Below are 56,162 nucleotides of genomic sequence, written 5' to 3' on the forward strand. Positions count from 1 at the left end.
CCGCCCACCCGACCCGATCGGGCGGTCCGTTCGGAAAGGCGCCTCAAGCGGGTGGCTAGCGGTTCAGCCAGTCCAGGAACGGCTGCGGAGCCAGCGCGCTGACCCGCTTCCGGTACGACTCCAGATCTTCCTCGGTCAGGACGTCGCGTCCGGCGCCGGAGCGCCCTCCGCGGAAGAAGTCCGACGGATTCACGAGAACCTGCGTGTCCGGTGCCACCCATCCGCGCGGGCCTTCATCTCGTCGAAGGTCGCGGCCTTCACCAGCTCGCGCCGGTTCGCCTCGTCCAGCGGGATGCCGAGCCATGCCGCCAGCGATGCCGGCTGGCCCTCCAGGTCGGCGGCGAGGTCGTCGTAGTGCATCAGCCGCACGTTCGGGTCCGCGCGCCGGTTCCAGGCGTCGAGGGGATGGTGGAGTTCGGCCGCGGCGATGTCCCGGTTCTCCTCATCGGACGCCCCGGGAGTGCACCAGTTCAGCAGCCACTCGCGCACGGGAGGAAGCGTCGGTGCGGGCCGTTGCAGACTGCTCGTCCGGTTCGTCCTGGAAGGCGCGCAACCACTCCGCGTGGATGTTGGCGGCCTGGTGGTACAGCGACAGCGCCCGGTCGAGGGGATGCCGGGCGGCCACGATGTAGCTGACGCGCGCATCGAGCGGAAGGCCGTCGAGCGGGACGTGCGTCTTGATGACGCGGCGGTGCTCCTGCTCGGCCAGCTTCGCGTACATCTCTTCCTGCGGAACGAGCAGCTGGTCCAGCCACGGTGACAGCGTCGACAAGGGTTGCGGCAGCTCGGGCTCCTGGAAGATGAGCAGTGCGCACATCATCTGCACCCACGTCGTGCCCGACTTCGCCGGTGCGCTGATGACGATGTCACCTTCGCGCAGCGGGAAGTCGTCCCAGCGGGCGCTGTCCTGTTGCGGCGAACGGTATCGGCGCCGCTCGGGCGGGCCTCGAAGAGCCATGGTGGACATCCTCAACGGACGAAGGGGCAGATGGCGTCCAGCCTCCCGCCGCCGTCGGGCGCGAACATCCGAGATGGCCACCGTTACGGTCGGGCCCGGTCGTCAAGGTTTGACGCCCGTGGTCAGCCCGTGTTCGTAGGGGAGGCCGCCGGTCGTGCCGACCTGCTCGAAGCCGGCCTGGCCGAGCCAGCGTTCGTAGTCCCGTGCCGGGTAGGCCATGCCCCGGCCGCTGACGAGGACGTTGAAGTACAGACCCAGCCGGGCGCCGAAGATCCCGTCCGTCTCGTCGTCCGACACGTTGTAGCCGTAGAGCAGCACCTTCCCGCCCGAGGGCAACGACGCGTATGCCTTGCGGAGCAGCCGCAGGATGTCGTCACCGTCGAAGATCTCGAGGACGTGGCTGAACAGAACCGCGTCCGGCCCCTCGGGGAAAGGATCGGTGAAGATGTCGCCCGCGAGCAGGTCGACCCGATCCGCCTGCGCGTCCTCCGCGAGCCGCGAGACGCTCGGCATGTCGAACACCGTCGACCGCAATCCCGGGTAGCGCGCGACCAGCCGCGCCGACGTGCTGCCGTCGCCGCCGCCCACGTCGAGGACGTGCCGGATGTCGGCGAACACGGGTTGCTCGACCAGCGCGTCCACCGAGCGGAGCGTGAACGCGGTCATCGCGCGGTGGAAGACGGCCTCCAGCGGCGGCTGGCGCCGTCCTGCTGCGCGGCCTCGGCGTCCGCACGCCCGCCGATGTCGCCGACGCGAACGTGGGACTGTTCTCCCTGTTCCTCAAGCAGGAGTGCCCGGGCGCGCGGATCTTGGCCTTCGAGCCGATCCCCGCGACCCACCGGGCTCTCGTGGAAAACCTGGAGAACCACGGCGCGACAGGTGTGGAAGTCGTGCGGGCAGCGCTCGGCAGGCGGCCCGAAGCGCGGGTGAGCTTCACCTTCTACCCCGCGCTGCACGGGAACTCCACGCGATATCCGGAGCAGAAGAAGATCAACCAGGAGCTGATCGTGGAGCAGATCGGCCCGGCGGCGGTGGACCGCATCATGGGAGGCGTCGAGGTGGAGGCCGAGGTGCGCCGGCTGTCCGACGCGCTGCGCGACTGGGCGCCCGAGGGCCCGATCGACCTGCTCAAGATCGATGTGGAGGGCGCGGAGCTGGAGGTCGTGGAGGGCCTCGACCCGTCGGACTGGCGGCGAGTGCGGCAGTGCGTCCTCGAAGTGCAGGACCTGGACGGCCGCGTGGACGCGGTCCTCGGACTTATCGACGCCCACGGATTCACCGCGACGACGGAGCGCGCGCCCGACATCCCGGACGTTCTGCGCCAATCGATGGTGTACGCCACGCGGTAGCGGCCGCAGGAGTGGCCGGTGGTGTGCGTGATGTCGGTCGAAAGGTAGGCGGTTCGGTCGTGATCGGAACTCGTTCCCCGGGTTCGACACGAAAACGCCCTCCCGGCGACGCGGACAACCTCCGGCCGCCCGGAGCGTCTTCTCGAATATGAACACCAATCAGACCCGGCGCGACTGGAACGCTCGGCAGCGACCGGTGATCAGCCCGGCGCGGCGGGGGCCGGTGACGCAGCGACGGAGTCGGAAGGGCCTGATCATTCCGCTGCTGGTGGCCGTGCTGGTGCTCCCGGTGGTTTTCGCGGGCTGGCTCTGGTTCCACGTCGACTCGTCGGTACGCCGGATCGACGCCTTCCCGGACTACCCTGGCCGACCGGAGGCCACTGCGGGCACGAACTGGTTGGTCGTGGGCTCGGACAGCCGGGAAGGGCTGGATCCGGAGACGGCGGCGGGCCTGCACGTGGGAGATGCGGACGGTCAGCGCACGGACACGATCCTGGTCGCGCACCTGCCGGACAACTCCACGACTCCCACGCTGATCAGCCTCCCGCGCGACTCGCGGGTGCCGGTCCCCGGACAGGGCCGGACGATGATCAACGAGGCCTTCGCCGTCGGCGGCCCGCGGCTGCTGGCGCAGACGGTGGAGCAGGCCACCGGGCTGCGCATCGACCACTACGCCGAGGTCGGGTTCGGCGGCTTCGCGGGTCTCGTCGACGCGGTCGGCGGCGTCGAGATGTGCCTGGACCAGGAAATGCACGACGTCAAGACAGGTCAAACCCTCCGAGCCGGTTGCCAGACGTTGAACGGCCCGGACGCCCTGACGTTCGTGCGAATGCGCTACAGCGACGCGACCCCGCGATCGGACCTGGACCGGGTCGCCAACCAGCGCAAGTTCATCGGCGCCCTGGCCGCCGAGGCGTCGAGCATCACCACTCTGATCAACCCGTTCCGTGCGTACGCGCTGGCGGACGAGGGCGCGAGCGCGTTGACGATGCTCGACTCGGACGGCCCGGGCGACCTGCTGTCGCTGGGTCGGGCGATGCGCGGCACGTCCTCGGGCGGCGTGGTGACGACGACGGTTCCGGTCACCGACGCCAAGGCCCACCAGTGGGACAGGGAGAAAGCGCTGCGGCTCTTCAAGGCAATGGAAACCGACGACCCGGTCCCGGAGGACCTGATCGTGAACTGACGTCCCCCGGCAAGCATCCGCGGAAGTTCGTTCGTGGGGCGCGTGGGCCGAGCACGGCGTGCAGCACGTCTACGCGACCTGCCTGCATGGCCGGACGTGATCGCGCGCAAGCGGGACGAAGGACATCTTCAGCTACCGCGTCCAGCAGAGTTCTGCACGTGCACCGCACTTATGAGCCGCGCACCTGTTCGTCGAAATCGCCCAGGACGACGCCAACTTCATCCTGCGCATGTGGGACCAGGCGCCGAACTGGCCTTGAAGGAGCTCGCGCGGATCACAGGGCTTCTGCGGCTCCGTCACCATGTTTGAGGAGGTCGGTTTCCAGGCGCCGAGCTGAACCAGTCGTGGTCGATGGGCCGTCCGCTACCGACGGGGAGGAGACCCCGGAGGTGCGCCGCTGCGGCGGCGCGACCGTCCTGGGCAGTCGAGCGACGGTGCGACGGATTCCTTCGGCGAGATCGACGCGCGGCGTCCAACCCAGGTCTGAGCGGGCGGCCGAGCCGTCGAGCGCCGAAGCGCGGACGTCACCGAACCGGGCGGGGCGGTGCTCGGGCTGATCGGCGGCGCCGACGGCTACCGCGATGGCCGAGTGCAGTGCGCGGTCCGTTGTTTGAACGCCGGTGCCGATGTTGTACCGACATGCCGGGCGACCGCGGAAGGCCGCGAGGACGAAAGCCTCGACGATGTCGTCGACGTAGACGTAGTCGCGGGTGTTCCCGCCATCGCCGAACAGGTAGGTGGGCCCACCCATCAGGAGGGCGTTGGCGAAGACCGCGACCACCCCGGCCTCACCGCGGTGGTCCTGCCGCGGCCCGTACGCGTTGGCCAGAGCCAGGTGCGTGCAGTCCAGACCGTGCAGCTCGTGGTAGGTGTTCAAGTAGATCTCACCTGCCAGTTTCGCGGCCCCGTACTGGGACAGGGGCCGCAACGGGGTGCCCTCGGCCGCCGGCAGCGCATCGGCCGCGCCGTAGATGGCGCCCCCGGAGGAGGCGAAGACGACCTTGTGGACTCCGGCTTTGCGGGCCGCTTCAGCCACGTTGACGGTGCCGAGCACGTTGACCATCGCATCGGCCAGCGGGGCGTGCACGCTCACCCGCACGTCGATCTGCGCCGCCAGGTGGAAGATGACGTCCGGGCGAACGTCGGTGACCACCGTGGTCAGGTCGGTGCTGGTGACGTCGAGTTCGTGTACCGTGCACCTGCCCGTTCCCTCTGCCGCGGCGAGGTTGTCCCGCCGCCCGCGGCTGAAGTTGTCGATCACGTGCACCCGATGTCCATCGCGCGTCAGCCGGTCGACCAACGTCGAGCCGATGAATCCGGCGCCGCCTGTGACGATCGTGTCCATGAGCCGAGCATCCGCCTGTGTGATGACTTCCGCCGGGCCGAATCCACGAAGTGGTGAGAGATCTCAAGGATTCGGCCGCGTGAGATCGTTCCTGATCGTGAGTGGCTGGATGAGCAGGTCTGGATCGCAACAACGTGAAAACTGCTCAACGCCGGGTTATTACCGTGTAGGGGCCCACGTCACGGCGGGAGAACTGTGGCGAGGTGAAGATTTCCGCTGGGAAGACGACGTCGTCGGACGCGGAGTTGTTCTGCGGAAACACGTCACGTGACAGCGTGATGTGCAGGCCGTCCGCCTGCCGGGTGAAGACGAACGCCGTCGGGGGAGCGAACCGGCTGCGGTCCAAGGCGGTCAGCAACTCGTGCGGCCCCGCTGAGCGTGCCCACGAATCGATGAGGACCCGCCGTTCGTCGTAATCGGCCAAGGGATTCGCGTAGGCCTTGACCACGGTCTGGAAACCCCGGTACGGGCGGAGTGCCAGCAACTGAGTCTCGCTGGTGAGCATCACGGTGTCCCTCGGCGGTGTCCGGGTGAGTTGGTCGAGGGTCGCGAGCAGTTCACCGTTCCAGGCCGGTCCGTCCTCGTGATTCGGCTCGGGTGCGGCCCGGTGGCCGGTGTCGTCGTAGGTCGCATATGCCTGCGTGAACAGGCCCGGCGTGACCGCGTCCTCCAGGGCCTTCGGGATCGTCTGGCTCAGCGCGAGCAAGGCCAGGAGGGTCAGGGCGAACCCGGTGCGCAGGAACGCCGCACGATGTTGCTGCCAGGCGGATGCGGCCCATCGGGCGAACTCCCACGCACCGAGAGCGCCCGCGCAGACCAAGCAGGTCAGCAGCACGGGTTCGGCTCGAAAGGCCAGGAGCGTGGTGCCGACCGACAGCGCGAGCGTCGAGCTCAGGTACCAGAGGTAGCAGCCCAGGATCAGCAAGCCGAGTACCTGGGCGACCTCGCTGCGACGCCAAGACCACAGGAGCCAGACCGCTCCCATCAGGCAGACGAGCCCCGAGACGGACAACTCCATCATCGGGGTGGGCAGGAATGCCCCGGCTTCCGGCAGGAAGTGTCCGGCCGGATTGCCTTCGTGCGGGGTCACCAACGCCCGCATCAGGTACGGCGTCCACACCAGCAACGCCAAAGGTGTTGCGACGGCGCAGGAAACGAGGAAGCGCGACGTGGCGGTCCAGATGGGCTTCCACCCGGGAACAGGGTGTGCCGGGGACGGTCCCGCCGGCTGTTGCCGGGTCGTGCGGTAGTCGGCGATCGCAGCTGCGGCGGCCAGGGTGAGCAGGACGGCGCCGAAGAAGAAGGCCAGCAGCGTGTACACCGCAGCGCAGACACCCAAGCACAGTCCCGCGAGGATCGGCGCTCCCCAACCAGTCCTGGGCCGGTTTTCCCCGGAAGTCGCTCGTTGCTGCCAGACGATGACCGAAATCGGCACGAGGACGGCGGCCACCACCCACGAGTACGGCTCGTACGCCGCCACCCGCAGGCCCACCAGGCCGCACAGCACCGCGAGCAGCAGGGCTACGGGGCGGCGGACCACCACGCTCCACAGCACGAAGGCCAGCACGGGCGCCACGGCCATGGTGATGATCGCCCACGGCTTGTAGGCCGCCCACGCGGGAAACCCGATGAGGTTCGCGAACCGGGCTCCCACCCAGAACCAGCCGGCCGGGTAGTACGGCGGGAACTCCGCGTAGTTCCCGTCGGACAACGCCGGGGAATCGGCGAGGCGGGTCAGGTACTGGGTGCGGAAGAACTGGTCCCCGGAGAGGCCGAAGAGGTAGAACTTGCTGCCGTGCAGGAGGAAGGCGAGCGGAAGCGTTCCGAGCGCCGACAGGCCGGCCCAGACCAGCGACGTGGCCCATCCTGCCCATCGGCGCACGGCCACGAGCCCGAGCAGCGCAGCCAGCAGCACGACGCTCGTCAGGTTCAACACGGCATCGGCCACGTTCGATCCGGTGGGGATGGGCAACCGGGCCACGCACCACTGCAACGCCAGGCTGACGAACCCGGCCACCACGGCGCTCGTCGGCACCTGCCAGACGAGCCGGCCGAGACCGGGCGCTGCGTCCGCCCCGCGGGCAGCCGGCTTCTCCTCGGCGACACCGGTGTCGATCAGCACGGCCACGCTGCCGCCGGGCTGTCCAGGCAGGTGTGCACCGTTCAACGAGGCCACCTGACCGGCAGGAATGCGTGCCGAGCGAGGTGCTTGATGCCGGGCCGGTGACCGTGTCTGATCGCTTGCGGCAGCACCGTCAACGCGTGCAGTCGCGACGACACGTGGTTGCGGGCGGCGCGTGCCGCGCGCTGCCAGCCGTGCGCGTCGAGCTCCCGGCTGATCTGCAGGAAGTAGTCCCGTTCCTCGATGAACCGGTTGCCGGTCAACGCACGCATGGATGAGTCGCTGGCGCGGTGCCGCCGGTACTGGAAGCACACATCGCGTTCCACCACCATCGTCTCGCCGGACAGCAGGAGGTCGATCACCAGAGCGAGGTCCTGCACCACGTTGAGCCCCTCGCGGAACCGGTTGTTCCGCAGCGCATCCGATCGCCAGGCCAACGCGGGGAAGTAGAGCCAGTTGCCGCGGATCAGGCTCGTGGCGAGTTCCTCGCCGCCCATGACTCGAGATTTCTCGACCCGGGGTCTGTAGAGCATCTGCTTGGCCTGATCGACCACGGTCCGGTATGGCTTGCCGCACTCGTCGATGAGTTCGACTCCGACCTGGATGATCCCGGCCTCGGGATGAGTCCGGTGCACCTTCTTGATGGTGCTCACGTAGTCGGGAAGCATGACGTCGTCGGCGCCCATGAGCACTGCGACATCGTGTTCGATCAGGTCGACACACTTGCGGTAGTTGCCGTTGGCGCCCAGGTTCTCCGCGTTGCGTCGGTAGCAGATGCGCTCGTCGTCCAGTTCTTCGAACCAGCGGGGGACGCTGTCGTCGGGATAGCCGTCGTCCACGACGGTGAGCCGCCAGTCAGGATCCTCCTGGGCTTGCACGCTGCGCACGGCTATCCGCAGCAAGGACGGGTCGCCGTAGTAGGGCAGCATGATGTCGATGGTCATGATCGGGTGTCCCTCCGTTGTGGTTGGCCGGCACGAGCGCGTGCTGCCGTGGATGGGTCGTTGCGGGGTCATCTCAGCCGGGCGCCGCCGCGGCAGCGGGAACGGCAGCGGCGCTGCGAAGGCGGACGGCCAGCGTTGTGCTCATGGCGATCACTACGACCGCAGAGCAGGTCAGCTGCGCCACGAGGGCTGCTTGGACCGGGTGGATCGGCAGCATCAGCAGGACGACCAAGGAGACGATGCTCAGCTGCCACGAGACCGTGATCGCCAGGTGGGCCTGCAGCGCAACCAGCGCGGCCTGCAGGACCTGAGCCGCGATCAGCAGCAGCGTTCCGGCTCCGAGGAGCCCGAGCACCACTCGGGAGACCGGCGCTTCGGCACCGAGCAAGGTGCGCACGGCCCACGGGCCGACGGTGCTCAGGAGAACGACCCCGAGCACGCAGACGCCTGTCGCGGCGAGCAGCACCGGTCGAACTATCCGGTACACCCTGACGGTCTCGCCGTGAGCGACCGCGGCGGAAACGGCGGGGAGGACCACCGCCTGCAGCGGTGAGAAGACGAACAGGGGCACCCGAGCGAGGATGAATCCAGCGGCGAACGCGGCCGCAGTTGCCGGTTCCGCGGTCAGTCGTGCGGTCACCACGACCGGAGCGAGGTTGGCGACAGCCTGGGCCAAGAGCGTCGCGCTCACCAGGGAGGCGAACCCGCGGACCCGAGGAGCCCCGGAACGTGCGCGGGCCGCACCCGGCACGAGATCGGCCGACGCCGTCGGGGTGTCCCAGCTCTGGGGGTCGACGCGCCTGCGGACCCAGCCGAGTGCGGCGACCGCGCCGACACCGCTGCCCAGCGCGAAGACCCACCCGTAAAGCCCCGCCGTGGCCAGGCCAGCTGCCGCGATGACGAGCGCGGGAACGAGCCGCATCAGTCCTTCGCCCGCGAGCGTGGCGGCGTAGCCGTCGAAGCGCTGCATACCACCGAGGACACCTCGTACGAAGTAGACGGCTCCGGCCGTCACCGTGCTGAGCACGATCGCCCAGAACAGTTCGCGGTGCCCGAGCAGAGAGCGTTCGACGAGGAACGGGTACATCGTTACCAGCATCAGAAAGCCCACCGCCCACAGCACCGCTCCCTGTGTCGCGGCCCGTCGGATCACAGGACCTTGCGGTGATCCCAGGGCAAGCGCACTGCTCGTCGCTCGATTCGTCTCTTGCTCCAGCGCGACGAACAATCCGGGCCCGATGGTGCTGACCAGCAGGTAGAACGATGACAGCGCGGCGGCGTCGGCTGCCGGCAACGTGTGGCCGCCCAGCGCGACGAAGGCGTATCCGGCGGCACCGACAAGCACCGTCCCGCCGCTCATCAGTCCGGCCGACCGCAGCCGGGATCCGGACCGAACGGATCGCGAGCCCGGAGGTTCGCCGATCACACCGTCCCCTTTCCCCGCGCCACAGCGTGTTCCCGCGCCCGTCGCGGGGCGTTGCCGAAGACGGCGCATCAGGCTTCGTCTGAAGCGGGCTGACCGAGATTTCCGCGGTGCTCTGGCGGTGCGCTCGCCCCATCGCGCAACGCGATCACGCGCACCAGCCGGGCGTACCGCACCTCGAGTTCCTTGAAGCGCAGGAAGGTGTTGATCGAGGCGAAGGCGAAGCCCGTGGCGAGTCCGTAGACGAGCAGATCCGTACCTCGGCCGACCCCGAGCCAACGTGCGAGGGCAGATATGTCGTCCGGTCGGAGCACCGCGTAGACGCTGAAGGCCACGAAGGCCAGGAAGCAGAGCTTCGCCCCGGCCGCCGCCCGCGTCGAGCCGTGGTGGCGCAGGAAGAAGATGAGGAAGCAACCCACGGCGGTGATCAGCAAGTATTGGATCAGCATCGCTACCGCCTAGGTCCGACTCGAAGCATGCTCTCGAAGAGGATGTTGACGCCGTTGACGACCGACTGCCCCTTCTCCCTCGAGTACTCGGTGTAAAGAATGGTCACGGGCTCTTCGGCGATCCGCCACGAATACCTGCGGACCATGCTGACGATTTCGGAAGCGTGACCCATTCCGTTGTGCGTGATGTTCATCTGCTCGGCGACGGTTCGGTTGAAGGCGCGCAACCCGTTGTGCGCATCGGTGAGATCGAGCATTCGCAGTCGTGGGCTCAGCAGCACGACGGTGCGCAAGATGATCCGCTTCGTCAGCGGGATGCGGCGGACATTGCCGTAGAAGCGGGTCCCCAGGACGATGTCCACTTCGCCCTCAACCAGTCTGGCCAGCATCCGCTGCACGTCGACCACCTGGTGCTGGCCGTCGGCGTCGAACGTGACGAAGTACTGCGCACCGGGCTGACTTCGGGCGTATTCGATCCCGGTCTGCAGCGCCGCGCCCTGCCCGAGGTTGACCGAGTGCTGAACGAGGTGGGCTCCGGCACGCCTGACGCACTCCGCCGAATCGTCCTTGCTCCCGTCGTCGACGCAGACGATGTTCGGGAAGGTTCGCAAGGCGTCTCGGACGATGTCCTCGACGACTTGTCCCTCGTTGTAAACGGGCACAACAAGCCACGTGTCGTCGTAAGCCACGTCTTCTCCCAGTCGTAGCGCGGGGAAACCGGGGTTCGATCAGAACAGTGCGACACCCGAAAGTGGCGTGCTGTTGATCCGAATTCGGTTACCTGTTCTCAGCGATCGAACAGCCGATCAGGCGCGCCGAAATCCCGCCTTCCCCGCCGTTCCCCTCGCGCCTTTGATCAACATCGCGAGGACGTGACCGAGGTTTGCACAGCCGACCCGACTCGGCAAAAGCGAAACCACCTTGTCTTTCATGGTGGTCGATCTCTTCCAGTTTCCGGTCGGGCGCATGGCGCGCCACTTCCCGTCCCTCGCCGTTCGAACGTCCGGGCGGAACCCGCTCGGGTCATAGCTTTTCCCCTGACCGGGGAGTATCCGGCGACACGAGTGCCCGGCTGGTACATGAGAGCGGGAAACGCCACAATATCTCGGTTCACAGAAGATTTGTGCGCTGGCGCACGAAGGCCGGTCCCCAGTTTCGAGTATGCGAAAGGCACTCATGGTGAAGGTCGTCTACGTCAGTCAGCGATGGCTGCCCCCAGCCCTTCTGAAGGCCGGGGTTTCGCGGTGACCGGGCTGGCGAGCGTCAGCTGGATGGCCGCGGCCCCCGCCGCCCTGGCTGCCGCTGTCACGCTCGTTCTGGTCGGTGCGCCCGCCTGCTACGCGCTGGGATTGCGCGGGATCGCCGCGTGGGGAACAGCGCCGCTCGTACCGCCTGCCGTGATCGCCACGACGGCTGTGGTGACAGCCCCGCTGAACGTCCGCTGGTCGCCCTCGGTCGCGGCTGCTGCCCTCGTCGCGTTCACGATCTTGGTGCTTCTCGGCTCCCGGGTTTGGGCCTGGACGGGTCGTGGGTCGGATCGCCCGATGTCCGATCCAGCGCGGACCAGGCTCGCCGCGGGCATCGGCGTGCTGGTCGCAGTCGTGATCGGCTCGGTCGTCCTTGTTCGCGGTTTCGGCGCACCGGACCTCGTGTCGTGGACGTGGGACACGACGTTCCACTACAGCGCCCTGGCGCAGATCCTGGACTCGGGCGACGGGTCCTCGCTGAGCCTGGGTGCTCTGGGAGACCCTCGCGCCAAGTCGGGGTTCTACCCGGCCGCTTGGTTCGACATCACCTCGATCGTGATCATGAGCACTGGCGCTCCGCTCCACGTGGCGGCGAACGCCACGACGGGGACGATCGCCGTGCTCGTCTGGCCGTTGAGCTGCCTCTTCCTGGCGCGGCAAGTATTCGGGCGCGCTCCGGTTCCGCTGTTGCTCACCAGCGGTCTGGCCTTGGCGTTCGGGTCTTTTCCCTGGGGCTTGTTCTACTGGGGGGCCTTGTGGCCCTACTCGCTGGGACAGGCGATGGTCCCGATCGGACTCGGCCTCGTGCTCTCGCTGACCGGTCTCGCGGTATCGGACTCGGTCGGTCGTGGCAGAGCGGCAGTTCTGCTGCCCGTCCTCCTCCTGGCGCTGGGGTTGGCGCACACCGGCGCCTTGTTCGGGCTGGCTGTGCTGAGCGTCTTTCCCGCGGGGTGGGTGCTGGCGGAATGGGCTCGCCGCACGCACCGCGCGGGTCGCACCGTTCGCGCCGCGCTCTCGCTGCTCGGCGTGCTGGTAGCGGTTTCGGCGGCGTTCGTCGCCGTCAGCTCGACAGCCACTGTCCGAGACATGGCGGAAACCAACTGGCCGGTGTCCGGCACCGCGTCGGCCGCGGTCGGCGAGTTCTTGCTGAACGGGACGAACGGCGCTCGCGCCCTGTGGGCGCTCTCAGCGGTCATCGTGGTCGGTGCCGTATCGGCTTGGCGCGCCCGCAGCGCCAGGTGGATCGTCACAGCGCATCTCGGCATTGGGCTGTTGTACGTGATGACCGCGGGCGTCCAGTCCCCGACAACCAAGTCGTTGACCGCGTTCTGGTTCAACGACTCCCATCGATTCGCAGCGATGCTGCCCACCACGGGGGCGTTGCTCGCGACCTTCGGAATCATCGCGCTGGCGACCTCGCTCCAGGAATGGGCGGAACGCCGATCCTGGTTCCGCGAGTTCCGCCTGCACCGGCTGGCCACCATCGGCTCGGTCGTGCTGGTCGTGCTCGTGCTGCTGGGCCTGACCAAGGGGCTGTACCAGGGCCGCAACGCGCTGCTCCTGCGAAACCTGCATCGGCCCAGCGTGGAACTCGCCGTCAAGTTCGACTTCTACCAGCGGATCACACACCGGATTCCGGAAGACGCGGTGGTGGCGAACAACCCAGAAGACGCCAGCCCCTTCTTGTGGTCGCTCTTCCACCGGCAAGTGTTGTTCCCGCACATCAACGGCTCTGGCAACCCGAACCAGCGGTTCCTGGCCGACCACTTGCACGAGGTCACGACGAACCCGCGCGTGTGCCAGGTCGCGCGAGAGGTCAACGTGCGCTTCCTGCTCATCGATCCGGTCCCGACCACCCGGCGGATCTACCCGGGCCTGGAGGATCCGGTGCGAGCGCCCGGCTTCGAACTGGTCGAGTCCAACGGCGTGATGAAGCTGTACAAGATCTCCGCCTGCTACCCGAACGGGGCGCCTACCAGTCCCCATGCCGGTCGGTGAGGCTGCACGCGAGGGACCGGAGCTCAATGCGGGACTTCTGCCAGGTCCAGGATGAGGTCGCGAACTGAGGACGCGCTCATGCGATCCATTCGCGAGGACGGGTCGCTGCACAGCAGGATCGGGCCGTCAAGCGGGTCGTCGGGTAGTCGGCCGTGCGTGCCCTTGACCCAAGCTCCGCTGGTCGGCACGACGTTCATGGCGTAGCGGAGGCCGAGCTTCTTGCGGGCGAGGCCGAGCGCGGCGCGCAGTTTCACGGTCCGATCGGCCGGGTCCAGGAACAGCTCGGCCGGGTCGTAGCCGGGTTTGCGGTGGATGTCGACGCCGCGCGCGAAGTCCGGGGCCCGCGCGTCGTCGAGCCAGTAGTAGTAGGTGAACCAGGCGCGCGGTTCGGCGACGAGGACCAGTTCGCCGGCGCGGTGGTGGTCGATTCCGAAGTCGTGTTGCGCTGCCCGATCCAGCACCAGGTCGACTCCGGGCAGGTCTTGGCAGAGCTTGCGCACGGGCGCCAGATCGGCCGGGTTCTGGACGTAGAGGTGCGCGACCTGGTGGTCGGCGACCGCGAAAGCGCGGGACGTCCACGGGTCCAGGTATTCCATGCCGTGCTGGGTGTAGACCTCCAGCAGGCCCGCTTCGCGGAGCGCGCGGTTGATGTCGACGGGGTGTGCGGCGTGGGTGATGCCGTATTCGCTCACCACGACGACCGTTGCGCCCTGCTCCCGCGCGTCGTCGAGCAGCGGTGTCACGGCGCGGTCGACGTCGCGCACGGCCGCGAGCGCCTGGGGGCTGTCGGGTCCGTGTCGCTGCAGGTCGTAGTCGAGGTGCGGGACGTAGGCCAGGGTGAGGTCGGCTTCGGGCAGCAGCTGTCGGGAGGCCGCGACGATCCACTCGGTGGAGCGCAACGACGCGGTCGGGCCCCAGTAGTGGAACAGGGGGAACGCGCCTAGCGCCTGCGTCAGCTCGTCGTGCAGTTCCGGGGGCCACGTGTAGCAGTCCGGGGACTTGCGGCCGTCGGCGTGGTAGACGGGCCTCGGGGTGATGGTCCAGTCGGTGCTGGCTCCCATCGCGTACCACCAGCACACGTTGGCGGCGCGGAAGTCGGGGCGGGCTCGGCGGGCCGTCTCCCACACCTTCTCGCCGGTGACGAGCCGGTTGTGCTGGCGCCACAGGTGGACCTCGCCGAGATCGCGGAAGTACCAGCCGTTGCCGACGGCGCCGTGCTCGCGCGGGAGCAGTCCGGTGAGCATGGTGGACTGCACGGAGCACGTGACCGCGGGAAGCACGGTCTCCAGGGGTGCCTGCCAGCCCTGTTCTGCGAGCGCGCGCAGGCGGGGGGCGTGCTGGAGCAGGCGCGGTGTCAGTCCCACCACGTCGAGGAGCAGGATCTTGTTCACGATGGCTCCAATCCGGCGCGTCGCATCGCCTGGGCGACCCAGCGCAGTTCGGCTGCCAGGCCGGCTACCAGCTCGGCGTCGCCGCGCGGCCGCTGGTGTTCCGGCAGCACCGACCAGGTGTAGGTCTCCATCTCGACGTGGTCGGTGAGTGCGATGCGGCCGCCGAGCAGAGTGCGCAGGGTGTGGTCGAGCTCCTGTTGGGTGGAGGTCAGGGGCGGCTCGGGTTGGCGGTGGATCGGCACGTGGAAGTGGACCCGCCACGGCCCGTCGCCGCGCAGGCGGTGATCGCCGTGCAACGCCTCCGGTAGATCGTCGAGCGCGGCGATCCCGGAGGTTCCGCGCTCACGGATCTGGTGCAGGAAGCGCTCTTCGGCATAGCACGCCAGCGCCTTCCGGGTGGCCTCATCGGCGGGGGAGGAGGCGTGCAACGCCGCGGAGGCTTGAGCTTTCACGATCGGGATGCCGGCCTCGGTGAGGCGGCGCACGGAGTCAGCGGCGTCCTCGAACCCCACCGCGAGGTGGCAGGCGTCCAAGCACAGTCCGATGTGGTCGGTGTTCACCTCGCCGAGCAGGTCGATCGCGTCGTCGGTCGTTTCGACGACGCACCCGGGTTCCGGTTCGAGACCGACGCGGATGTGCTTGCCGGTTTCCTCGGCCAGCTCAGCGAGCCCCTCGCTGAGTCGGCGCATCGACTCGATGGCGCGTCGTCGTTGCTCCGGCGACCACGGTTCCCGCCACGCGACCGGCAGCGTGGAGATGCTCCCGGAAGTGGCATCGGCGGGCAACAGCCGTGCCAGCACGCGTGCGCAGTGGAGCGTGTAGGCAGGTCGGCGCTCATCCGTCCAGTCCGGTTGGTAGACGGCGCCTTTGACCGCAGCTTCGTGAAAACCTCGGTACGGGAATGCGTTGAGGGTGACGACTTCGAGACCGTGGCCCGCCAGTGCCTCCCGCAGCCGGTTGAGATCGGGGTGGCCGACCAGGTGCGCGGCCAGCGGTGCGGGAAGCCAGAGCCCGACCCCGAGCCGATCGACGCCGAGTTCGGCGCGGATGCCGCCCCCGAAGATTCGCAGTTGGCGCAGCAACCCTTCCAGGTCCTCGGCGGGGTGGACGTTGGTGCAGTAGGCGAGGTGGATCCGGGTGCCGTCGCGGTGGGTGAATCGCATGCCTGAGACCCCCTGTGGCTCATTGCGGGCGTTGTCCGCGCAGCACCGAGTTGCCCTCGAAGGTCGCCGTCTGGTCCGTCTCGACCGGGTCGAGCAGCAACCGGCCGCTCTGGGCGTAGAACTCGACCGGGTTGCGCCACAGGACGCGGTCGACGTCCTCCTCGGTGAACCCGGCGTCGAGCATGGCTCGGCCGGTCGTGGCCGTCTTGAGCGGGTCGCTGCGTCCCCAGTCCGCCGCGGAGTTGACGATCATCCGGTCCAGGCCGTGCTCGGCGAAGATCCGGACCATGCGGTGTTCGTCCATCTTGGTGTCGGGGTAGATGGAGAACCCCAGCCAACAACCGGTGTCGGCCACGAGCTCGACGGTGACTTCGTTGAGGTGGTCGATGAGCACCCGCTCGGGTGGTGTGCCGGAGGCGGCGACCAGATCGAGGCTTCGCCGGGTTCCTTCCGCCTTGTCGCGATGCGGGGTGTGGACCAGCACCGGCAGGTCGTGCTCGGCCGCCAGTTCGAGCTGGCGGGCGAAGACCTTCTCCTCGTCCGAGGTCATCGAGTCGAACCCGACCTCACCCACGGCGACCACGCCGTCCTTGGCGAGGTAGCGGGGGAGGGCCTCGAGCACCTCGCGGCAGCGCGGATCGTTGGCCTCCTTCGGGTTGAGCGCGATCGTGCAGTGGTGGCGGATGCCGAACTGCGCCGCTCGGAACCGCTCCCAGCCCACCAGGCTGTCGAAGTAGTCGTAGAACGACGCCGCACTGGTGCGGGGCTGACCGCCCCAGAACGCCGGTTCGGTGACCGCGCGAACGCCTGCGGCGTACATGGCTTGGTAGTCGTCGGTGGTGCGCGAGCTCATGTGGATGTGCGGATCGAAGATGCGCATCATTCCTCCTCGTCCTGGTCTCCGGCGGTGTCCGGTTGCAGCAGGCGGTGCGCGTCCTGCGGCACGGATCGTCCGGCAGCGAGTCGTTCGGCGATGTAGGCGCGCACCATGCGCGCCAGCTCGGCGTCGGCCCGCTCGGCGACGCCGACGACCGCGTCCAGCGGCACGCCGGTGAACACGCACTTGAGGACGCCGTGGCGCCAGGCGTGGTCGTCGAGGTACCGCGCCGCGTACGTGCCCAGTGCTGCAGCGATCAGGCGGGAGTCGTTGCTGCGCAACGCGTCGTGGACCAGCGGGAGCAGCGCGTCGCCGAGATCGAGGTGATCGAGCGCCCGCAGCACCGCGCGCTTCTCCTCGGCGTCGCCGTGCCGGTACAGCGCGGTGATCTCCACCGCGAGCTCGGAGGGGTCGAAGCGCCGCTCGGCAGCCCGCAGCAAGGCGATTCGGACCCCGTCCTCGAGGCGAGGTGTGATCAGCCCGTCGGGGTCGGCCGGGTCGACGGGGCCGCGGGCGATCGTCCTGGCAGCGGCGGGGAACAGCACGGCGAGCCGGGGTGGGTTCGTCGTGACCTCGTCGACCAGTTCGGCCAACCGCGCTCGGGCGGTCGCGCCGAGCACGTCCTGCGCTGAACTCATCCGGTCGCCTCCGTCGCGGTCGTGCGAGCTCGATCGGCCGCGATGCGCAGCGCTTCCAGCGAGCGCGCGGCGACTGCGGGCGCGGCGTGGGAGTGGCGGGGGAGCTCGACGCTGACCAGTCCGCGGTAGTCGACGTCGAGGAGCGCGCCGAGGGTGGCCGGGAGGTCGACGTCGCCGTCTCCGAACTCCAGGTGTTCGTGCACGCCGGGACGCATGTCATCGGCCTGCACGTTGCCGAGGAGGTGGCCCACCTGGTGCACGCAGTCCTGCGGCGGCGCCGGTTCGTTGCACACGCAGTGCCCGATGTCGAGGGTCACCGCGAGGCGGGACGGGTGGCCGAGCCTGCGGCGCAGTTCCGCGACACCGGCGAGCGCGTCCACGAACATGCCTGGTTCGGGTTCGAACGCGCATCGCACGTCGCGTCGTTCCGCCTCGTCGAGCACTTCGGTGACCCCGCTGGTGAGCCGGTCCCAGCCCTGCTGCGCGGACACCCCCTCGGGCAGCGTGCCGGACCAGAACGACACCGCTTCCGCGCCCAGCTCCTCGGCGATCCGGACCGCGCGCCGGAGGTACTCGGTGCGCTTGTCCCGGTCGGTGTCGGAGACCAGCGTCGGTTCGTGCTTGTGCCAGGGGTTCATGACGTAGCGGGCGCCGGTTTCGACCACGACGTCCAGTCCTCGTGACTCGAGCCGACGGCGGACGGCGTCGGTGCGCGTGGCGAGGTCGGGTGCGAACGGGTCCAGGTGCGGTTGGTCGAGCGTGAGCGCGACTCCGTGGTAACCGAGATCCGCCAGCACCGCCACGACGTCTTCGAAGCGGTGTCCTGCGAATCCGTTGGTGCCGTAGCCGAATCGCAGGCTCATGTCGGCGACACCACCTTCGACGCCAAGCGAGCCAGCGGACCGGCGCTGAGCAGTGCACCGGCGACGCCGAGCGCGCCGGTGCCGGCCACGAGCGCCGCTTGCAGTCCGATGACGCCGCGCACCCCGACGCCGGTCGCGGCGCGGACGGTGTCCGCATCCGGGTGACGCGCGGCTCGGGCCTGGGCCCCACCGACCGTCACGGCGTATCCGGCAGCGCACGCGATGCCGGCGGCGTTCGCGCGGCCGGAAGAGCCGGGTAGCAGTGCGGCCGATGCCGCGGCGGCGGAGGTGGTCGCCAGCGCCGCCCAACCCGCTCGTGGCGAACCGCCGTGGACCTCTCCGCGGCTCAGCCAGGTGACCCCGAGGGTGTGCGCGGCGACCGCGCAGGCGGGGAGGGCGGCTCGCCGGTGCCCTCCGGATCCGAGCAGGACGTCGAACCCGCGGGCCAGTGCCATGACGACCGGCCCGGCGTGGGTCTGCTTGGCCGCGAGGTCGTAGGCCCAGGCCGCGGCGGCCACCGGCACGGCGGCCCGCAGAGCGGTGCGGCCGCCTGCGGCCCCGGCGATCCCCAAACCGGCTGCGGTCAGTCCGGTGGCGAGGGCCAGAGCGGTGCGGGGCCGGACCCGGCCGGACGGGATCGGTCGTTCGGGACGTTCCCGCGCGTCCAGTTCCCGGTCGGCGTAGTCGTTGAGCGCCATGCCAGCGAGGTAGAAGCAGCAGGAGGTCACCGGCATGGCCCAGCTGCGCTTGCCGTGCGGCCAGCCCGCCGCCGCAGCCCCGACGAGGCTGTCGCCGGGAGCGGTGAGCACGGCGGGCAAGCGAACCAGCTCGGCGAGATCCCGGGCCCTCATCGCTGCTCCCCGGAGCCGAACTGGCCGCACCAGTCGAGCAGCGCGCGCCATTGACCGGCCAGGTCGTGCGGGGCGTCCCCGGCGGGATCTTTGAAGAAGAAGCCGAGCGCCTCGACGGCGCCGACGGCGCCCGCTCGGTGAGCCCGCGCCATCAGCCTGGCCAAGTCGAGCACCAACGGCGCCGCGAGTGCCGAGTCGCACCCCTGCCAGGTGAACTGCATCGACATCTTGGTCCCGAGGAATCCGTCGAAGGACACGAGGTCCCAGGCCGTCTTCCAGTCGCCGAGGTCGGGGAGGTAGTCGATGTGCATCGGACCGTCGACCGGATGCCCGAGAATGGATCCCAATCCCTTGTTCTTGGAGCGGGTCTTGCTCTCCGCTGTGACCGGGTCGGCGAGGGACTGACCGTCCCCACCACCGAGCAGGTTGTACGACGCCCAGGAGCGGACCCGCAGCGCGCGGGTGGCGAACATCGGCGCCAGCGCCGATTTGATCAGCGTCTCGCCGGTCTTGCCGTCCGTGCCGGCCCACGGCAGCTGCGTGCGCCGCGCGAGCTGGTCGATCGCGGGCAATCGCGGCCCGGGGCTCGGGGTGAACGCGACGAACGGGCATCCGGCGCGCAGTGCCGCGTAGGCGTAGACGCCGCTGGCAGGCAGCGGCGACTCGCCCGCCGCCAGCGCTCGATCCAGTGCGTCCAGATCGCGGTGCTCCGGCGTGAGCTCCAGCGGCGGTTCGGTGGTGGACACGTCGATCACGATCACCCGGTCGAGCCCGTGCGCGGCGCGGAAACCGGCCACGTCGCGGCTGACCTGCTCGATCGCGTCGCGCTGGAAGCCTGCGTTGGAGGTGATGCCCGGGCGGATCCGGGCGTCGACCTCCACCAGTCCGCTGTGCACCGCCCGGGCCAGCTCGTGACCGAAAACCCCTCCGGCGGCGAGAGCCTCGGCGCGCTTGGGCAGCGCGTCGCCGACGATGTCGTGGCCGCTGATGAGCAGATCGTCCACTCCCGGCGGTGCCGCCCCCGCCACCTCGGGGAGGTCGGCGACACAACCCGTGCGCGGGGCCACCCCTGCTGCCATGGCGAGCGCGCCCACGGTGGCCGTCGTCGCCACCGAGCCGCGCGCGCCGATGAACCACAGTCCGGTCCTAGGTGCCATCTTTCCCGTGCCTCCCTCGGTGTTGCGGGACGGTGCGGGCCCCGGATGCGGTCGGAACGGCGAGCGCATCCGGGGCAGGTGCTGATCAGCTCGTCGGCTGCAGCACGACCTCGTGCTCACCGGTCAGCGACGGCAGTCCGTCGACGCCCGGGTCGGTGTAGGTCGCCTGGAACACCCCGCGCAAGTTGTCGGTCGCGGGGTCGTGGCCTTCGGGCACCGTGGTCTGGATCGACCCGGAGCAACCGGAGGCGGTCGTCTGCGGGTGTCCGTGATCGTCGTGCCCGAGGATGTAGGTCACTTCGACCTTCGAGCAGTCGACGGGCTGATCGTCGGTCACCGCCACCTCGTAGTTGATGACGTCGCCGAAGGAGAACTGCTGCCCGTCGACCGGCGTGACGAACTGGACCGTCGGCGCGACGTTGCCGACCACGACGTTGACCTCGGCCAGGCCCGTCTTGCCGGTGTTCGGCCCGCCGGTGTCGGTCACCCGCAGCATCGCGGTGTAGACGCCGTTGTCGGTGTAGGTGTGCGTCGGGTTCGGTTCCCGCGAGTCGACCGTGCCGTTGGAGTCGAAGTCCCACTCGTAGATCAAGCGGTCGCCGTCGGCGTCGCCGGTGCCCTCGCTGGAGAACGACACCGTCAGGGGCGCTTGCCCGTTGGTCGCGCTGGCCGAGGCCTTGGCTTCGGGGCTGTGGTTGCCGCCGGGTCCGATGTAGTCGATCCGGGACAGCGCCGCCTCGGGGTTCTCGCCGAAGTAGCCCTTGCCGTAGTCGAGCACGTACAGCGCCCCGTCGGGGCCGAACTCCATGTCGATCGGGCCGGACAGCGGGATCGAGGGAAGCACGTTCTCGATGCCGGTGAGCGCTCCCGAGTCGTCCAAGCGGAAGCCCTTCATGTAGTCGCGGGTCCACTCGTAGAACAGCGGCATGCCGTCGTAGTGCTGCGGCCAGGCGATGGGCGCGCGGCCTCGACCGTCGTCGTAGTGGTAGACGGGGCCGGCCATCGGGCCGATGCCACCGGCTCCCAGCTCCGGGAACTGCTCGGACTGGCCGTAGCCGTACCACACCTGCGGCTGCTCGACCGGTGGTAGTTGCGTGAGCCCGGTGTTGTTCGGAGACTCGTTCACCGGGGCGGCGCAGTCGAACGGTGCGCCGGACGTGCCGGTGGCGAAGTCGTAGTCGACGTAGGGGAGTTCGGCGGTCGCGCAGTAGGGCCAGCCGTAGTTGCCCGCCTCGCGGGCGGCGAACCACTTGCCGGTGCCGGCAGGGCCGCGGTTCGGATCGGCGTGGTCGGCGTCGGGCGAGTAGTCGGCCACGTAGAGCTCGTTGGTCATCCGGTTGACCTCGATGCGGAACGGGTTCCGCAAGCCCATCAGGTAGATCTCCGGACGCGTGCTCGGTGTGCCCGGTGCGAACAGGTTCCCGTTCGGGATGGTGTAGGAGCCGTTCTCCTCCACCTTGATCCGCAGCACCTTGCCGCGCAGGTCGTTGGTGTTGGCCGACGAGCGCTGCGCGTCGAAGGCGGGGTTGCGTCCCGCCCGCTCGTCGATCGGCGCGTAGCCGCCGGAGGCGAACGGGTTGGTGTCGTCACCGGTGGACAGGTAGAGGTTGCCGTCGCCGTCGAAGACGATGTCTCCGCCGACGTGGCAGCACAGCCCTCGGTCCACGCCGACGTCGAGGATCTTCTGCTCGGTGGAGAGGTCGAGCTGGTCGCCGTTGAGCTGGAAGCGCGACAGCTGCAGGGCGCCCTCGAAGGGCGCGAACTGCTCGGGCGTGCCCGACTCCGGCGCATCGCCCTCGTTGATGTCCGGTGTGGACGGATCGTCGGTCGGCGTGTTCAACGGCGGGGAGTAGTACAGGTAGACCCACCGGTTCGTGGTGCCGTTGAAGCCGGGATCCACCGCGACGCTCTGCAGACCTTCCTCGTCGTGCTCGTAGACGTCCAGCGTGGCCGCCACGGTGTTGCGGCCGGTGTCCGGGTGGTGCATCCGGACCTCGCCCTGGCGGGTGGTGTGCAGCACCCTGCCGTCGGGGAGAACGGCGAGGTCGATCGGTTCGCCGGGGTGGTCGTTGAGGACGACCTTCTGGAATTCCTCGTCCGGCGGTGGGCCTTCGGCGGCCACCGCAGGTGCGCTCATCAAGGCGGTGGTCACTGCGGCCACCGCCGCCAGTAACGGGACACGTCGCATGGCAACCTCTCATCGGTTCGCTGATCGTGCGGGTCGGAACGCGGCCGTGCTGGTCCCGCCGCCGAAGGGAGTTCGTCGGCGGAACGGCCTGTCCGGAGAAGTGGGGGAGTGCGTCGGTCAGATGCTCAGCGCGCGCAGGTAGCGGTAGCCGATGTCGGCGGTCTGCTGCGGGGTGACGTCGGGGGTGTCGTTCTCCACGATGTACTCCAGCACCGCGTGGGCCCGGAAGATCCGGGCGAAGTCGATGTGCCCGGTGCCGAGGTCGGCCATGTCGCCGTCCTCCGGGTGGCGGTCCTTGACGTGGTACTGCAGCACCGGTTGCGGCGCGGACCGGATGACGTCGATGGCGAAGCCCTCGGGATCGCCCGCCCCTCGGCCGCTTTCGATGCCACCGCGCACGGCCCAGTACAGGTCGAGTTCGAGGTGCACCAGCGCCGGGTCCAGTTCGGAGGTCAGCACCTGCCACGGCGTCACGCCGCCCAGATCGGTGGTGAACTCGTGGGCGTGGTTGTGGTAGCCGTAGCGCAGCCCGGCCGACCGGGCGACCTCCGCTTCGTGGTTCATCTGCTCGGCCCACCGCTTCCAGTCGTCCCGGTTGGGCGAATCCAGGTACGGCACGACGAGGAACGACTGGCCGAGGGCGCGGGCGTTGTCGATCTTGGTCTGCAACGCCTGGTCGCCGTCGGAGAGCCCGTCGTGGCTCGAGGTCGCCGAGATGCCGATGCTGTCGTAGAAGGCCCGCAATTCGGCGGCGGTGCGGCCGAAGTAGCCGAGCGCCTGCTCGACCTTGGGATAGCCGGTCCGGGCGAGGGCGCGCAGGGACTCGTCGAAACCCGGGTCACCCTGGAGCGCTGCGCGCATGGTCCACAGCTGGATGCTGATCTGCCCAGGCGGCACCAGCGGCGCGCCGGCCGGTCGTGGTGTTGCGTGGGCTGCCGGGGCCGCGCCCGCTGCGAGCAGGGCGGCGCCGAGCGTGCCGGCGGTGCGCAGCGCGCCGCGCCGGGTGAGTCGTGTGGCACGCAGGGATTGGGCTAACGCTGCTTCACCGTTGAAACCGAAACACATCGTCTTGCACTCCTTCGTTCTACTGCTGGGGAGAACTGAAGGCCGCGTCGAATGCCGCGTCCGGTGGGTCGAAGAGCTGATCGCGCACGAAGCTCAGCGCTTCCGGCGCGCCGCGCAGGCGGTCCATGCCCGCGTCCTCCCACTCGATGGAGATGGGGCCCTCGTAGCCGATCGAGTTGAGCACGCGGAAGCACGCCTCCCAGGGCACGTCACCGCGCCCGGTGGACACGAAGTCCCAGCCGCGTCTGGGGTCGGCCCAGGGCAGGTGCGATCCCAGCCTGCCGTTGCGGCCGTTGCCGAGGTTGCGCTTGGTGTCCTTGCAGTCGACGTGGTAGATCCGGTCGGCGAAGTCGACGAGGAAACCCACCGGATCGACGTCCTGCCAGATCATGTGGCTCGGGTCCCAGTTCAGGCCGAAGCTCTCCTGGTGCCCGATGGCTTCGAGGGTGCGCACGGTCGACCAGTAGTCGTAGGCGATCTCCGAGGGGTGCACCTCGAGGGCGAACCGCACGCCTTCGGCGTCGAAGACGTCCATGATCGGGTTCCACCGGTCGGCGAAGTCCTGGTAGCCGGCCTCGACCAGTTCGGCGGGCACCGGCGGGAACATCGCGACGTACTTCCAGATGGCCGATCCGGTGAAGCCGACGACCGTGCGCACGCCGAGCTTGGCGGCGACCCGCGCGGTGTGCTTCATCTCCTCGGCGGCGCGCTGCCGCACGCCTTCCGGATCGCCGTCGCCCCACACCCGGTCGGACAGGATGGCGCGGTGGCGGGCGTCGATCGGATCATCGCAGACCGCCTGCCCTGTGAGGTGGTTGGAGATCGCCCACACGCCGAGTCCGTACCGGTCGAGGACGTCCACGCGCGACTGGAGGTAGGCCTCGTCCTCCACGGCGCGCCAGACGTCGAGGTGATCACCCCAGCAGGCGATCTCCAGGCCGTCGTAGCCCCACTCCGAGGCGAGTCGGGCCACCTCCTCGAACGGCAGGTCCGCCCATTGCCCGGTGAAGAGCGTGACCGAACGTCCCATCTGCTCACTCCTCGTCGTCGATGGTTCTCAGCACGGCGCTCGGTCGCGGGCGACGCGGATGCCGCCGAGGACGTGGCGCACGAAACCGGGTTCGGAGTACGACTCGTCGGTGTGGCCACCACCGGTGTAGAAGGCGCGACCGGCGTCCACCTCGTGGCACCAGGCGATGGGGTGATCTCCGCCCATGGCGGTGTCGCCGGGGTCGTAGGTGCGCTCGTCCAGCGCGGCCAGGACGTGCACGTCGGGACGCGGGCTGGCGCCGTAGTTGTACCACTCGTCGGTGCGCTCCCAGCGGTTCGGCAGGTGCGCGGTGGAATCGTTGCGGTGGTCCTCGACGCGAACCGTGGCGGGCTGGATGTGCGGGTGGCCGGCGAAGTACGCGCCGACGAGTTCGCCGTAGAACGGCCAGTCGTACTCGGTGTCGGCGGCGGCGTGCACGCCGACGTAGCCGCCGCCGGAGCGGATGTAGCGCTCGAAGGCGTCCTGCTGCGGCTGATCGAGGACGTCGCCGGTGGTGGACAACCACACGACCGCGTCGTAGCGGGCCAGTTCCCGGTCGGTGAACCGCGCGGAGTCCTCCGTGGACTCGACGTGGAACCCGTTCTGCCGCCCCAGTTCCTGGATCGAGGCTATCCCGGACTCGATGGAGGCGTGCCGATAACCGGCGGTCTCGGAGAACACCAGCACGCTCGGCTGGTCGGCGGGTTGCGGCGCCGCCGACCAGGCGGGGACGGCGATCGTTCCGGTCAGAAGGGTTCCCAGAAGGGCGAGTGCGGTGGTTCGCATGTCCCACTCCTCTCGATTCAGGAGGCGAACCCGACGTCGAGGTACTGGTCGACGTTGTCCCGGGTCACCACGGCCGAATAGGTCGTCACCGAACGCGGGACCTCGTGCTCGGCCAGGTCGGACACGCCGCGTGCTTGCGCGAGAAGTCGTGCCAGCGAGATCGCCGAGGAGCACATCGACGGGCTGTAGAGCACGGTCGCGCGCATCACGCCGTTTCCCGCCTTGATCCGGTCCATCATCTGACGCGATCCCGCGCCGCCGACCATGAAGAACTCCTCGCGCCCGGCGGCCTCGACCGCCGACACCACCCCGATGCCCTGGTCGTCGTCGTGGTTCCACACGGCGTCCAGGTGCGAGGCGGCCTGCAGCAGGTTGGTGGCCTGTCGTTCACCGGTTTCGGCGGTGAACTCGGCGGCCACCCGGCGCGTGACCTTCAAGCCGTGCCGGGCCAGCCCGTCGCGGAAGCCCGCGCTGCGCTCCTGCGTGAGCGGTAGCGAATCGGTGCCCGCGATCTCGGCGATGATCGGGTTGGCCACGTCGGCCTTCCGCAGCTCGGTGGCGATGTAGTCGGCGGCGTTGACGCCCATGCCGTAGTTGTCGCCACCGATCCACACCCGGTAGGCGTCGGGCGAGTCGAAGACGCGGTCCACGTTGACCACCGGGATCCCCGCGCGCGTGGCGCGCAGGGCCACGTCGGTCATCGCCTTGCCGTCGGCGGGCAGCACCACGAGCACGTCGACCTTGGCGTTGATCAGCGTCTCGACCTGGGCGATCTGCTGACTGACGTCCGAACCGCCCTCGGTGGGGCGGAAGGTCACGTCCGGCAACTTCTCGGCCTGGGCGCGGGCGTAGGTGGTCATCGCCGCCATCCAGCCGTGATCGGCGGCCGGCGCCGAGAACCCGATCGTCACGTGCTTTCCGGGGGAGGCGTTGTCACCGCCCGCGGCAACGGCGGCCTGGTTCTCCTGCTGCGGTGGGGTGTTGGCCAGGCAACCGGTCAGCACTGCGGACGCGCCGATCGCCGTTGAGCCGAACAGGAGTCTTCGGCGGGAGGTTTCGGGAACGGACATGGTTGCTCCTCGACGGTGAGGTGGGTGGTGCATGTCAGGGGGTGCCGGCTCGGCGCCGGGATCGCGCTTGGACCAGCACGGCGAGCACGATGATCGCTCCCTTGGCGATGTTCTGGATGTCGGTTTCCAAGTTGTTGAGGGTGAAGACGTTGCTGAGCGTCGTGAAGATGAGCACGCCCAGGAGAGTTCCGCCCATGCTGCCGCGTCCGCCGGAGAGCAGGGTGCCGCCGATGACCACGGCGGCGATCGCGTCGAGCTCGTAGAACAGCCCGTTGGTCGAGGCACCGGAGGTCGTTCGGGCCACCACCATGAGTGCGGCGATGCCGCAGCACAGACCGGCGAGCGCGAACACCAGGGCGGTGTGCCTGCGGACGTTGATCCCGGCCAGCCTGGCCGCCTCGGCGTTGCCGCCGACGGCGAGCGTGCGACGGCCGAACGTGGTGCGGTTGAGCAGGATCCAGCCCGCGACGAACACGATCGCGAAGATCCAGACGAGCACCGGCACGCCCAGCAGGTGCCCCTTGAACAGCGCCCCGAAGCCGGGAGCGTCGACGACCTGGGTCTGCCGTCCGCTGATGCGTTCGGCCAGGCCGCGCGCAGAGGCCATCATCGCCAGCGTGGCGATGAACGGCACCACTCGCCCGTAGGCGATCAGCAGCCCGTTCACCAGGCCGCAGCCGGCGCCCACCAGCAACGCGCACAGGACCATCACGCCGGCGCCGAAGGACTGGGTCGCCCACGTCGTCATCCACACGCTGGACAGCGCCACGATCGAACCGACCGACAGGTCGATGCCGCCGGCCGAGATGACGAAGGTCATGCCCACGCTGACCACGCCGATCGCGGCGGCCAGGCGCAAGATCGTGGAGATGTTGCCCTCCGTGAGGAAGGCGTCCGGCCTGGTCGCGTAGCCGACCACGCACAGCGCGATGAGCACGAAGAACAGCGCGGTCAAGCGGATGTCCGCGCGCGACCACCAACGGCCGAGCTTCGACGCCGCGGTCGTGGTCGGGGCGGTGAGGGTGCGTTCGCTCATCTCGACGGTGCCTCCATGACCAGGTCGAGCACGTGGGACTCGGTGATCTCATGAGCCGCGGCGGTGTGCACCACGGCGCCGTCGCGCAGCACCAGCACGCGGTCGGCCAGTGCCAGCACCTCCGGGATGTCGCTGGAGACCACCACGATCGCCAGCCCGTCGGCGGCGAGCTGCCGGATGAGCGCGTAGATCTCCGCCCTCGCGCCGACGTCAACGCCTCGGGTGGGTTCGTCGAGCAGGAGAACGCGGCACCCGCGCAGGACCCATCGTCCGATCACGGCTTTCTGCTGGTTTCCGCCGGAGAACGTGGCGATGAGCCGGGTGGGGTCGGCCGGGTGGAGCTGGAGGCGGGTGGCCACCTCGGTGGTACCGGCGTGCTCGGCGTTCCGGCGGGTGAATCCCCACCTGCTGTGCCGGGCCAACGACGCCAGCGTCACGTTCGCCGCCAGCGCCATCTGGGGGAGCAGCGCTTGGCTCTTGCGTTCTTCCGGGGTCAGGCCGATACCGGCGGAGACCGCTGCGCTGATGCTGCCGGTGCGAACCGGGCGGCCGTCGACCTGGACATCACCGGAGTCGGGCACGCGGGCTCCGAAGATCGTCTCCAGCACTTCGCTGCGACCGCAGCCGACCAGCCCGGCCAAGCCGACGATCTCGCCGGCGTGCGCGGTGAAGGACACGTCGTCGAACTCGCCTCGCCGCCGCAGTCCCCGCACTTCCAGCACCGGGCGATCGGTGGCGGTGCTGCCTTCGGCCTCGACCTCGGGAGGTTCCCCTCCCGTCATGAGCGCCACCAGCTCGTTGGTCGAGGTCTCGGCGACCGGCAGACCCACGGAGACCGTGCGTCCGTCCTTCAGAACGGTGACCCGGTCGGCGATGCGCCGGATCTCGTCCATGCGGTGGGAGATGTAGACGACGGCGACACCATCAGAGGTCAGTTCCCCGATGATCCGGAACAGGTTGTCGACCTCGCCCGCGGACAGCGCTGCGGTGGGCTCGTCCATGATGATCAGCTTCGCCCGATGTCCCAGAGCGCGGGCCATCGACACCAGCTGCCGTGCCGCCGCCGACAACTCGCCCACGGGTTCGTCGGGGTCGATCTCCGGATGCCCCAACCTCGCCATCAGCTCCGCGGCCGCGCGCCGGATCTTGCCGCGCTGGGTGAAGCCCGCCGTGGCCGGTTCGTGACCGAGGAAGATGTTCTCCGCCACGCTCAAGCCGGGCACGAGGTCGAGTTCCTGGTACATCGCGGCGATTCCGCGCCGCAGCGCCGCGGCCGGTGAGCCGAGCTCCACGGTCGCACCACGCCACCCGATCGAGCCGCCGTCGGGAGCATGGGCCCCGGACAGCACCTTGATCAACGTGGATTTCCCCGCACCGTTCTGCCCGAGCAGGCAGTGCACCTCGCCGGAACGGACGTGCAGGTCGACGCCGTCGAGCGCGCGCACACCCGGGAAGACCTTGACGATGCCGGACATCACCAGCAGGTCGGTGTTCTCGGTCATCTGTCCTCCTGCGTGACGGGAGTCCACCGGCTGTGCTGCGCGGCGCTGCGCTGCACGGCGTCGAGCACCCGCTGAACCTGCAATCCCGCGGCGAAGTCCGGGCTCGGTGTCGACCGTTCGGCCACCGCGGTGATGAAATCGCGCAATTCGTGGACGAAGGTGTGCTCGTAGCCGAGCACGTGTCCCGGCGGGTACCACGCCTCCAGGTAGGGGTGCTCGGGTTCGGTGGCCAGGATGCGCCGGAAACCGGCTACCTCCGCGGGTTCGGTGCCGTCGTAGAAGGCCAGCTCGTTCATGGACTCGAAGTCGAAGGCGAGACTTCCCTCGGTCCCGTTCACCTCGATGCGCAGGCCGTTCTTGTTGCCGGTGGCGTAGCGGGTCGCTTCGAAGGTGCCCAGGGCGCCTTCGCGGAACCGGGCGGTGAACAGCGCGGCGTCGTCGACGGTCACCGCACCGGTGCGTGCCGGGTCCTCGGGCAGCGGCCGCTCGCCGACGAAGGTCTCCACCGAGCCCGACACCGCGACGATCTCGTCGCCCGCGAGGTGCTGGGCGAGATCGACGACGTGCGCACCCAGGTCGCCGAGTGCTCCCGAGCCGGCGCGTTCGGCGCGCAACCGCCAGCTCAGCGGAGCCTCGGGATCGACCAGCCAGTCCTGCAGGTAGTTCGCCCGGACCTGCCTGATCCGGCCGAGGCGCCCCTGCTGCACCAGCGACCGGGCCAGGGCCAGCGCAGGGACTCGCCGGTAGTTGAAGCCCACCATGGCCAGGATCCCGTTGCGCCGGGCGCAGTCGGCGGCCTCGGCCATCGTCTCGGCCTCGGCGACCGAGTTGGCCAGCGGTTTCTCGCACAGCACGTGCTTGCCCGCCTCCAAAGCGCCGATGGCGATCTCGGCGTGGCTGTCGCCAGGGGTGCAGATGTCGACGATGTGCACGTCGTCGCGCATCAGCACCGATCTCCAGTCGTCGCTGCACTCCTGCCAGCCCAGCCGTGCCGCGGCCGATCCTGCGGCGTCCTTGCGGCGCCCGCAGAGCACGACTCGTTCCGGCCGTGCAGGAAGGTCGAAGACCCGTCCCACGGTGCGCCAGGCCTGGGAGTGGACCGCGCCCATGAACGCGTGGCCCACCAGTGCGACTCCGAGTGTGTTCATCCGTCCTCCTGGGTCAAGGGGCCGCGACGCGGACGTCCGCCGAGCGAAAGGGGTTTCACGACTCCGGAGAAACGCCGAGAACGTGATCGCTGATCATCGCGGCGGCACCGGTGATTCCGGCGCTGTCACCGAGTTCGGACAGCACGATCGGGAGGCTGCTGGTGGCCAGCGGGGTCGAGCGCCGGTACAGCTCGCTGCGCACTTCGGCCAGCAGCACGTGTCCGAGCTTCGACACGCCGCCGCCGACGACGATCATCGCGGGGTTGCAGAAGTTCACCAGGCCGGACAGGACACGTCCGAGTCGACGTCCGCCGTCGCGGACCAGTCCGAGCGCTTGGGGATCCCCGGCGCGCATGGCGACTCCCACGTCCTGGGCGGTGAGGACCTCACGGTCGACGAGGAGGTCTCGCAGTCCGGGCGATTCTCCGCCTCGGGCGAGCGCGGTGGCGTCGCGCGAGAGCGCCGCTCCGCTGAAACAGGCTTCGAGGCAACCGGTTCGGCCGCACCGGCACACGGGTCCGGTGTCGTGCAACGCGATGTGCCCGATGTCTCCGGCGCTGCCGTTGCTGCCGCGCAACACGCGGTGTCCGGTGATGATGCCGCAGCCGATGCCCGTTCCGATCTTGACGAAGAGGAAGTCGGCGACGGATTGGGCGAGACCGCTGTACATCTCGCCCACGGCCATGAGGTTGACGTCGTTGTCGACCAGGACGGGGCAATCGAACTGCTGCATGACGTGCTCGCGGACCGGGAAGCGGTCCCAGCCGGGCATGATCGGCGGGGAGACGGTGTACCCGTCGCGGAAGCTGACCGGTCCCGGCACGCCGACGCCGATGCCGTCGAGCCTCGGCAGATGCCCACCTGCGCGCAACTTCCCGATCATCTCCACGGCACGGGCCAGGATCGGCTCCGGCCCGGCTTCGATGTCGATGACCTCGCTGGTCTGCGCGACGATGTCGAGCTGGCCGTCGATCACGCCGACGTCGAGCGATGTCGCACCGATGTCCACTCCGACGAACCGCAGCTGTCCGGAGAGCTGCACCAGTCCTGACCTGCGACCGCCTCGTGACTCGGCCTTGCCGGCCCGTTCGACGAACCCGATCTCCTCCAGCCGGGCCAACTCCTGCCCGATCTTGGAGCGCGACAGCGACAGCTGCGCGGCCAACTCGACGGCCGCCTGCGGCCCGTTGTGCCGCAACGATGTGAGAACCCTGGCTTGGTGAGCGTTTTCCGGTTGCACCGGCTACTCCACTTCTTGCACAGAGCGAATGAAGTTCGTCACAGAGTAGGTTAAATGCCGCATTTGCGGTCAAGGGAGAAGCAACGTTGTCACCCCAACGGCCGCATCGCGGTCGTCGAACCTTCCGAAGTGCCGAATGGTCCTGCGGGGCAAGGGAAGGCGAGAGGCTGCCGAAACTGTTTCGGTCGCAGCGGAAACCGGTCCGACCTGGGTGGACGTCCCGAGCTGACCCCGGAGTGCGCGCGCAGCGGCGAGCCCGCGAGTGCTAACCGATGCCGCTGAACGCAGCAACGGGCACATCGGCCGGACGGCGCTGTTGCGACTGCTCCATCCGCGCCCGACCGGCACGAGGCCGTCCGGATGGTCGCGCGGTGCGCCCGGGGGCTCCGTGCCGTCCCGCAGCCGGTGCGGTCATGCGCTGAGGTCGTCGGGGTCGGCGGGGCGGTGTGCGCGGGGGAGCGTTTCGAGCACGAGGCGGTAGGAGTCGGTCACGAGCTCGTCGACGAGTTCCTCGCTGATCGAGTCTCCGGGCCCGAGGGTGATCCAGTGCTTCTTGTTCATGTGGTAGCCGGTGGTGATGTCCGCGTGGGCCTCGCGGAGAGCTGTCGCGTCGTTCGGCTCCGCCTTGACGATGACGACCGGTTGCCCGGCTACCGCTCGTGCGTCCCGTGCGCGGGGGTGCTGTGGAACGCGGGTCATGAGCATGAACCACTTGGTGTGCACCCTCGCGGCCTGCCATCCCTCTTCGAAGGTGTAGAGAGTGGCGCCGGGCAGGTTCTGCGCTCGCTGCCGAGCCGCTTCCTGCAAGGCTTCGCCGTTCATCGTCGTGCTCCTCGTCAAGCCGGGCACCCGCGCGGGTCGTCACTCGTGGCCCGCTTCTCAGGAGAGCAGGGCGTGCGCTTCCCGCGCTCACGGCCGCTCCACAGCTCCCTCTGCGTGTTCGCTGTGAGAACCACCAGGCACGCTAACCCCGTCCGCAGCTCCGGCGCCACCGAACGCGCTCGGCTCCGCGGCGGGAGCGCGAGTGGGTGTGTCGAAGTGCTGGCAGGAGCGTCGCGCCCGATGTCCCGGGTTTCGGTGCCGCAGGTCATTGCTGACGAGACCGCAGTTGTCGATGTTGTGGGATCCGTTGGGGAATCCGCCGCCAGCAGCGCTCCGCCCTCCGCCATGTCGGTCGACGTCACTCCGGAGTCGACTCCCCGTCGGTGTCCTGGCCGACAGGGAGAACGCGACCTGGCGAATCACGCGGTTGTGCGGCGGAAATCCACAGCACGGGCGCTACCGCTACTTCATCGCCAACGTGAGGATCTGTGTGGTCTGGTCGGGCGAGAAGTTGTCGTCGCTGATCAAGACCAAGCTGCGGCGGCCGTCGGGCAGACGTGGTCCCCAGGTCATTCCCTCGATGTTGTCGATCGTGCTCGGGGCCAGATCGGCGAGATCGATCAGCAGTTCCTTGCGGGCCGGTTGGACGGCGGTGCTGGTCAGGGACTCGACGTGTTGCACGTCGGTGGCGGCGCGGGTGTCAACTCGGTAGATCCGGATCGAATTGCCGACTCCGCTGACGAATGCGCGTTCCAGCACCAGGTACTGGTCGCCATGGTCAGCCAGGACCGCGGTCGCGCCGTTGTTGGCGTGGCCACCGGTCGGGGAGGCGGCGAACACCGGGTCGAGCGGGTAGGCGTGCTGGGCGAGTACGGACCCGGTCCGGGACTGCGTGGTGAGTCGGGACAGCGCGCCGTGCTCGGTGGTCGGCGACTCGCCGTCCTGCAGCAGCGGTCCTTCCATGGCGGTGACCACCTCGGTGCCGCCGGCTGCGAAGGTCAGGCCTTCCAGGGCCTCGTTCCGCTTGGGTCCGGTCGTTGGCGCCATGCGCAGGTTGGCTGGTAGCGGGAGGTCGTGGGTGAAGCTGCCGTCGGTATCGGCACTGCGGATCGACGGGTCGATCAGCTGCTCACCGCGATCCCCTTCGCTGGTCCACCAGAAGCCCTGGGCCAGGGGGTCCCAGCGGATGTCTTCGGGATCGACCGATCCCGCCGGGTAGGTCGTGCCGTCCGGGCGCAGCAGCGGGCGGGTGCCGGTCAGCTCGAACCGGGTGCCGTCGAAGTCAGCGGTGTAGTACCGCGCAGGGTGCTGTTCCGAACGATCATCACTGATCACCACCCATTGGCCGGTTCTCGGGTCGTAGTCCAGGCCGGACAGGCCACCTACCGTCGTGCCGTTGAACTGCATGGCGTGGGGCAGCGTCGTTTCGCCGACCAACTCCACCTGTCCGTCGTCCGCAGCGGCTGGCTGTGCAGCCACCAGCAAACTCGTGGCGAGCAACACGCCCGGAGCGCACGTCTTCATCATGCGGATAGCGCATAGGATCACGGTGGCCGGCAAGTGGCGTCCAGGTGGAGGAAGGTTGTCTCGGTCCTGGCGGTTGAGGTGATCGCCTGATCACGATGGCACGCCTGAGCATCCCGAAGATACGGTGTGTAGACGCTGCTGATGCACTCTCCAGGTGTTGCGGAGAACGGACCGGAAGGGTGGGTTCTGCGGGTGTCGCCGTCAGGCGTCCGCTGCGTCGCGACCGGGAATCGGCTGCGGGTCACCGGCTTTCCCGCGGCTGTCCGCTGGAACGAGCTGGCGGAGCAGTTCCAGGGCGTCTGCGGAACGGGATGCGTCTTCGGTGGTGACCACGACGATGGACTGTTCCGGTGAGTGGTTGAGCTGGAGGCTCTGCTGGGTGATGGTGAGCTCGCCGACCAGCGGGTGGTGCACCCGGAAGGAGTCGCCTTCGCAGGGCTTGACGCGGTGGTCGCCCCACATCGCGACGAACTCCGGGCACTTCACGGACAGCTCGCCGACCAGCGAGGCCAGCACTGCGTCGTCGGGGTGCTTGCCCGCCCTCAGCCGGAGGCTGGCCACCAGTCCGCGTGCTTTGCGGTCCCGGTCCACGTAGAGCTCGCGGGTGTGCGGGTCCAGGAACAGCATGCGGACCAGGTTCGGGCGATCGCCCGGTCGCTCGGGTGCCATCGGGTCGATGTGCCCGGCCAGCAGCGCATGTCCCAGGGGGTTCCACGCCAGCACGTCGGTGCGCCGCCCGACGACCAGCGCGGGCACACCGTCCAGCGACCGCAGCAGCTCGCGGGTGAGCCCGTTGACGCGCTCGACCGGTGGGCGCTTGCGCTGGCGCGGGCGCGGGGCCGCGAGTTCGCGCAGGTGAGCGCGCTCGTGGTCGTCCAGGCGCAGCGCGGTGGCCAGCGCGTCGAGCACGCCGTCGGAGGCGTTGACCGCGTGGTTCTGCTCGAGCCTCGTGTAGTACGAGACGCTGACGCCTGCCAGCTGGGCGAGTTCCTCGCGCCGCAGTCCGGACACTCGGCGGCGTCCGAGCGGGGTGATCAGCCCGACGTCGTCGGGTCGCAGGCGAGCCCGCCGGGATCGCAGGAACTCGCCGAGGTGTCCAGACCTGCTCATGTCCCCACCATGCCCTCGACGCCGACGAAGAGCCTGACCCTGTCAGTGGTAGGCACGGCCGGGGCTGGTTCACCGGTCGCTCCGACGCGCAGATTTGGGCAAGACCCCCATCGAGACGTCCTGGAGCAACCATGCGAGAGATCGCGCTGGGTGATGTCACGATCACCCGAGTCGTCGAGTACTACGGATCGGTCGAGATGTCGCCTGGCGACTTCTTCCCCGACGTGCCGGAGCAGAGCTGGCGGGCCCACGAGCCGTGGCTGGCCCCGGACTTCATCGATCCCGCCGCGAACGTGTGCGTGTGCGCGGTCCAGACCTGGCTGCTGCGCAGCGGGGGAAAGACGATCCTGGTCGACACCGGTGTCGGCAACCACAAGCAGCGGCCGAACGCGCCGGTGTGGCACGGCCTCGAGACCGACTTCCTCGGCAACCTCGCGCGCGCCGGGGTCCAGCCCGAGGACGTCGACCTGGTGGTCAACACCCACCTGCACGTCGACCACGTCGGCTGGAACACCCGGCTGCAGGACGGCAACTGGGTGCCCACCTTCCCCAACGCCACCTACCTGGTGCCGCGCGCGGACTTCGACTTCTGGAACCCCGCCGACGGTCACGACCCCGCACTGGGCGGCGGCAGCGAGAACGTCTTCGCCGACAGCGTCGCCCCGGTGTTCCAAGCCGGGCTGACCCTGCTGTGGGAGGACGAGCACGTCATCGATGACGACCTGCGCCTGCTCCCCGCACCGGGGCACACCCCCGGGTCCTGCGTGCTGAGCGTGGAGTCCGGCACCGACCGCGCGCTGCTGGTCGGAGACCTGCTGCACACCGCTGCGCAGTTCGTCGAGCCCGACGCCAACAGCTGCTTCTGCGAAGACCCGGTCGCGGCCCGGTCCACCCGCCGCCGGCTGCTGAGCCAGGCCGCCGACACCAACACCCTGGTGCTGCCCGCGCACCTCGGCGGCCACGGCGGCGCCGAAGTCGTGCGCGACGGCGAGAAGTTCGCCATCAAGGCGTGGGCACCGTTCGACCGGATCTGACAGGAGCACCCGATGCCTGATCTCACCGTGACCACCACCGGGGGAGCGGTCCGCGGCAGCACCAGCGGCGGTGTGCGGCGCTTCCTGGACATCCCGTACGCCGCGCCGCCGCGCCGCACCGGCCGGTTCGCAGCTCCGGAACCGCATCGCGGCTGGCCGGGTGTTCGCGACGCCACTCGGCCCGGGCCCACCGCGCCGCAACCGCGCCGGGACGGGTTCGCCACCCTGGACATGTCGCCGTTCTTCGGGCCCGGCTGGGTGCGCGGCGAGGACTACCTCACGGTCAACGCCTGGTCACCGCAGCACGCTGAGCGCCGCCCGGTGATGGTGTTCGTGCACGGCGGCGGGTTCGTCTCCGGCTCGAACCGCTCACCGCTGTACGACGGCACCGCCTTCGCCCGCGATGGTGTGGTCCTGGTGACGCTCAACTACCGGCTGGGAATCCCGGGGTTCCTGGACGTGCCCGGGGCCCCGCGCAATCGGGGATCGCTCGATGTCCTCGCCGCTTTGCGGTGGGTGCAGGACAACGCCGAGGCCTTCGGGGGTGACCCCGGCAACGTCACGGTGGTCGGCCAGTCCGCCGGTGCCACGCTCGTCGCGGCGCTGCTGGCCACCGACGGGGCCACCGGGTTGTTCCGCCGCGCGATCGTGCAGAGCGGCAGCGGGACCGGTGCGTTCTCGCCGAACCAGGCTGCGGTGGTGACCCGCGCAGCGGCCTCCGCGCTCGGCGTCGAACCGACGGCGGCGGGCTTCAGCGCCGTCGCCGATGAGCGGCTCGTCGAGGTCATGCCCGGGCTCACCGGCCTGGACCTGCAAGCAGAGGGCGAGTTCGACCCGCTGCTCGGTCTCACCCCGTTCGACGTGGTGCTGGAGCGCCAGCCGGCCGAGAGCGACCTGGCCGAGGTGGACCTGCTGGTGGGCTCCAACGCCGAGGAGGGCAACCTCTACCTCGCTCCGCAGGGCGGTCTGGGGACGTCGACCGCCGAGGACGTGCGGGATCTGGCCGCACGCGTGCACCGAGATCCGGACGCGCTCATCGCGGCCTACCGGGCGCAGCGCCCGGGTGCCGGCCACGGGCGGCTGCGGGCCGCGATCCTCGGCGACGCCATGTTCACCGCCGGCGGTCGCACGCTGGCCGAAGCCCACGGCAACGCGCACGTCTACGAGTTCGCCTGGCGTTCGACGGCCGTGGGTGGCCGGCTCGGCGCGGCGCATGCGGTCGAGCTCCCGTTCGTCTTCGACCTGCTCGACCTCCCGATGGTGCGCGGCCCGCAGGCGCTGCTGGGTGCGGGTGAACCGCCGGCGGAGTTGGCGAAGGAGATGCACGGGGCTTGGGTGTCGTTCGCGACCACCGGCGACCCCGGCTGGCCGCGGTTCGGCGCGCAGCGCATGCTCCGACGCTTCGACGCCCTGTCGGAGACCACCACCGCCCGCGACCTGTCGATGTGGTGACCCGGCGGCGAAACCGTGCGCCCCGCAGACGAGCGGAGCGCACGGGGCGCCTACGTGGCGAATCCGCTCTCCGCGATTTGTCAGTGTGGCCGGGTGGCCGGCTGATTGGTGAGTGTGCGGGTGATCCCGCGGGCGGCGGCGAGGAGTGCGGGGATGCCTGCTTGGGCGTGGTCGTCGTTGGGGACGATGATCGACAGGCTGGCGACGACTTCGTTGAGCGTGGTGCGGATGGGAACGGCGATGCCTGTCGCGTCTTCGTGGACGTGTCCGGGGAGAAGGGCGTACCCGTGCCGGCGCACGGCTGCCCACGCGCGGTCGAGCCGATCCGGGGTGGTGATCGTCGCGGCGGTGTAGCGGGGCATGGGTTGTTGCAGCACGCGCTCTCGAGCCTCGAGTGGCGCGTGGGCGAGGAGCACGTGCCCGCTGGAGGAGGCGTGCACGGGGAGTCGCCCGGCGATCTGCGAGTAGTTGACCACGGCGTCGCGGGCGGAGAGGCGTTCGACGAACAGGACGTCGTGGCCGTCGAGCACGCTGAGTTGGGCGTGGTGGCCGACGACCGCGTGCAGGTCCTCCAGGTAGGGCATCGCCGCGTCGCGCAGCGACGAGACGGGGGACGCCCGGGAGGCGAGTTCCCACAGCCGGACACCGATCCGGACGTCCCGGTCGGGCCCGCGGGCGAGCAGGCCGTGCGTGGTGAGTTCGGCGATGAGCCTGGAAGTGGTGGCGACGTGCAGTTCCGCGCGCTGCGCGATCTCGGTGACGGTCAGAGATGTCTCGTCGGCGGTGAAGGCGGCGATGATCCGCGCGGCTCGGGCGATGGAGGACTCGCCGGTGGCGGTTCTCGGCATACGCCGGAGTGTCGTGGTTCACCGGGCGTCTTGTCCATTGAGAGTTCGTTTTGCGTTGATCCGGACATCGGCGACGGTCGTGGGGCACGTCGAGGAAGGATCAACGATGACCCTGATGAGTGCGCGGGACGTGGCCGGGTTGCGCGTCCAGAGCAAGAACGTGGCGGCCGAGGGTGTGGTGGTGGTCGAGTTGGCCGCCGCCGATGGCGGTCGGCTGAAGGACTGGACACCCGGTTCGCACATCGACTTGGTGTTGCCGAACGGGATGACCCGGCAGTACTCGCTGTGCGGGGATCGCTGGGATCCGCGGCGTTACCGGCTCGGGGTGTTGCGCGAGCCCTTCGGGCGCGGTGGCTCGGCCTACGTGCATGACGAGCTCGACGTCGGCGACCTGGTCGGCGTGGGTGGTCCGCGGAACAACTTCCCGCTGGTGCCCTCGCCGGAGTACCTGTTCGTCGCCGGTGGCATCGGGATCACCCCGTTGCTGCCGATGGTGCGCCAGGCTGAGCTGCTGGGGGCTCGGTGGCGGCTGCTCTACGGCGGGCGGACCCGTGCGGGGATGGCGTTCCTCGATGATCTCGACGCCTACGGCGACCGCGTCGAGGCTCGTCCGCAGGACGAGCACGGGCTCCTCGATCTTCCCGGATTCCTCGGTGATCCCCGGTCGGGGGTGAAGGTCTACGCTTGCGGCCCGACGCCGCTGCTGGACGCGATCGAGCGCGTCTGCGCGCAGTGGCCGCCGCACACGCTGCGCACCGAGCGGTTCGTCGGCGACGACTCCGCTGAACCCGCCCGCGCCGCGCCGTTCGAGGTCGAGCTCGCCCGCGCCGGCGTGAGCGTCACGGTGCCGACCGAGGCCAGCGTGCTCGACGTCCTCGCAGAGGCGGGCGTCGACGTTCTGTCGTCGTGCCGCCAGGGGACGTGCGGCACGTGTGAAACGACCGTGCTCGCGGGCCGCCCAGAACACCGAGACGCGATTCTGGAGGATCGCGAACGCGCTGCGGACGACTGCATGTTCGTCTGCGTCTCCCGTTCCTTGTCCGACCGGCTCGTCCTCGACCTGTGACCTGCGGAGGCAACCATGACGACCCCCACAACGCCGTGTCCGGTCATCGTCGGTGACCCGTTCGATGGCGCCGTTCTGGAAGATCCGCTGCCGTTGCACGCCGAACTGCGCGACGCCGGTCCGGTCGCGTTCCTGCCCGAGTACGACGTCTACGCCGTCGCCCGCTACGAGCAGGTCCGCGCCGCCCTCACCGACTGGCAGCGGCTTCAGTCCGCCGCGGGCGTGGGTCTGGCGAACTTCCACACCGAAAAGCCTTGGCGTCGACCGAGCCTGCTGCTGGAGGCCGACCCTCCTCACCACGACGCGCCTCGTCGTGTGCTCAGCAAGGTCCTCGGTCCTCGGGCGCTGCGCCGCCTGCGTGAGCAGTGGGTGGCCGATGCGGACGAGCTCGTCGACCAGGTCCTGGCCCGGGGAACGCGGTTCGACGGTGCCGTCGAGTTGAGCCGTGCCTTTCCGCTGCGGGTGTTCCCGGACGCGGTCGGCCTTCCGGTTGCGGGGCGGGAGAACCTGCTGCCCTACGGCGACCACGCGTTCAACGCGTTCGGCCCGAACAACGCCCTCGTTGCCAAAGGCGCGCCCCGGGTCAAGGAGCTGTCGGACTGGGTCGGTGAGCAGTGCCGCCGCGAAGTCCTCGCGTCTGAGGGCTTCGGCGCGGAAATCTGGGCCGCCGCCGACCGCGGTGACATCCTGCCGGAACAAGCCCCGCTGATCGTGCGGTCCCTGCTGACCGCCGGGGTCGACACGACCGTGCACGCGATTTCCGCCGTGCTGCACGCCTTCGCCACCCACCCCGACCAGTGGGCGCGACTGCGGGACGACCCCGGCTTGGCGCGTGTGGCGTTCGACGAAGCAGTGCGCTGGGAATCACCGGTGCAGACGTTCTTCCGCACCACGACCACCCAAGTGGCTCTCGGCGATGTCCAGATCCCGCAGGGGCACAAGGTCCTCATGTTCCTCGCCGCCGCCAACCGCGACCCGCGCCGTTGGGACGACCCCGACGACTTCGACCTGTCCCGCGACCCGTCCGGCCACGTCGGCTTCGGCATGGGTCTGCACCAATGCGTCGGTCAGCACGTCGCGCGCCTCGAATCCGAAGTGCTGCTCACCGCCCTCGCCCGCCGCATCGAATCCGTCGAACTCGACGGTGCACCCGTGCGGCACCACAACAACACCCTCCGCGCCTGGGAATCCGTTCCCCTCCGCGTGCGTCTCGCGCACTGACGCCACGACCTTTCGGGACTGGTGGTTCGTCGGCTGCTCCCGCGTGCCAAGCAGCGGTGGGCGGTGATCCAGTATCGCCGCGGGAGTTGCTCGCGACCGGTCGACCACCGACCGACCGGGTTGTCACCTCTCGTGCGGAGGACGAGAATCGCGCCCAGCTGGGTCGTTCCCGCAGGTGTGACGCAGAGGAGGAGTCGTGGCCGACAGTCGTTTCGGCGTTGTTGAGGTCGAAGACTTGCCCGAGGACCTGCGCGAGCGCATAGGGGCGATCCGGGAGAAGTCGGGGTTCGTGCCGAACGTCTTCCGGGCGCTCGGGCGCCGTCCGGATGAGCTGCGGGCGTTCCTCGACTACCACGACGTGCTGATGGAACGGCCCGACGGACTCAGCAAGGCCGAACGCGAGTTGGTCGTGGTGGCGACTTCCGGAGCGAACCACTGCACGTACTGCGTGGTCGCTCACGGCGCGATCTTGCGAGTGAGGACGAAGGACCCGGAGATCGCTGATCGCGTGGCGACCAACCCGTGGGGTGCCGAACTGGAGGGACGCGCACGCGCGATCGTCGACCTGGCACTCGCGCTGACCCGCGAACCGGAGCTCTTCAGTGATGCGGACATCGACAAGGCCCGCCAGGCGGGTCTCACCGACGACGAAATCTGGGACGTCGGGGCTGTCACGGCCTTCTTCGCCGCGTCGAACCGCATGGCGCACCTCACCGCGCTCACACCCAATCCCGAGTTCTACCGGATGGGTCGATGAGATGAGCCATGCTCGTCGCGGATCGCGCTCAGGCTCCACATCGATCGCCGGCGCTGTCCGTTGGCATCGGTTACTTGGTGTCGGTGTGCAATGGTGGTGTAGACGCGGCGGTGCTGCGGTTCGACGTCGCGATGACGTGTGCGCAGGTGGTCGCCGTAGCGCTGGAAGCGTTTGCGCCGACGACGTCGCGGACGTACCAGATCACCTTCCGCGCGGCTCTGTGCAGCGCCCATGCCGCGCGGTGAAGAGGAACCACACCGCGTTCACGGGCTCGTCGCGGGCAACGGCCAGGACGGTCCAGGCCACGCCTCCCGTCAGAGCGATCGCCACCCAGATCCCGTTCCGCAGTGGAGTCCGCTGAGGCTCGTCGTCCACTTCTACCGGCGGTGTCTCGGCAGCGGTCATGCCGAAGCTCTTTCAGGTCGCTCCTTCGTCAGCGGGATGGGCCACCGGCGTTGCGGGCACAGCTCTTCCCGGCTCGCCATCCGGTCCGGATGGCGAGCATTTCTCGTGGGACGATCTCTGGTTTTTCGTTGACCGCTGGGGTTCACTACCTCAGCACCTGGTGCTCCTCCCGCGTTTTCTCACTCACCCCAACAGTTGCCGGGACCTGCCGGATGGTTTACCGGCAGCCGACCCGAAATTGGTCATCGGTGGCGGCCGGACCCCATCGGTGGTCGACCGACGAGGCCAGAGTGCGGAGTGGTCATGGACAACTTGGTCGCGGTGATCGCGTGCGCGGTGGTCGTGTTCGCCGGCTCGGTGGGAGCGCTGCTCGTCACCCGGCGGCTCGCGCGCAGGAAAGCTCCGGATGAACTGGACGGCTGGGCGTTGGCGGGACGCCGGCTCGGTGGACCGCTGCTGTGGTGCCTGCTGGGCGGAACGATCTACACCGCTTACACCTTCACCGCCGTGCCCGGAACGGTCTTCAGCTCCGGAGGGATCGGGTTCTACGCGCTCCCGTACACGGTGATGAGCTGCGTCATCGGCTTCGTGCTGCTCCCGAAGCTCGTCTCGGTGGCACGAACGCACGGTTTCATCACCGTCGCCGACCTCGTTCGAGGGCGCTACGGCTCGCCGCTGCTGTCGTTGGCGGTGTCGCTCACCGGGATCTTCGCCACGATGCCCTACGTCGCGTTGCAGCTCGTCGGTATCCGAGCCGTGCTCACCGTGCTCGGCCTGTACGCGGACGGAGGAGCCGGTGATCTGGTGCTGACCGTGGTCTTCGGGATCCTGGCGATCTCGACGTACCGATACGGGATGCGTGCGCCGACGGTCGCGGCGGTGTTCAAGGCCGGTCTGGCGGTCGCGTGCACGGTCGTCCTGGCCGCCCTGGTCCTGGTGGAGCTGGGCAGTCCGGCCGACGTCCTCGAACGAGCCGGTGGGGCGCAAGCGGTGTCGTTGCCGCCCGCGCTGTGGCCTGCGTACGCCTCGCTCGCGCTCGGTTCGGCGCTCGCGCTGTTCGCGTTCCCGCACGTGCTGATGGTGGCGTTCGCCGCGCGCCGTCCGGAGGTGCTGCGGCGCACTTCGGTCGGGCTGCTGGGCTGGACGACCATGCTCGGCGTGTTCGCGCTGTTCGGAGTGGCCGCGCTCGCGGCGGGAGTGCGGACGCCGCGTGGGCAGAGCGAGCTGGCGATCCCAATGTTGATGGATGCGCTCGCGCCGGGGTGGTTGACCGGGATATTGCTCGCCGCGCTGATCGTGGCGGCGCTCGTGCCGGCCGCGGTGATGTCCATCGGGGCGGCGACCTTGTTCGCGCGCAACGTCTACGTCGAGTTCGTCAACCCGACCGCGACAGAGGCTCAGGAGACCCGCATGGCGCGGTCGACCTCGCTGGTGGTCAAGATCGGTGCCCTGGCGTTCGCTCTCGGGCTGCGCGACCAAGCGGCGATCAACCTGCATCTGCTCGGTGCGGTGTGGGTGCTGCAGACCCTGCCGATGATCGTGCTCGGTCTGCGTCGGGCCACACCGCACCCTTTGGCGCTGTTGGCGGGTTGGCTGGTCGGCATGGTGACCGGGACGGTGCTCGTCAACGTCGGCGGGTTCGCCCCTCTCGTGCCCCTCCAGGTCGGGGCTTCCGTGGTGCACATCTACACCGGCATCGTCGGCCTGGCGGTGAACCTGCTGGTGATCGCGGTGGCGCAGCTACTGCTGGGCGTTCTTCGGGTTCCGCGCGGCCACCTCAGCGTCATCCACCCCATCGACTCGGCGCGCGTGAGACGTGAGAGAGGCGTGGTGTCATGACCACCAGGCCGAACGACGAAACCCAGGCGAACTCGGACCCGGCGCGTTCGGCCGGTGTCGGGCCGATCGAGCCCAGCATGGACCTGCGCGATCTGGAGCGGGAATCGGCGATGGTGCGGCTCTTCGACGGACACCACGCGCAACTGCTGCGGCTGGCGGTGCTCCTGGGTGCTGAGCAGGACGCGGAGGACATCGTCGCCGAGGCGTTCTGCGAGCTGCACCGCACGTGGTACCGGCTTCGCGATCCCGAGGCCGGGCCCAGGTACTTGCGTTCGGTGGTGGTCAACCTCGTGCGGATGCGCATCCGGCACATCAAGGTGCTGCGCAAGCACATCGACTTCGAGGCATCGGACGTCGAGTCGGCGGAGTCGGCGGCCTTGTTGCGGGAGGATCAGCGGAAGGTGGTGGACGCGTTGCAGGCGCTGCCGGCGCGGCAGCGCGAGGCCTTGGTGCTGCGGTACTGGTTGGACTTGAAGGAGGTCGAGATCGCCGAGGCCATGCGCATCAGCCAGGGAGCGGTGAAGTCCCACATCTCGCGGGGTATGCACGCGCTGTCGCGGATGATGGGGGCGCGCTCGTGACCGGGCACGATCCGGAGGATCACCTTCGGGAGACGCTCGACGCTCTCGCGACGTCCGTGGTGGCTTCGCCGGAGGCGTACGCCAACGCGAGGTCGGAATGGCAGCGCAGGGAACGCAGACGTCGACTCTCCATGCTCGTGCTCGCACTGCTCACCGTGGCCGTGGCCGACCTGGTCGGCCTGTGGGCGCTGAACTCGCTGTTCGCTCCACCGCCCGAAGACGAGCACCGGGTGGAGATCGTCATCCAGCCGTGAACACGGGGAGGCCCTTCGGCTCGAGCCGAAGGGCCTCCCCGTGTTCACGGTCAAGACATCTTGCCCGCCAAGTCCCACATCGCGTTGACGACGCGTTCGACGTCGTCGTGCTGGTGGAACAGGTGGGTGGAGATGCGAACCGGCACGGGGTTCTTGGCCGAGCCGACCACCGGGAAGTCGACGTTGCGGATGACGATGCCGTACTCGTCCTTCATCCGCGCCACGAACTGATCGGACTTGGCCTCGTCGAACACGTCGGCGGGGTCGCGGAACGGGTTGAAGGCGGTCAGCGCGGACGCCAGGCGCGGGTCGTCCTTCGGCGAGTACAGCGACGGCACGCCCCACCGCTCGGCGATGAGTTCCTTGAGGCGGGCGGACAGTTCGAGCGCGTGGTCCTCGATGCGCTGCCGACCGATGCGGTCCCACACCTCGCAGGCGGTGCGGACCCCGGCCATGATCGCGAGGCTGCCGTTGCCGACCGACTGCAGGTACTTGGCGATGTCGTAGCTCTCCTCGGGCCCGCTGGAGCGGGGAGGCAGACCGCCTTCCCCGGGGTAGCTGCTGGAGACCACGGGCCAGAACTCGGGCAGCGGGTTCGGGTTGTACTGCGGCAGCACCTTGTTGCGGATGTAGAGCACGCCGGTACCACCGGGCCCGCATTGCCACTTCGCGGCGGAACCGGCCAGGAAGTCCACTCCGAGCTCGCGGAACCTGTAGGCCATCATCCCCGGGATGTGGGCGCCGTCGACAACGGTGGTCACGCCGTGCGCCTGCGCGACCTTGGCCAGCAGTGGGATCGGCAGCATCGTGCCGGTCTTGTAGGTCGGAGCCGAGAACAGCATGACCTTCGTCCGGTTGGTGATCGCCCGTTCGAAGGCCACCGCGTAGTCCTCAGCGCGTTGGTCGTTGCCCACCGGGAGTTCGACCCGCTTGATCACCACTCCGTGGCGGTCCCGGGCCAGAGCCATCGGCACGTCTCCACCGGGGTGTTCGTGGTTGGTGGTGAGGATTTCGCCGCCCGCGCGCAGGTTGAGGCCTGCGAGGATCTTCGACATGCCGTCGCTGGTGTTGTGAGAGATGACCATCTCGTCGGGGTCGCAGCCGTAGCCCTCGGCGGCCACCGCGCGCACGTCGGCGAAGTCGCTGTAGGCGGACTTCGCGCCGATGGCGACCTCGCGGTGCACGCGATCCACGGTCTCGACGACCTCACGCGGTGGCGAACCAACCGTGCCGAGGTTCATGTACAGCACGTCCCTGTCGAGCATGAACAGCCGCTCGACCTCGCGCCAGTAGGCGTCGTCGTTGCCGCTGGGCAGGTCCGCGGCTCGTGGTGCGAGCCCCGCGGCACCGGCGCCCGCGGAGAAGGCGGTGGTGCTCAATCCGGCGACGGCAGCGCTCGCACCGGTGAAGCGCAAGAAGCCTCTGCGGGATAAGTCCTGGGTCTTCCTCGAGAATGTCGACACTGCGTGATCCCTCCGTGTTCCGGGGTGGTGGGCTAGCGGACCGCGATCGCGGAGATCTCGACCGCGGCGTCCTTCGGCACTCGGGCGACCTGCACGGTGGCTCGGGCCGGAGGCGCCTCTCCGGGGAAGAACTCGGCGTAGGCGGCGTTGAACCGCTCGAACTCGTCCAAGTCGGACAGGTAGACGGTGGTGCTGACGACATGGGCCAGATCGAGCTGATCGGCCCTGAGCACGGCCTGCACGTTGCGCAGCACCTGCCGGGTCTGCTCCTCGACGGGCTCGTCGGCCAGGAGACGCCCGGTGGCCGGGTCGATCGGGAGCTGGCCGGAGACGAACACCATCCGGCCGGTCGAGATGCCCTGGGAATAGGGGCCGATCGCGGCTGGAGCATCGGGCGGGTTGAGCGGGCGGTGCGCAGACCGCTGATCCGTTCCCGCCCAGGCAGTGCCGCCGACCGCCACAAGCGTCAGCACGGCGGCCACCGCCCCGAATCGCCACCGGCGGACCGTGGTCGGTCTTCGGACTCCGCCGATCTCGTCTCGTTCGTCCTGCGTGCTGTTCATGCGGCTCCTCCAGCGACGTGGTTCGCGTTCGATGCGTCCGGCTGGTTGGTTGCCCAACGGGGTGCGACGGTTTACCCCGCGACATCGATGAATTCGAACTTTCCTCGGCTGAACCGGTACCGGTGCGACCGCGGTAAACCCCTAGGCGTCGCGGCGCAACAGTGGGTCGGGGTGTCCTGTGCCGAGTCGGCGTGCCGGCCCTGCATCTGGGCGGAGGCGAGACCCTCTCTCGATTCCGGCACGAGGTCGCGCACGCGGTGGCCGTGCTCAACGCCGGGCCCCGGATCGATTTCTGAAACACCTTATTCCGCAGGCATTTCTACTGGATGGTTGAAATCCGTTTGGGTTATGCCGATCCGGGTTTGCATCAGCAGTGTCGATGGAGCAGAGAGATGATCTCTGTTCGTCCGATTCTTCCGGGTCGCTTAGCGTTTCGGCCACGAACAGCAGTCAGTCGTCTTTCCGGAACGACTTTCCGCCAGTTCGCGGAAGGGCGCGAACGGCGAGCTGACGCCCGCTGGGCTCGAGGCGCCCGGAGCGATGTCCGCGCTCGACGACGGCTTGGCCACGGTCGGGCTGGCGCAGGGGGGAGGTGCCGCCCGAGACGATCGCGGCCTTCGCGGCTCGGTGCGCGAGTGCCGACGTCCGGTTCGTGCTCAACCTCGCCCCGGTCGTGTCATTGGCCGCGTCGACGTTGCGGCGAGCCGACCCCCTGATCGTCAACGAGGGCGAGGCCATCGCGCTGCTTGATCGCCCGAGCGGCGCGGCACGCTCGATGCAGGAGCCGCCGTCGACGCCGCTCGGTTGCTGGCGTCGAGGCCTCCACCTCGGTGATCATCACCTTGGGTGCGAGTCCCAGTCGCGCGCGGCGCGACGCGGCCGCTGATCGAGCCGGCCCGCGACGCGGCCTGGGTGCACGGCGAGCGAGGTTTGGCCGGGGTGGTGCTGCCGGAGAGCTCCCGGATCCCCGAACAGGTGCACGCGGTCGAGATGCTCCGGCGTGAGCTGTTCGCGGCCGACGAACCGCTCACGATCGTCGCCCTCGCGCCGCTGACCAACATCGCCCTGCTCCTCCGGCTCCACCCGGGAGCAGCCGAACGGATCGAGCGAATCGTCTTCATGGGCGGAACCGCTTCGGTGGGCAACGCGAGCGCCGTCGCGGAGTTCAACATCTGGCATGACCCCGAGGCCGCGCACGTGGTACTCAACAGCGGCGTTCCGCTCACGATGTACGGGCTCGACGTCTTCGACCGAATCCTCGTCGACGACGACACGGTCGCTCGCATGCGGAGTTCTGACGACCCGGTCGCCAGAACGGTCGGGGATCTGCTCGGATACGAGCTGATCGAGCCCGCCGATGGCCGGATCATCACCAATCCCGTCATCGGTGACGCCGGTGCCGTGTGCGCCCTGGTGGCACCGGAGCTGTTCACGTTCGGATCGCATCCGGTGCAGGTCGAGCTCGCGCCCGGCTTGAGCCGCGGGCAGACCCTTGTCGATCGGCGGACGCGGGGCGGCGAGGACGCGGGCTACCGGACGAAGTTCCCGGCATGGTGCAGCGCCGACGTGGCGTTGGAGGGGGACGCTGAGAAGGTCATCGCTCTCTTCCACGGCACCGTCCGCGGCCAGGAGGACTGACTCGGCCGCAGACAGCGACCGAACATCATCACCTGTCGCGGTGACGTCTCACCTCTCTCAACAGCACCGCTTGCACGTCGCCGCGCATTCGTCGTCGGCGGGTGCGGTCGCTGCACGGGGCACTCCTGCCGGGGGAGCGATGTCCACTGTGTTCCGGCTGCTGCGCAGTGATGCGTGAGTCGTTGGTGGCCGGCTGTTCGCGGGTGGAAGCCGCCGTCGCGTGCTCCTCGTGGACAGGAGGCGGTGGCCCGCTCGTCCACCACTCGAGGGACGATGAACGGTCAGCGGCGAGTTCCGACCGATGGCATGGTGTCGGATGATGCAGCACCAGAAGGCCTTTGCCGTGTTCGTCACCTCGGTGTCGCGTGCACGCGTGAGCCGATGTCCCGGATGTCCGGGCGTCATGGCCCGGCACCGAACACCGTGACTCACGCCGTGGTTGCACAGGTCGACCACCGGATTGACACTCAGCGCCAGGCCGAAGTGCCCGATCGCGCAGGTAATCGCGGACGGAGAGGCGACGGAGGAGACCATGGCGCGCGCTCCAGGCGAAGAGCATGCCCCGGCCCCCGGGGTGGCGAGGTTGACAGGAGGCGCGCTCGTTGCCGCCGCCTCGTTCGTCGCCGCGCTGGGAGGGCTGCTGTTCGGCTACGACACGGGCGTCGTCGCAGCAGCACTGCCGTACATCAGCGACGCGTTCGCGCTCGGCGAGACGATGAAGCAGGTGGTGACCGCAGCGCTGCTGGCAGGGGCCGTCGCCGGGGTGATCGTCGGTGGCAAGTTGGCAGATCGGTTCGGGCGCAAGCGGACCCTGACCGGAGTCACCGTCTTGTACGCGCTGGCAACGCTGGGTTCAGCGGTCGCTCCCGCCACCGGATGGCTCATCGTTTCGCGGGTGTTCCTGGGCGTGGCGATCGGCATTTCCTCGCTGGTCGTACCGACTTACATCGCCGAGCTCGCGTCGCCTCGCAACCGGGGCAGGCTCGTGTCGCTGCACCAGTTCATGGTAACCGTCGGAATCCTGATGGCCTACCTCGTCGGATACGGCCTGTCCGAGTCCGCTTCGTGGCGGTGGATGATCGGGGTCGGCGTGCTGCCGGCGGTGTTGATGTCGGTGGGGCTGCTCGCCCTCCCGGAATCCCCTCGGTGGTTGCTCTCGCACGATCGGGAAGCCGAAGCGCGAGGTGTGCTCGTGCGAACCAGGCGAGCGGACGAGGTCGAGGCGGAGATCTCGGAAATCCGGGAAGCGGTCCGCGCGGAGGGGCGCATCACCTACCGCGAGCTGCTCGGTCCGCGCTACCGCCGCTGGGTTTCGGTCGGCGTGGTCGCAGCGGGGGCGAGCCAAGTGGTCGGTGTGAACGCGATCATCTACTACGTACCGACGATCTTGGAGGACGAAGGGTTCGGCAAGACCGCGGCGATCGGCGTTTCGGTGGCGATCGGGGTGGTCAACGTGCTGTTCACGCTGCCCGCGCTGCTGTGGATCGACCGAGTGGGCCGTCGCCCCTGGATTCTGGGCGGTACGGCGGTCATCGTCCTCGCGCTCGTGGTGATCGGGATCGTGTTCCTGTTCCCGCTGCAGGGCGCGACGGTGAGCTGGCTGATCGTCGTGCTCATGATCTACGAGTCGGCGTTCGCGTGCAGTCTCGGCATCGCCATCTGGTTGGTCAACAGCGAGATCTTCCCCAACAACGTTCGAGGTCAGGCGGCATCGTTCGGAATCGTCACCCACTGGGCGATGAACCTCGTCGTGTCGCTGACCGTCCTGACCCTGATTTCCGCACTCGGTGCTTCGGTGGTGTTCTGGATCTACGCGTTGCTCGGCGCGCTGTGCCTGGGCTACCTCTACCGGTGGCTTCCGGAGACCAAGAACCGCAGCCTGGAGGAGATCGAAGCCAGCCTCACAGCAGACCGCAGCGACTCCACCCGCACGCACTGATCCGGCTAAGGGAAAGCATCGGCGAATCCAGACCGCTCGCGCCATGTGCTCACCGCGGGTGAGCCGACCGGTCGCCCGGAGGTGATCGGGTGATCGGTCGGGGTGAGGGCCAGGGGTTTTCCGGATGGTGTCGAGATCGGTCCGTTGCGACCTTGGTCGCATGGTGTTTCCCAGATCGTGCTCGCCGGCATGCAACTCACCGGCACCGCCGGTGATCTCCAACTGCCCGGAGCGGATCGTGCCGCCGTTCACAACATGGGCGGGCTCGCGGTCGCCAACTACGTGAGCGTGCTCGAGTCTCGCCTGTCCTGATGGGCAGCGTGCTGGCGCGATGAGCTCGCGGCGATTTCGGATACGCGGCCGTCAGCCATCAAGAACCCCGACGCTGCCTCTCGACCGGCTACCTCCATCACATCAGCGGCCTTCCGACACCTTGGGCGCCTCGCCTGGGTCGGTGCCGGTGCGGATCGCATCGCTGGCTCGGCGCGGGAAGCTGGTGATGTAGCGGAATTCGTGGAACTGCACGTCGAGCGGCCGGTGCACGCCGCCACGTCCATCGACGACGGCGGCCTGCGATCGCTTCATGGCGAACGGTCGTCAGCGGGTTGGAGCATGGGGACGAGGAATCGGCGCGCGACCGCGCGCACCTGCTGGTCGTCGTCGAGATCGATGTGATGGCTCGGGGTGACCAGGAACGAGGTCGAGATGCGGACCATCATCTCGGCGACGACCTCGACGTCGATGTCCGCGGCGACGGTTCCTGCGCGTTGTTCTTCGCTGAGTCGTCCGGCGACGAACCGGCTGACGGTGGTCATGGTCCTGCCGCCGTCGCTGATCATCGACGGCACGACGATCTCGGGTTCGGTGTCCATGAGGCCGCCGATGAGGGGGTTGTCCCGGATGGCGCGCAGTGAGCCGGCGAAGCCGATCTCGACTCGCTCGGCGAGGGTCTTGGCGCCTTGGATGTCGAGCAGGAACCGGTCGAAGTAGCGGCGGAACTCCCGGCGTATGACCTGTTGGACAAGGGAGTCCTTGGTGCTGAACCGGCGGTAGACGGTGATCCGGGAGACCCCGGCTCGTTTGGCGACGTCCTCCATCGTCGATCGCCGGATGCCGATCCGGCGGAACTGCTCGTGCGCGGCTTCCAGGACGCGCTCGGTGGTCTCGTCGGTGATCTCGGAACGGTCGATGGCCTCGGCGAACGCGCGCTCCAGCAACGATTCCCCGTGGTCGGGCCCGGGAGTGATCAGGCCGGACAGGATGGGTTCCACGAAGTCCTTCTTTCGACCGAGCTCTGGCGTTTCGGATCACGTTGTGCTTCCCTCTGATACAGAGAAGCACAATGCGTATCAGGATTCCAACCAGGGTGTCGGGAACTCGAGGAGGAGTTCGGCCATGGAGGAGCACAACAGGCGAAACGCGTTGAAGATCGGCGGAGTTCTGGGTGCGCTCGGGGCGCTGAGCGCAGCGGGATCAGCGCATGCGCGTCCTCTGTGGACGTGGTCACCTGGAGGGTCGGTCGCAGGTTCCGGTGCGGGTGCCGACCCGAGGCGGGTGTGGGACCCGGAGGCGGACGACCTGGTCGCCTCCCTGCTCGACCGAGGTGACGTGCCGCGGGTCAACGAACTGCTGCGGACGTGGACCACCAACAGCCAACCGCTGCCGGAGGGATTGCCCGCTGACCTGCGGGATTTCCTGGAGCAGGCGCGCGCGCTGCCGTCATGGGCGGACCAGGCGAAGCTCGATCAGGCCTACGACTTCACCGAGCGGAGGGGTTTGTACCTCGGGCTCCTGTACGGGATGGCCAGCGGCATGATGAGCACCGTCATCCCGAAGGAGGCGCGCGCGGTCTACCACTCCTACGGCGGCGCGAACATGAAGGACCGCATCGCCAAGACCGCCAAGCTCGGCTACGACATCGGCACCCGCAACGCCTACCGCCCCGACGGCGAGATGATCGTGACCTGCGTGAAAACCCGTCTGGTGCACGCGGGCGTGCGACACCTGCTGCCGCAATCGCCGCACTGGAACCAGGTCGCGCCCGAGGACGTTCCGATCAGCCAGGCCGACATCATGGTCACCTGGCACAGCCTCGCCACCACCGTGCGGCAGAACCTCGTGAAGTGGCAGGTGCCGATCCCGCCGGTGGACTCCGAGGCCTACCTGCACTCCTGGCAGGTCACGGCGCACATGCTCGGCGTCCACGACGAGTACATCCCGGCCTCGTGGGACGAGGCCGACGCCCAGGCGAAGCAGGTGCTGGACCCCGTTCTGGAACCGACGCCCGAGGGCAACGACCTCGCCCAGATCCTGCTGAACCTCGGGCCGGACAACGGCGCTTTCAGCGAACCGCTCATCGGCGCGTTCACCCGCTACGTCCTCGGGGACCGCATCGCCGACTGGCTGCTGATCCCCCGCGAGCCGGTCTACGACCCGGTGCTGCAGACGCTCTGGCCGCCGTTCATCGCCGCCCGCGAACTGGGCGTCCACTTCCCCGGAGCGCCCGAGACGTACTGGATGTTCGACGAGTTCCTGCGGCAGGCGGTCCTGCTCCACCTCTCCGAAGGCGAGCAGATCAGCATCGAGATCCCGCAGGGCAACCGCCCGTCCTGAACGAGGGCGACGGCGGGAAGAGGAGCGTGCAGCATGGCGGAGTTGAGCAGGCGCGTCGCATTGCTGGCCGGTGGTGCCACGGCGCTGGGTGCGCTGGTGGCGGCCTCGCCGGGGCAGGCGCGGGCGCTGGTCGGGTGGAACTGGTCCCCGAGAGGCTCGGTGGCCGGGGCAGGGGGCGGAGCCGATCCGCACTGGGTGTGGGATGCCGACGGCGATCCGTTGCTGGCCTCGCTGTTCGAGCGCGGCCTGATCCCGAGGGTCAACGAGCTGCTGTGGAATTGGGAGCGCAACGATCAGGCGCTGCCCGACGGGCTGCCCGTCGACCTGCGCGACTTCCTGGAGCGCGCCCGGCAGCTGCCGGCGTGGGCCGATCGCGAGAAGCTCGAAGCCGCAGCCGAGTTCAACAAGGCCCGCGGGATCTACCTCAACCTGTGCAACGGGCCCGGCGGCGGCATCCTCGCGACCGCCATCCCCAAGGAGGCACGCGCGGTCTACCACTCGGCCGGCGGCGCCGACATGGAGGACCGGGTCGCCAAGACGAGCCGGTTCGGGTTCTCCGTCGGGGCGCTCAACGCCTACCGCGCTGACGGCACGTGCGTCGTGGAGTGCGTGAAGACCCGGCTGGTGCACGCGGCCGTGCGCTACCTGCTGCCGCAGTCGCCGCACTGGCGCAACGGCGCGGGCACCGACGAGGACATCCCCATCAGCCAGGAGGACATGCTGGTCACCTGGCACACGCTGCCGACCTTCGCGATGCGCACGATGCGCGAGTGGGACGTTGCGATCAGCGACGACGAGGCCGAGGCCTACCTGCACGTCTGGCAGGTGACCGCGCACCTGCTCGGCATCGCCGACGAGTACATTCCCGCCACCTGGGACGCGGCCTACGCCCAGTCCGACCAGGTCCTGGCCCGCAACATGGGTCCGACACCGGAAGGCGTCGCGCTCACCGACGTCCTGCTCGGCCAGCTCGCCGAGCAGACCAGTCCCGGCAGCGTGAGTCGCCCGATGTGCAATGCCCTTGCCCGCTACCTGGTCGGCGACGAGGCCGCCGACTGGGACGGCATCCCGCGCGAGCCCGTGTGGGACCGGGTGATCCCGGAAGCCTGGCGCGCCGTGGTCGAGTTCCGCGAGGGACTCATCACCGCGCCCCTGGTACCCGAAGCCGCGTGGGCGCTCGACGAAGCCGTCCGCCAGTACTTCTACTTCTACCTCACCAAGGGGCGGGAGACGAAGATCGTCATCCCGACCGGGAACCGACCGGACTGATCGGTGACCACGTGGACCGTCAGGCTCGATGATCACCGTTTCGGGCGCCGCTGCGTCAACCGCGTCCTGGCCCGCCAGCTTGAGATCAAGATCGTGAGTCAGTTCTGCGGGTAGGAGTTGATGTCCGCGTGGCCGTGCGCGGTGGCGACGAACTCGTCCACGAACATCTGATGCACCTGGTGCGCCCGTTGCTGCGTGAGGCAGCGCCGGGCCGGTTTGGCGACGTCGGTGCAGGGCGGGGCGATGGTCGTCTCGTACTCCTCTTCGCCGGTCACCGGGTCGGCCCCGATCCGCTCCGTGGTGAACACCCAGGTCTGACCGCCGATGGTGACCTCGGTCCGCCGCAACATGACCACGGACACTACGACCTGGGGTCCCGTCGATGCAGGGTCCAAGTTCCCGAAGTGCTGCCCGCCGGTCGGCGGAGAGCTTCCCCGATCACCGCGCGGGTGGTCATCGGATGTCCGGGACTTTCGGCACGTGCGGAGGCCGCGTCCAGTCGGTTCACTACTGAGGGGCACCCCGGCCACTTCGGTTGGGGCCTCACCGGCGATTGAGGAGTAAGGAGGACGCAGCGATGACCACATCCCGGCACGGCGTGGGGGTCAGGACCACGATCGACTGGACCATGCTCAGCATCGGACTTGTCATGCTGCTGGTCCTCGGCACGGTCGCGCTGTCCGTGTTCGTAGTCGGCGCCTAGCCGGCGGGGTTCGAGCCGGCGGGCGTGCGTGGCGGTGCTGTTCGCCGCTGGGGGTTCGGCCCTTCGACCGGACGCGGTTGATCGAGCGCACAGGCCTGTCGCGCCACGTGGCCTGCCTGCATCCCGCTGATTCCGCCACGGACCCCGGCCGCCGGCCACGGACGGTTACGCATCGTGAATGCGCGGCGTCAAGTCGATCCAGTCGTCGTCGTACACCGGGCACCGGGTCTTCAACCAGACCACGTTTCGGCGGGCTTCTTCTTCGGTGTCGAACCCGATGAACGCCTGTCGCTCGCCGAAGACCAGGTAGGTCAGGAGCCACTTCGGCGGAGTCGCTTCCAGGATGATCTCGTACGGTGGGATGGGAAGCCAGTCGGAGTGCCCAGCTTGCCACCGCCCGATGATCTCGGTCATCGCCTCCCCTTAGCCGCGCATCGCCCCAATGCAGTATCCGACGTGCGGTCCGTGTTCGATCGGGCCTTTCGGCCCGTACGAACACAGGAAACTCTCCTGCCCGGGCAACGCCCCGGGGGGTGAACTCGCGACTCTCGCGGGTACCGGCACGGGGCACTGACGATCAAGGGTTCATTCCCCCGTACCGCCACTCGCCGGCGGCGGCTGCGAGGCAGGCCAGCGAGAGCTGCTCGTGCTGACCTATCCGTGCAAGGGCGATACCTGCGTTGACCGGGCGATCCGGTGACGGGATTGCGGTGTTTGCTCGGTCGGTTTCGTCAGGAGCCCGTCCACCGAGGAGGTCGGTTTTCCGCGAAGGAGCGGGGGCCCTCTTCGGCGTCGGCTGAGGTGAGCATGGCTCGGTAGTTCGGCAGCTCACCGCTGCGCAGCAGGTGGTAACCCGATTCGACGTCCAGGGAGCCGGTGCGCCTGGTGATCTCCTTGACCGCGGCGGTCGCCAGTGGTGCGGCCGCGCAGACCTGCTGAGCCAGTTCGGTCGCCTCGACCAGGAGGTCCGCGGGTGGGACCACTCGATTGACCAGGCCCCACCGCTCCGCCTCGGCTGCCGTCATGCGGCGGCCGGTGAGCAGCAGCTCGGAGGCGATCGCTGGTGGCAGGCGCTTCGGCAAGCGGAGCACGCCGCCGGAATCGGCGACCATGCCCAGGTTTACCTCGGGGAGGGCGAACTCCGCGTGCTCGGCTGCGACGATGAGGTCTGCGGAGAGCGCGAGCTCGAATCCGCCACCGAGCGCCAGTCCGTTGACCGCGGCGATCACCGGCTTGTCGAGGGTGAAGAACTCGGTGAGCCCGGCGAAGCCGGTGGGTCCGTGGTCGGCGTCGATGTCCTCGCCCCCGGCGGCGGCCTTGAGGTCCCAGCCGGCGGAGAAGAACCGGTCGCCTGCCCCGGTCACCACTGCGACCCGAAGTGAGTCCTCGCGCCGCAGGCGGTCGAACGCCGCGTGCAGCGCCTGGCTGGTGGCCACGTCGATCGCGTTGGCTTTGGGGCGGTCCAACGTCACCGTCAGCACGCCTCCGTCGACGTCGGTCCGCACTTGTTCAGTCATCGGATTCCCCTCTCTGTCGTTGTCGCGCGAAAGCTGCGTCCGATCGGTGCCGCGAGCTGTACCGGGGCCGGCTTGGAGGCGAAGGTCAAATCGGTTCGCAGCGCACGTTCGCAGCAGCGCCCGTCTTCCGAACCAGGACGTCCACCGCCACCGCCGCGTTCGGAAGCGCCAGCAGCGGGTTCACGTCCAGTTCCACGAGTCGCTCCTCGCCGCGCGCGTAGTCGACGACGGCGGTGATCGCGTCCAACACGGCGGGAACATCGGCTCCAGGCCCTCGGAAACCTGCCAGCAGCGGCCAGATCCGCAGCCCGCGCAGGGCCTCCTCGATCTGGTCGCGAGTCGCGGGCAGTAGCAGGGTGGCGGAGTCCCGTACCAGTTCCACGAGAACGCCCCCCGCACCGATGGTCAGAGCGAGGCCGAATTGCGGGTCGCGGTGCACGCCTACCAGTAGTTCGGCGACCGTGCCCTGGACCATGCGCTCGACCAGGAAGGCATCCGTGAGCGAGTCCATCTCG

The 56,162-nt window shown here is 68.9% G+C and carries 55 protein-coding genes and 2 pseudogenes (1 of these 57 running past the window's edge); 19 read left to right on the top strand and 38 right to left on the bottom strand.

Annotated elements, in window-relative coordinates; genetic code table 11:
• Window positions 1-55 precede the first annotated feature (55 nt).
• The 4 genes and pseudogenes from E1202_RS31725 to E1202_RS09355 form a co-directional block, all read right to left on the bottom strand.
• Window positions 56-193 carry a hypothetical protein gene (locus E1202_RS31725; RefSeq protein WP_207918524.1) on the bottom strand — a complete coding sequence of 46 codons (138 nt, stop codon included), beginning with the start codon at window positions 191-193 and terminating at the stop codon, window positions 56-58.
• A complete protein-coding gene (locus tag E1202_RS32545; protein ID WP_207918525.1) occupies window positions 190-489 on the bottom strand; it encodes a sulfotransferase domain-containing protein in 300 nt (99 codons plus the stop codon). Before E1202_RS32545 ends, E1202_RS31725 begins: the two co-directional genes overlap by 4 nt.
• Window positions 443-958, bottom strand: a complete 516-nt coding sequence (locus E1202_RS32550) for a sulfotransferase domain-containing protein (RefSeq protein WP_207918526.1) — start codon at window positions 956-958, stop codon at window positions 443-445. The genes E1202_RS32545 and E1202_RS32550 overlap by 47 nt, the downstream gene beginning before the upstream one ends.
• A gap of 102 nt (window positions 959-1,060) precedes the next feature.
• A pseudogene (locus E1202_RS09355) lies at window positions 1,061-1,690 on the bottom strand (methyltransferase); the annotation flags it as partial.
• Between the two features lie 26 nt (window positions 1,691-1,716).
• On the opposite strand from E1202_RS09355, the gene E1202_RS09360 reads away from it, so the two are divergent.
• Together E1202_RS09360 and E1202_RS09365 are read left to right on the top strand one after the other, a co-directional pair.
• Window positions 1,717-2,307 (top strand): FkbM family methyltransferase, encoded by a 591-nt coding sequence (locus E1202_RS09360; protein ID WP_165943801.1) that lies wholly within the window; start codon window positions 1,717-1,719, stop codon window positions 2,305-2,307.
• A gap of 148 nt (window positions 2,308-2,455) precedes the next feature.
• Window positions 2,456-3,493 carry an LCP family protein gene (locus E1202_RS09365; protein ID WP_132682248.1) on the top strand — a complete coding sequence of 346 codons (1,038 nt, stop codon included), beginning with the start codon at window positions 2,456-2,458 and terminating at the stop codon, window positions 3,491-3,493.
• A 274-nt stretch (window positions 3,494-3,767) separates the two neighbouring features.
• Here the strand turns inward: E1202_RS09365 and E1202_RS09370 are convergent, their stop codons facing one another.
• From E1202_RS09370 to E1202_RS09395, 6 genes are all read right to left on the bottom strand, one after another.
• Window positions 3,768-4,838, bottom strand: coding sequence for an NAD-dependent epimerase/dehydratase family protein (locus E1202_RS09370; protein WP_132682249.1), 1,071 nt, complete (start codon window positions 4,836-4,838; stop codon window positions 3,768-3,770).
• Between the two features lie 145 nt (window positions 4,839-4,983).
• A complete protein-coding gene (locus tag E1202_RS09375) occupies window positions 4,984-7,005 on the bottom strand; it encodes an arabinofuranosyltransferase (RefSeq protein WP_165943802.1) in 2,022 nt (673 codons plus the stop codon).
• Window positions 7,002-7,904, bottom strand: a complete 903-nt coding sequence (locus tag E1202_RS09380; RefSeq protein ID WP_132682253.1) for a glycosyltransferase family 2 protein — start codon at window positions 7,902-7,904, stop codon at window positions 7,002-7,004. The genes E1202_RS09375 and E1202_RS09380 overlap by 4 nt, the downstream gene beginning before the upstream one ends.
• 73 nt (window positions 7,905-7,977) lie before the next feature.
• Window positions 7,978-9,264 carry a hypothetical protein gene (locus E1202_RS09385; protein WP_132682255.1) on the bottom strand — a complete coding sequence of 429 codons (1,287 nt, stop codon included), beginning with the start codon at window positions 9,262-9,264 and terminating at the stop codon, window positions 7,978-7,980.
• Window positions 9,265-9,398: 134 nt separating this feature from the next.
• A complete protein-coding gene (locus tag E1202_RS09390) occupies window positions 9,399-9,776 on the bottom strand; it encodes a DUF2304 domain-containing protein (RefSeq protein WP_132682256.1) in 378 nt (125 codons plus the stop codon).
• A gap of 2 nt (window positions 9,777-9,778) precedes the next feature.
• Window positions 9,779-10,465 carry a glycosyltransferase family 2 protein gene (locus E1202_RS09395; protein WP_207918527.1) on the bottom strand — a complete coding sequence of 229 codons (687 nt, stop codon included), beginning with the start codon at window positions 10,463-10,465 and terminating at the stop codon, window positions 9,779-9,781.
• Between the two features lie 375 nt (window positions 10,466-10,840).
• Between E1202_RS09395 and E1202_RS09400 the strand changes: the two genes are divergently transcribed.
• Window positions 10,841-13,021, top strand: coding sequence for a DUF6541 family protein (locus tag E1202_RS09400; protein WP_132682260.1), 2,181 nt, complete (start codon window positions 10,841-10,843; stop codon window positions 13,019-13,021).
• A gap of 23 nt (window positions 13,022-13,044) precedes the next feature.
• On the opposite strand, the gene E1202_RS09405 is transcribed toward E1202_RS09400, so the two are convergent.
• The 19 genes and pseudogenes from E1202_RS09405 to E1202_RS09495 form a co-directional block, all read right to left on the bottom strand.
• Window positions 13,045-14,412: an alkaline phosphatase family protein gene (locus E1202_RS09405; protein WP_207918528.1), complete on the bottom strand. Its 1,368-nt coding sequence runs from the start codon at window positions 14,410-14,412 to the stop codon at window positions 13,045-13,047.
• Entirely contained in the window at window positions 14,409-15,575 is a 1,167-nt protein-coding gene (gene eboE, locus E1202_RS09410) for a metabolite traffic protein EboE (protein ID WP_132682261.1), read from the bottom strand. Before eboE ends, E1202_RS09405 begins: the two co-directional genes overlap by 4 nt.
• A 19-nt stretch (window positions 15,576-15,594) precedes the next feature.
• On the bottom strand, window positions 15,595-16,455 hold the full coding sequence (locus tag E1202_RS09415) for a TatD family hydrolase (RefSeq protein ID WP_132682263.1): 861 nt from the start codon (window positions 16,453-16,455) through the stop codon (window positions 15,595-15,597).
• Entirely contained in the window at window positions 16,455-17,090 is a 636-nt protein-coding gene (locus E1202_RS32785; protein WP_132682265.1) for an EboA domain-containing protein, read from the bottom strand. The genes E1202_RS09415 and E1202_RS32785 overlap by 1 nt, the downstream gene beginning before the upstream one ends.
• Window positions 17,087-17,953, bottom strand: coding sequence for a sugar phosphate isomerase/epimerase family protein (locus E1202_RS32790; protein WP_132682266.1), 867 nt, complete (start codon window positions 17,951-17,953; stop codon window positions 17,087-17,089). Before E1202_RS32790 ends, E1202_RS32785 begins: the two co-directional genes overlap by 4 nt.
• Complete coding sequence (locus E1202_RS09430) at window positions 17,950-18,804, bottom strand: SCO3242 family prenyltransferase (protein ID WP_132682268.1); 855 nt, start codon at window positions 18,802-18,804, stop codon at window positions 17,950-17,952. The genes E1202_RS32790 and E1202_RS09430 overlap by 4 nt, the downstream gene beginning before the upstream one ends.
• Window positions 18,801-19,961 (bottom strand): inositol-3-phosphate synthase, encoded by a 1,161-nt coding sequence (locus tag E1202_RS09435; RefSeq protein ID WP_132682270.1) that lies wholly within the window; start codon window positions 19,959-19,961, stop codon window positions 18,801-18,803. The genes E1202_RS09430 and E1202_RS09435 overlap by 4 nt, the downstream gene beginning before the upstream one ends.
• Window positions 19,962-20,046: 85 nt before the next feature.
• Window positions 20,047-22,098, bottom strand: a complete 2,052-nt coding sequence (locus E1202_RS09440) for a PQQ-dependent sugar dehydrogenase (protein ID WP_235877953.1) — start codon at window positions 22,096-22,098, stop codon at window positions 20,047-20,049.
• A 168-nt stretch (window positions 22,099-22,266) separates the two neighbouring features.
• Entirely contained in the window at window positions 22,267-23,214 is a 948-nt protein-coding gene (locus tag E1202_RS09445; RefSeq protein ID WP_132682273.1) for a sugar phosphate isomerase/epimerase family protein, read from the bottom strand.
• A gap of 19 nt (window positions 23,215-23,233) precedes the next feature.
• On the bottom strand, window positions 23,234-24,244 hold the full coding sequence (locus E1202_RS09450) for a sugar phosphate isomerase/epimerase family protein (protein WP_132682275.1): 1,011 nt from the start codon (window positions 24,242-24,244) through the stop codon (window positions 23,234-23,236).
• Between the two features lie 48 nt (window positions 24,245-24,292).
• A pseudogene (locus tag E1202_RS09455) lies at window positions 24,293-25,030 on the bottom strand (ThuA domain-containing protein); the annotation flags it as partial.
• Window positions 25,031-25,047: 17 nt separating this feature from the next.
• Complete coding sequence (locus E1202_RS09460; protein ID WP_132682278.1) at window positions 25,048-26,100, bottom strand: substrate-binding domain-containing protein; 1,053 nt, start codon at window positions 26,098-26,100, stop codon at window positions 25,048-25,050.
• 34 nt (window positions 26,101-26,134) lie between these two features.
• Window positions 26,135-27,136 carry an ABC transporter permease gene (locus E1202_RS09465; protein WP_132682279.1) on the bottom strand — a complete coding sequence of 334 codons (1,002 nt, stop codon included), beginning with the start codon at window positions 27,134-27,136 and terminating at the stop codon, window positions 26,135-26,137.
• Window positions 27,133-28,638 carry a sugar ABC transporter ATP-binding protein gene (locus tag E1202_RS09470; protein ID WP_132682281.1) on the bottom strand — a complete coding sequence of 502 codons (1,506 nt, stop codon included), beginning with the start codon at window positions 28,636-28,638 and terminating at the stop codon, window positions 27,133-27,135. Before E1202_RS09470 ends, E1202_RS09465 begins: the two co-directional genes overlap by 4 nt.
• Entirely contained in the window at window positions 28,635-29,786 is a 1,152-nt protein-coding gene (locus E1202_RS09475) for a Gfo/Idh/MocA family protein (protein ID WP_132682283.1), read from the bottom strand. Before E1202_RS09475 ends, E1202_RS09470 begins: the two co-directional genes overlap by 4 nt.
• A 55-nt stretch (window positions 29,787-29,841) precedes the next feature.
• A complete protein-coding gene (locus E1202_RS09480) occupies window positions 29,842-31,026 on the bottom strand; it encodes an ROK family transcriptional regulator (protein ID WP_132682284.1) in 1,185 nt (394 codons plus the stop codon).
• Window positions 31,027-31,437: 411 nt separating this feature from the next.
• Window positions 31,438-31,848 carry an MmcQ/YjbR family DNA-binding protein gene (locus tag E1202_RS09485; protein WP_132682286.1) on the bottom strand — a complete coding sequence of 137 codons (411 nt, stop codon included), beginning with the start codon at window positions 31,846-31,848 and terminating at the stop codon, window positions 31,438-31,440.
• A 462-nt stretch (window positions 31,849-32,310) separates the two neighbouring features.
• Window positions 32,311-33,327 (bottom strand): esterase-like activity of phytase family protein, encoded by a 1,017-nt coding sequence (locus tag E1202_RS09490; RefSeq protein ID WP_328590966.1) that lies wholly within the window; start codon window positions 33,325-33,327, stop codon window positions 32,311-32,313.
• Window positions 33,328-33,576: 249 nt separating this feature from the next.
• Window positions 33,577-34,485 (bottom strand): helix-turn-helix transcriptional regulator, encoded by a 909-nt coding sequence (locus tag E1202_RS09495; RefSeq protein ID WP_132682289.1) that lies wholly within the window; start codon window positions 34,483-34,485, stop codon window positions 33,577-33,579.
• A 131-nt stretch (window positions 34,486-34,616) separates the two neighbouring features.
• On the opposite strand from E1202_RS09495, the gene E1202_RS09500 reads away from it, so the two are divergent.
• Together E1202_RS09500 and E1202_RS09505 are read left to right on the top strand one after the other, a co-directional pair.
• Window positions 34,617-35,519, top strand: coding sequence for an MBL fold metallo-hydrolase (locus tag E1202_RS09500; RefSeq protein ID WP_132682290.1), 903 nt, complete (start codon window positions 34,617-34,619; stop codon window positions 35,517-35,519).
• Window positions 35,520-35,531: 12 nt separating this feature from the next.
• Window positions 35,532-36,971: a carboxylesterase/lipase family protein gene (locus E1202_RS09505; RefSeq protein ID WP_132682292.1), complete on the top strand. Its 1,440-nt coding sequence runs from the start codon at window positions 35,532-35,534 to the stop codon at window positions 36,969-36,971.
• An 80-nt stretch (window positions 36,972-37,051) separates the two neighbouring features.
• On the opposite strand, the gene E1202_RS09510 is transcribed toward E1202_RS09505, so the two are convergent.
• Entirely contained in the window at window positions 37,052-37,819 is a 768-nt protein-coding gene (locus E1202_RS09510; protein ID WP_132682294.1) for an IclR family transcriptional regulator, read from the bottom strand.
• A gap of 106 nt (window positions 37,820-37,925) precedes the next feature.
• Here E1202_RS09510 and E1202_RS09515 point away from each other — a divergent pair, with 106 nt between their 5' ends.
• The 7 genes from E1202_RS09515 (at window position 37,926) to E1202_RS09545 (ending at window position 43,942) form a co-directional block, all read left to right on the top strand.
• A complete protein-coding gene (locus E1202_RS09515) occupies window positions 37,926-38,885 on the top strand; it encodes a PDR/VanB family oxidoreductase (RefSeq protein WP_132682295.1) in 960 nt (319 codons plus the stop codon).
• A 15-nt stretch (window positions 38,886-38,900) separates the two neighbouring features.
• Window positions 38,901-40,106 carry a cytochrome P450 gene (locus E1202_RS09520; RefSeq protein ID WP_132682296.1) on the top strand — a complete coding sequence of 402 codons (1,206 nt, stop codon included), beginning with the start codon at window positions 38,901-38,903 and terminating at the stop codon, window positions 40,104-40,106.
• A gap of 196 nt (window positions 40,107-40,302) precedes the next feature.
• Window positions 40,303-40,863 (top strand): peroxidase-related enzyme, encoded by a 561-nt coding sequence (locus E1202_RS09525; protein ID WP_132682298.1) that lies wholly within the window; start codon window positions 40,303-40,305, stop codon window positions 40,861-40,863.
• An 8-nt stretch (window positions 40,864-40,871) separates the two neighbouring features.
• Window positions 40,872-41,108, top strand: coding sequence for a hypothetical protein (locus E1202_RS09530; RefSeq protein WP_132682300.1), 237 nt, complete (start codon window positions 40,872-40,874; stop codon window positions 41,106-41,108).
• A gap of 463 nt (window positions 41,109-41,571) precedes the next feature.
• Window positions 41,572-43,107, top strand: a complete 1,536-nt coding sequence (locus tag E1202_RS09535) for a sodium:solute symporter family protein (protein WP_132682301.1) — start codon at window positions 41,572-41,574, stop codon at window positions 43,105-43,107.
• Window positions 43,104-43,688 (top strand): RNA polymerase sigma factor, encoded by a 585-nt coding sequence (locus E1202_RS09540; protein WP_132682303.1) that lies wholly within the window; start codon window positions 43,104-43,106, stop codon window positions 43,686-43,688. Before E1202_RS09535 ends, E1202_RS09540 begins: the two co-directional genes overlap by 4 nt.
• Window positions 43,685-43,942: a hypothetical protein gene (locus E1202_RS09545; RefSeq protein WP_132682305.1), complete on the top strand. Its 258-nt coding sequence runs from the start codon at window positions 43,685-43,687 to the stop codon at window positions 43,940-43,942. The genes E1202_RS09540 and E1202_RS09545 overlap by 4 nt, the downstream gene beginning before the upstream one ends.
• A gap of 50 nt (window positions 43,943-43,992) precedes the next feature.
• On the opposite strand, the gene E1202_RS09550 is transcribed toward E1202_RS09545, so the two are convergent.
• Together E1202_RS09550 and E1202_RS32105 are read right to left on the bottom strand one after the other, a co-directional pair.
• The gene (locus E1202_RS09550) at window positions 43,993-45,321 is read right to left on the bottom strand and encodes an aminotransferase class V-fold PLP-dependent enzyme (RefSeq protein WP_132682306.1); all 1,329 of its coding nucleotides are present in this window, start codon (window positions 45,319-45,321) and stop codon (window positions 43,993-43,995) included.
• A 116-nt stretch (window positions 45,322-45,437) separates the two neighbouring features.
• Window positions 45,438-45,968, bottom strand: coding sequence for a Rid family detoxifying hydrolase (locus tag E1202_RS32105; RefSeq protein ID WP_132682308.1), 531 nt, complete (start codon window positions 45,966-45,968; stop codon window positions 45,438-45,440).
• A 592-nt stretch (window positions 45,969-46,560) separates the two neighbouring features.
• Between E1202_RS32105 and E1202_RS32795 the strand changes: the two genes are divergently transcribed.
• The 4 genes from E1202_RS32795 to E1202_RS32960 all read left to right on the top strand — a co-directional run bounded on the left by E1202_RS32795 (window position 46,561) and on the right by E1202_RS32960 (window position 49,857).
• Window positions 46,561-46,854: a carbohydrate kinase family protein gene (locus E1202_RS32795; RefSeq protein WP_132682310.1), complete on the top strand. Its 294-nt coding sequence runs from the start codon at window positions 46,561-46,563 to the stop codon at window positions 46,852-46,854.
• Window positions 46,815-47,606: a nucleoside hydrolase gene (locus E1202_RS09565; RefSeq protein WP_132682312.1), complete on the top strand. Its 792-nt coding sequence runs from the start codon at window positions 46,815-46,817 to the stop codon at window positions 47,604-47,606. Before E1202_RS32795 ends, E1202_RS09565 begins: the two co-directional genes overlap by 40 nt.
• A gap of 574 nt (window positions 47,607-48,180) precedes the next feature.
• The gene (locus tag E1202_RS09570) at window positions 48,181-49,545 is read left to right on the top strand and encodes a sugar porter family MFS transporter (protein ID WP_408006125.1); all 1,365 of its coding nucleotides are present in this window, start codon (window positions 48,181-48,183) and stop codon (window positions 49,543-49,545) included.
• Window positions 49,546-49,647: 102 nt separating this feature from the next.
• On the top strand, window positions 49,648-49,857 hold the full coding sequence (locus tag E1202_RS32960) for a thiolase C-terminal domain-containing protein (protein WP_408006104.1): 210 nt from the start codon (window positions 49,648-49,650) through the stop codon (window positions 49,855-49,857).
• A gap of 102 nt (window positions 49,858-49,959) precedes the next feature.
• On the opposite strand, the gene E1202_RS31345 is transcribed toward E1202_RS32960, so the two are convergent.
• Both E1202_RS31345 and E1202_RS09580 read right to left on the bottom strand, forming a co-directional pair.
• Window positions 49,960-50,130 (bottom strand): hypothetical protein, encoded by a 171-nt coding sequence (locus E1202_RS31345; RefSeq protein WP_165943803.1) that lies wholly within the window; start codon window positions 50,128-50,130, stop codon window positions 49,960-49,962.
• Window positions 50,127-50,816 (bottom strand): TetR/AcrR family transcriptional regulator, encoded by a 690-nt coding sequence (locus E1202_RS09580; protein ID WP_207918529.1) that lies wholly within the window; start codon window positions 50,814-50,816, stop codon window positions 50,127-50,129. The genes E1202_RS31345 and E1202_RS09580 overlap by 4 nt, the downstream gene beginning before the upstream one ends.
• Before the next feature lie 124 nt (window positions 50,817-50,940).
• Between E1202_RS09580 and E1202_RS09585 the strand changes: the two genes are divergently transcribed.
• Window positions 50,941-52,158 (top strand): oxygenase MpaB family protein, encoded by a 1,218-nt coding sequence (locus E1202_RS09585; protein ID WP_132682315.1) that lies wholly within the window; start codon window positions 50,941-50,943, stop codon window positions 52,156-52,158.
• A 33-nt stretch (window positions 52,159-52,191) separates the two neighbouring features.
• Entirely contained in the window at window positions 52,192-53,427 is a 1,236-nt protein-coding gene (locus tag E1202_RS09590; protein WP_132682316.1) for an oxygenase MpaB family protein, read from the top strand.
• A gap of 98 nt (window positions 53,428-53,525) precedes the next feature.
• Here E1202_RS09590 and E1202_RS09595 read toward each other — a convergent pair whose 3' ends face one another.
• Window positions 53,526-53,777 (bottom strand): hypothetical protein, encoded by a 252-nt coding sequence (locus tag E1202_RS09595; protein ID WP_132682318.1) that lies wholly within the window; start codon window positions 53,775-53,777, stop codon window positions 53,526-53,528.
• Between the two features lie 227 nt (window positions 53,778-54,004).
• Between E1202_RS09595 and E1202_RS32560 the strand changes: the two genes are divergently transcribed.
• A complete protein-coding gene (locus E1202_RS32560) occupies window positions 54,005-54,130 on the top strand; it encodes a hypothetical protein (protein WP_268952311.1) in 126 nt (41 codons plus the stop codon).
• Window positions 54,131-54,295: 165 nt separating this feature from the next.
• On the opposite strand, the gene E1202_RS09600 is transcribed toward E1202_RS32560, so the two are convergent.
• From E1202_RS09600 to E1202_RS09610, 3 genes are all read right to left on the bottom strand, one after another.
• On the bottom strand, window positions 54,296-54,544 hold the full coding sequence (locus tag E1202_RS09600; protein WP_132682320.1) for a hypothetical protein: 249 nt from the start codon (window positions 54,542-54,544) through the stop codon (window positions 54,296-54,298).
• Window positions 54,545-54,861: 317 nt separating this feature from the next.
• Complete coding sequence (locus E1202_RS09605) at window positions 54,862-55,647, bottom strand: enoyl-CoA hydratase-related protein (protein WP_132682321.1); 786 nt, start codon at window positions 55,645-55,647, stop codon at window positions 54,862-54,864.
• A gap of 85 nt (window positions 55,648-55,732) precedes the next feature.
• Window positions 55,733-56,162 carry the 3' end of an acetate--CoA ligase family protein gene (locus E1202_RS09610; protein ID WP_235877956.1) on the bottom strand. The gene runs 1,619 nt beyond the window's last position, so only the last 430 of its 2,049 coding nucleotides appear in the window; its start codon lies beyond the right edge, outside the window; its stop codon occupies window positions 55,733-55,735.

Source organism: Saccharopolyspora karakumensis (assembly GCF_004349225.1).
Classification (GTDB): domain Bacteria; phylum Actinomycetota; class Actinomycetes; order Mycobacteriales; family Pseudonocardiaceae; genus Saccharopolyspora; species Saccharopolyspora endophytica.

Excerpts from the sequence above, each read along its gene's own strand:
- E1202_RS32550 (WP_207918526.1), bottom strand. The coding sequence starts at position 958 with ATGGCTCTTCGAGGCCCGCCCGAGCGGCGCCGATACCGTTCGCCGCAA.
- E1202_RS09365 (WP_132682248.1), top strand. The coding sequence starts at position 2,456 with ATGAACACCAATCAGACCCGGCGCGACTGGAACGCTCGGCAGCGACCG.
- E1202_RS09370 (WP_132682249.1), bottom strand. The coding sequence starts at position 4,838 with ATGGACACGATCGTCACAGGCGGCGCCGGATTCATCGGCTCGACGTTG.
- E1202_RS09380 (WP_132682253.1), bottom strand. The coding sequence starts at position 7,904 with ATGACCATCGACATCATGCTGCCCTACTACGGCGACCCGTCCTTGCTG.
- E1202_RS09385 (WP_132682255.1), bottom strand. The coding sequence starts at position 9,264 with ATGAGCGGCGGGACGGTGCTTGTCGGTGCCGCCGGATACGCCTTCGTC.
- E1202_RS09390 (WP_132682256.1), bottom strand. The coding sequence starts at position 9,776 with ATGCTGATCCAATACTTGCTGATCACCGCCGTGGGTTGCTTCCTCATC.
- eboE (WP_132682261.1), bottom strand. The coding sequence starts at position 15,575 with ATGCGATTCACCCACCGCGACGGCACCCGGATCCACCTCGCCTACTGC.
- E1202_RS09415 (WP_132682263.1), bottom strand. The coding sequence starts at position 16,455 with ATGCGCATCTTCGATCCGCACATCCACATGAGCTCGCGCACCACCGAC.
- E1202_RS32785 (WP_132682265.1), bottom strand. The coding sequence starts at position 17,090 with ATGAGTTCAGCGCAGGACGTGCTCGGCGCGACCGCCCGAGCGCGGTTG.
- E1202_RS32790 (WP_132682266.1), bottom strand. The coding sequence starts at position 17,953 with ATGAGCCTGCGATTCGGCTACGGCACCAACGGATTCGCAGGACACCGC.
- E1202_RS09430 (WP_132682268.1), bottom strand. The coding sequence starts at position 18,804 with ATGAGGGCCCGGGATCTCGCCGAGCTGGTTCGCTTGCCCGCCGTGCTC.
- E1202_RS09435 (WP_132682270.1), bottom strand. The coding sequence starts at position 19,961 with ATGGCACCTAGGACCGGACTGTGGTTCATCGGCGCGCGCGGCTCGGTG.
- E1202_RS09440 (WP_235877953.1), bottom strand. The coding sequence starts at position 22,098 with ATGAGCGCACCTGCGGTGGCCGCCGAAGGCCCACCGCCGGACGAGGAA.
- E1202_RS09445 (WP_132682273.1), bottom strand. The coding sequence starts at position 23,214 with ATGTGTTTCGGTTTCAACGGTGAAGCAGCGTTAGCCCAATCCCTGCGT.
- E1202_RS09450 (WP_132682275.1), bottom strand. The coding sequence starts at position 24,244 with ATGGGACGTTCGGTCACGCTCTTCACCGGGCAATGGGCGGACCTGCCG.
- E1202_RS09460 (WP_132682278.1), bottom strand. The coding sequence starts at position 26,100 with ATGTCCGTTCCCGAAACCTCCCGCCGAAGACTCCTGTTCGGCTCAACG.
- E1202_RS09465 (WP_132682279.1), bottom strand. The coding sequence starts at position 27,136 with ATGAGCGAACGCACCCTCACCGCCCCGACCACGACCGCGGCGTCGAAG.
- E1202_RS09470 (WP_132682281.1), bottom strand. The coding sequence starts at position 28,638 with ATGACCGAGAACACCGACCTGCTGGTGATGTCCGGCATCGTCAAGGTC.
- E1202_RS09475 (WP_132682283.1), bottom strand. The coding sequence starts at position 29,786 with ATGAACACACTCGGAGTCGCACTGGTGGGCCACGCGTTCATGGGCGCG.
- E1202_RS09485 (WP_132682286.1), bottom strand. The coding sequence starts at position 31,848 with ATGAACGGCGAAGCCTTGCAGGAAGCGGCTCGGCAGCGAGCGCAGAAC.
- E1202_RS09495 (WP_132682289.1), bottom strand. The coding sequence starts at position 34,485 with ATGAGCAGGTCTGGACACCTCGGCGAGTTCCTGCGATCCCGGCGGGCT.
- E1202_RS09500 (WP_132682290.1), top strand. The coding sequence starts at position 34,617 with ATGCGAGAGATCGCGCTGGGTGATGTCACGATCACCCGAGTCGTCGAG.
- E1202_RS09505 (WP_132682292.1), top strand. The coding sequence starts at position 35,532 with ATGCCTGATCTCACCGTGACCACCACCGGGGGAGCGGTCCGCGGCAGC.
- E1202_RS09510 (WP_132682294.1), bottom strand. The coding sequence starts at position 37,819 with ATGCCGAGAACCGCCACCGGCGAGTCCTCCATCGCCCGAGCCGCGCGG.
- E1202_RS09515 (WP_132682295.1), top strand. The coding sequence starts at position 37,926 with ATGACCCTGATGAGTGCGCGGGACGTGGCCGGGTTGCGCGTCCAGAGC.
- E1202_RS09520 (WP_132682296.1), top strand. The coding sequence starts at position 38,901 with ATGACGACCCCCACAACGCCGTGTCCGGTCATCGTCGGTGACCCGTTC.
- E1202_RS09530 (WP_132682300.1), top strand. The coding sequence starts at position 40,872 with ATGCTCGTCGCGGATCGCGCTCAGGCTCCACATCGATCGCCGGCGCTG.
- E1202_RS09535 (WP_132682301.1), top strand. The coding sequence starts at position 41,572 with ATGGACAACTTGGTCGCGGTGATCGCGTGCGCGGTGGTCGTGTTCGCC.
- E1202_RS09540 (WP_132682303.1), top strand. The coding sequence starts at position 43,104 with ATGACCACCAGGCCGAACGACGAAACCCAGGCGAACTCGGACCCGGCG.
- E1202_RS32105 (WP_132682308.1), bottom strand. The coding sequence starts at position 45,968 with ATGAACAGCACGCAGGACGAACGAGACGAGATCGGCGGAGTCCGAAGA.
- E1202_RS31345 (WP_165943803.1), bottom strand. The coding sequence starts at position 50,130 with ATGAAGCGATCGCAGGCCGCCGTCGTCGATGGACGTGGCGGCGTGCAC.
- E1202_RS09585 (WP_132682315.1), top strand. The coding sequence starts at position 50,941 with ATGGAGGAGCACAACAGGCGAAACGCGTTGAAGATCGGCGGAGTTCTG.
- E1202_RS09590 (WP_132682316.1), top strand. The coding sequence starts at position 52,192 with ATGGCGGAGTTGAGCAGGCGCGTCGCATTGCTGGCCGGTGGTGCCACG.
- E1202_RS09595 (WP_132682318.1), bottom strand. The coding sequence starts at position 53,777 with ATGTTGCGGCGGACCGAGGTCACCATCGGCGGTCAGACCTGGGTGTTC.
- E1202_RS32560 (WP_268952311.1), top strand. The coding sequence starts at position 54,005 with ATGACCACATCCCGGCACGGCGTGGGGGTCAGGACCACGATCGACTGG.
- E1202_RS09600 (WP_132682320.1), bottom strand. The coding sequence starts at position 54,544 with ATGACCGAGATCATCGGGCGGTGGCAAGCTGGGCACTCCGACTGGCTT.
- E1202_RS09605 (WP_132682321.1), bottom strand. The coding sequence starts at position 55,647 with ATGACTGAACAAGTGCGGACCGACGTCGACGGAGGCGTGCTGACGGTG.